Origin of the sequence: Shinella fusca, assembly GCF_014203155.1 — a bacterium.
Classification (GTDB): Bacteria; Pseudomonadota; Alphaproteobacteria; order Rhizobiales; family Rhizobiaceae; genus Shinella; species Shinella fusca.
Map to the genome: position 1 here is coordinate 165,988 of NZ_JACHIK010000008.1, position 51,278 is coordinate 217,265.

Consider the following 51,278-nt stretch of genomic DNA (forward strand, 5'->3'; position numbering starts at 1 on the left):
GTGCTCCATGCGATGGAAGAGTTCCGCCGCGGTGATCGCCTCGGTGGAGCGGATGCCGAGCAGCGCCTCGCCGGAGCGGAAGGTGGCAAGGGCGATCAGCGGGATCGTGAGGGGATTGGCGATGGTCGTCGCGAGCGCTGCGGCAAGCAGGTTGCCGGCGATCAGGTAGGAAAGCGCCAGCGCCAGGATGATGTGGAAACCGAGCAGCGGCGTGAAGGCCGAGAAGGTGCCGGCCGCAACGCCCGCGGCCACCGCATGGGGCGAGGCGGAAAGGCGCAGGATCCTTTTGGCGAGATAGCGCGCGGGACGCGTAACCCCCTTGCGCGGCCAGAAGAATTCGCGCAACCGCTCAGGCCAGGACGGCTTCTTTCTGCGTCTGAACAACATGGTCCAGACATAGCCGATCCCTTGGTGGCATTTCAATGGCGCCGGAAGGCGCCGGGGCTGCCGGCTGTCGTGGCGCGGCCTTCCGCGCCACCCGGCCCGTCGGTATCAGTAGGAACGGCGGAAGAGGCCGCGGTCGATCTGACGCTGGCGGTATTCCAGGTCGATCCGGTCGATGGCGCCGTTGAGATAGGCCATCTCGCGCTCTTCGGTGTTCGGGATGCGCAGGGCGCGGGTGAAATTCTTGATCTGCTTCAACATGGTAAACCTCGTTCGGTTACCTCCCGACGCAGAAGATAGGAGCGAGACCCCTCCGGCACCAGCGACACTATTCCAACGCAGCCATGCGAATGACGCATAACGGCTGGTCAAAACTTGGGCAAACCTGCCTCAATCGAGGCAGGCTGCCGCAAAATTGCATGGAACCGTCAGGCGAAGACGCGGCTGATCGTCGAAACGCACTGAAGTTCCTTCAACTGGCCGATCAACTGGTTGAGCTGGCGCAGGTCCCAGACCTCGAGGTCGATATGCACCTCGGTGAAATCGGCCGCAACGCGCGCCATGGACATGGAGCGGATGTTGACGTCGCTGGTGGCGATGACCTGCGTGACCTCGGCGAGCGTGCCCGGCTCGTTCAGCGCATTGATCATGATGCGCGCCATGAAGCGGGTGTTGTTGGCCTCGTCGAGGTCCCAGCGCACGTCGATCCAGCGTTCCGGCTCGTCGTCGAACTTCTGCAGGGCCGGCGACTGGATCGGGTAGATGGTGATGCCCTTGTCCTTCTCCATGATGCCGACGATACGGTCGCCGGGCACGGCGCCGCCGGCGGAGAAATGCACTTCGGCATTGCCGGACAGGCCGCGGATCGGCAGAGCCTCGGGGCCGGTCTCCGTCTCCCCGCCCTCCAGCGCCGTCTTCGCCTTGCCGGGCAGCTTGAAGACCATGCCGGCGGCGCTGCGCATGTTGAACCAGCCGTCGTCCGAGCTGGGCTTCACTGTCACGCGCTCGTCCTGGTAGTCGGGGAAGACGGCGCGCAGCACGTCGAGCGAGGAGAGCTCGCCGCGGCCGACCGCGGCGATGGCGTCCTCCACGTCCTTCTGGCCGAGGCGGTGAAGGACGGGCTTCAGCCCGTCGCGCGAGAAGGACTTGCCGGCGCGGTCGAAGGTGCGCTCCAGGATGCGGTAGCCGAGGCCGGAATATTGCTTGCGCACGGCCGCGCGCGTGGCCTTGCGGATGGCGGCGCGCGCCTTGCCGGTGACGACGATCTCCTCCCAGGCCGGCGGCGGGACCTGGATGCCGGAGCGGATGATCTCCACCTCGTCGCCGTTGTTGAGGCGGGTGACGAGCGGCATGATGCGGCCGTTGATCTTGGCGCCGACGCAGGTGTCGCCGACATTGGTGTGCACCGCATAGGCGAAGTCGATGGGTGTCGCCCCGCGCGGCAGCGTGATGAGCTGGCCCTTCGGCGTGAAGGTGAAGACCTGGTCCTGGAAGAGTTCGAGCTTGGTGTGCTCGAGGAATTCCTCCGCATTGTCGCCCTCGGCCAGCGATTCGATCGTCCGGCGCAGCATGGAATAGGCGTTGGAGCGCGGCGACTGCACGACCTCGTCGTTGGCGCTCTCGCGGTCCTTGTAGAGCGAATGGGCGGCGATGCCGTATTCGGCGATCTCGTGCATGCGCTTGGTGCGGATCTGCAGCTCGATGCGCTGGCGGGACGGGCCGACGATGGTCGTGTGGATCGACTGGTAGTCGTTCTGCTTGGGCGTCGAGATATAGTCCTTGAAGCGGCCCGGCACGACGCGCCAGCGCGTGTGCACGATGCCGAGCGCGGCATAGCAGGCGGGAATGTCGTCGACGAGGATGCGGAAGGCGTAGACGTCGGAAAGCTGCTCGAAGGAGAGCGACTTCGACTGCATCTTGCGGAAGACCGAATAGGGCTTCTTCTGCCGGCCCTTGACGAGGGCATCCGGCAGGCCGTTGACGACCAGGAGCTCGCGCAGCTCCTCCTCGATCTTGCGGATCAGGCCCTCGTTGCGCTGGGACAGTTCCTCCAGCTTGTGCGTGACGGTCTCGTAGGCTTCCGGATTGATGTAGCGGAAGGACAGGTCCTCCAGCTCCTCGCGCATGTCCTGCATGCCCATGCGGCCGGCGAGCGGCGCATAGATATCCATCGTCTCTTCCGAGATGCGGGCGCGCTTTTCCGGCGACATGTGGTCGAGGGTGCGCATGTTGTGCAGGCGGTCGGCGAGCTTGACGAGGAGCACCCGCACGTCGTCGGAAATGGCGAGCAGCAGCTTCCTCAGGTTCTCGGCCTGCTTGGCCTTCTTGGAGACGAGGTCGAGCTTCTTGATCTTGGTGAGGCCCTCGACGAGCGCGCCGATATCCTCGCCGAACAGTTCGTCGATCTCCGCGCGCGTCGCCGTCGTGTCCTCGATCGTGTCGTGCAGCAGCGCGACGGCGATGGTCGATTCGTCGAGGCGCATGTCGGTGAGGATCGCGGCCACTTCGAGGGGATGCGAGATATAGGGATCGCCGCTCGCCCGCTTCTGCTGCCCGTGCTTCTGCATGGCATAGACATAGGCCTTGTTCAGCAGGGCCTCGTTGACGTCCGGCTTGTATTTCTGAACCCGCTCGACGAGTTCATATTGACGCATCATTCTCGGTCGGCTCCTGCCCGCTTCGCGCGGGGCAAAAAAAAGTGCGCCCCGACCTTACGAGGGGCGCACCGGCATTCGCAATATCAAAGGTTTCGGCAAGGCGCCGAAATCAGTAATCGTCGCTCTTTTCCGGCGGCACGAGGCCTTCGATGCCGGCCAGCAGCTCTTCTTCCGACATGCGGTCGAAGGCGATCGTCTCCGGCTGGTCCTCGTCCTCGTCGATGACCGCGGTCGTCGCGTCGTCGGCGATGAGGCTTGCCGGATCGGGCTCGGGCTCGTCCACTTCCACATGCTTCTGCAGCGAGTGGATCAGGTCTTCCTTGAGGTCGTCGGGCGAAAGGGTCTCGTCGGCGATCTCGCGCAGCGCCACGACCGGGTTCTTGTCGTTGTCGCGATCGACGGTGATGGAGGCGCCCTGCGAGATGAGGCGGGCGCGATGGCTTGCAAGGAGAACCAGTTCGAAACGGTTGTCGACCTTGTCGATGCAATCTTCAACGGTGACACGGGCCATTGCCTGTCCTTTGTGATCCAGAATTTCAGGAGTTTGCATGCCCGATACAGGCATCGGGCGACAAATTCAAGTTTTTCCTTCCCCCGCCCCCGCGCGCGAGGTATCGCGCCCGACACGCCAAACCCCTGATTGAGCCCTCCCCTTACGGAAGGCGGACGGGGAAAATATCGGACAAATAGGGTAAGACGCGGGAACTGTTTCTCTATTCCGAAGCTCTTGAATCTGCTGAAACGTTGCCGGCGGGAAAAATCGCCTCCGCAACCTAGATTTGCTTGGAAACGGCGAGCCTCTGCCCTAAATGATGATTATATGAAAAAGAGTTAATTCAACCGGATAGTGCATCCGGCAAGACGCTGTACGACCGAAACCCAACCGTTTTCCTCAACTTCTATTTAAAAGGATTTGCCAGATATGTTCGACCCCCGCGAGAAAATCGCCCTCTTCATCGACGGTGCAAATCTCTATGCGGCTTCCCGGACACTCGGCTTCGACATCGACTACCGCAAGCTGCTCAAGGCCTTCCAGAAGCGCGGCTACCTGCTGCGGGCCTATTACTACACCGCCCTCATCGAGGACCAGGAATACTCCTCCATCCGCCCGCTGATCGACTGGCTGGACTATAACGGCTACAAGGTCGTCACCAAGCCGGCCAAGGAATTCACCGACTCGCTCGGCCGCCGCAAGATCAAGGGCAACATGGATATCGAGCTGGCCATCGACGCGATGGAGCAGTCCGAGACCGTCGACCACCTCGTCATCTTCTCCGGCGACGGCGACTTCACCACGCTGGTGGAAGCGCTCCAGCGCCGCGGCCGCAAGGTCTCCGTCGTCTCCACCATGCAGACGCAGCCGCCGATGATCGCCGACGACCTGCGCCGCCAGGCCGACTATTTCATCGACCTCGGCACGCTCAAGGCCGAAATCGGCCGCGATCCCTCCGAGCGCCCGCAGCGCGCCGTCGAGCCCGTGGAAAGCGCCGTGGAATGAGGGCCTCCGGCGGGCGCGAACGACAGTCGGGTAACGGCGGAATGCGGCGTTTCAAGCTTCCATAAACCTTGAATCAAATCCCGTTTCCCGCCGTTAATGTTCCTCAAGACTCTGCTGATATTCCGGATACCTGAAATTCATCTCGCATCAGGACATCCGGAAAAATGGTGGACGCAGTATCGTTCTCGGGCAACAGCTATCGGGCCGTGTCGAATGCGCTCGAAGCGCGCGCGCTGGCCCCGTCCGCCGAAAGCCGGCCTGCCGCAAGCGCGCTTGCCGCGCTCGCCGTGCCGCAGCCGGTCACCCGCGTTTCCACCCCGTCCGATATGGCGGAGGAGACCGGCGATCTCGGCTTCCTCTATACGCCGGCCGGCCTGCCAGGCACATCGGCCCTGCCCGCCTATGCCGTCCCCGCCACACAGGCGACGGACCTTGAGGGGGCGAACGGCCGCAACGGGTCCGCGCGGCTTGCCGTGGAAAGCAGCGAGCTCAACGCCCTGCTGTCGTCGTTCCTGACGGCGCGCACGCCGAGCGCCAATCCGGCGCCCTCGCCGGACGTTCCGGCGGAAACGGGCAACACGGAGCTTGCCCATGCCGCCCGCCAGTCGGTGATCGCGCAGATCTACAGCCAGTTCTAGTTTTTTTGTCTTATCGCATTGTCCGCCGCCGAAGCGATTTCGCTTCGGCTGGAAAGGCTCCGCCTCAGCCGCGTTCGCGCAGCAGGCGGCCCTTCTGGCGGTTCCAGTCGCGTTCCTTCTCGGTCTCGCGCTTGTCGTGCAGCTTCTTGCCCTTGGCAAGCGCCAGTTCGAGCTTGGCCCGGCCGCTGTCGTTGAAATAGATCTTCAGCGGCACGAGGGTCATGCCCTCGCGGTTGATCGCCACGCGCAGGCGATGGATTTCGCGCTTGGAGAGCAGCAGCTTGCGCCGCCGGCGGGTCTCGTGGTTGAAGCGGTTGGCCTGGAGATATTCCGGCAGGTAGGAATTGATCAGCCAGAGCTCGCCGTCCTCGTCCGAGGCATAGGATTCGGCAATGTTCGCCTTGCCCTCGCGCAGGGATTTGACCTCCGTGCCGGTCAGCACCAGACCGGCCTCGTAGGTATCCACGATCTCGTAGTTGTAGCGGGCCTTGCGGTTCTCCGCCACGATCTTCTTGATCGTCGTCGGGCGTGCCTTCGTCGCCATCAGTTCAGAAGGTCCGCATGGCGCAGCGCCGCGTCGATGGCCGCTTCCGTCGCCGGCTCCAGCGTCGACATGAGCGGCGAGCGGACGAGGCGATTGAGGCCGCGAATGCGGTGCAGCGCATATTTCGCGCCGCAGACGCCGGGCTCCATGAAGATCGCCTTGTGCAGCGGCATCAGCCTGTCCTGGTATTCGAGCGCCTTGGCATAGTCGCCGGCAAGCGTCGCCTTCTGGAACTCGCTGCAAAGGCGCGGGGCGACATTGGCCGTAACGGAGATACAGCCGACGCCGCCATGGGCGTTGAAGCCGAGCGCCGTCGCGTCCTCGCCGGAAAGCTGCACGAATTCCTTGCCGCAGGTGATGCGCTGCTCGGAGACGCGCTCGATCTTGCCGGTCGCATCCTTGACGCCGACGATCGAGGGATGCGCCTTGTGCAGCGCGCCCATCGTTTCCGGCGTCATGTCGATCACCGAACGGCCGGGAATGTTGTAGATGACGATCGGCAGCTTCACGGCCTCGGCGATGGCCGAGAAATGCGCGAAGAGGCCCTTCTGCGTCGGCTTGTTGTAATAAGGCGTGACGACGAGGATGGCATCCGCCCCGGCCTTCTCGGCGTGGCGGGCAAGATCGATCGCTTCCTTCGTGTTGTTCGAGCCGGCGCCGGCGATCACCGGGACGCGGCGGGCGGCGACCTCGATGCACAGTTCCACGACCCGTTTGTGCTCGTCATGCGACAGCGTCGGCGACTCGCCGGTGGTGCCGACAGGCACCAGCCCGTGGCTGCCTTCGCTGATCGACCATTCGACATGCGCGGCAAAGGCCTTTTCATCGACTGCGCCGGCATCGGTGAACGGGGTGACGAGGGCGGGAATGGATCCCTGGAACATCGAGAACTCCTGAGGCCAGAGCCGCCCGGAGGGCTTACACGCTTTGGCCGTATTCCGTGGTTAAAAACGCCCGCACAATAATCATGTGACGGTGATGCGGCAAGCCGCGCGGCGGGCGTTTTTCACGCGCGGCCGGGCGGCGGCGCCCAGGGCCGGCGAATATCCGCGGCCCGCGATCCGTCGCAGGGAAAGAGGCGGCGTTCACGGCTTGGTGAGCGGCGCCGGTAAGGTTTCGTTAAGGCAACAAAGGGTTAATGGATGGCAGGGAACGGGCGGGACATGAAGGTCGTACGCGCCGCCCCGGAAGCCTCGCGGGACGTGACATGATCTCGAGAAACAGTTTCGCCCTTTGCGCCCTGTTGCTGGCCGGTGCCGCCGGGCTTGCCTTGCGCTCCTCGCCCGTCGAGGCGGAGAGCGGCACGACGCCGGCCATCGAGCCGCTCGGCTTTGCCGCCGACATGCCCTCCCCCGACATCATCACCAGCGCGATCCCGCGGGCCGGCGACGTCGCGCCCGTGAGCGCGGACCTGCGCGAAGGCCTCGACGCGCTTTCCAACCGGGACCCGGCCGCCGCCATCGCCGCGCGCGACCGCCTGCCCGCCGGCAGCCTCGACCGGCATATCCTGACCTGGTCCATCGCGGTTTCCGGCCAGAAGGGCGTGCCCTCATGGGAGATCGCCAATGCCCAGCGCGAATTGAAGGGCTGGCCGGGGCTGAAGGCGTTGCGCGCCCATTCCGAACGCGCGCTCGCCCGCGAGAACCCGCCGGCCGCCGACGTGCTTGCCGCCTTCGGCACCACCCGGCCGGAGACGGCCGAGGGCGCCACGGTGCTCGCCCGGGCGCTGATTGCGACCGGCAAGAGCACTGAAGCTGGCGAGATCCTGCGCACCTTCTGGCGGAAGGAAGCCCTTTCCACCGACCTCGAAGACCGGATCCTCGGCGAATTCGGCGGCCTGCTGACCGTTTCGGATCATTTCGCCCGCATGGAAATGCTGCTCTACCGCGACCGCGCCACGCAGGCCGAACGCTTCGGCGATCTCGGCAAGGCGCAGTCGCTCTACCGCGCCTGGGCCGCCGTCATCCGCAAGACCCGCAATGCCGGCGACCTCGTCAAGGCCGTGGACGCGCGCTGGCGCAAGGAACCGGCCTACACCTATCTTGGCATCCGCAACCTGCGCAACCGGGAGGAATACCGCGCGGCGGCGAAGCTCTTCGCCGAAATGCCGGAAGACCCGGCGCGCCTCGTCAATCCGGGCGCCTGGTGGAACGAGCAGCGCATCATCAGCCGCGGCCTTGCCGACCTCGGCGATTACCGCGATGCCTACAAGGTCGCGGCACGCCACGGCGCGGACGATCCGGCCGATATCGTCGAGGCGGAATTCCATGCCGGCTGGTATGCGCTGCGCGATCTCGGCGAGGCGAAGACGGCGGCAAAACACTTCCAGCGCATCCTGCAAGCGTCCGACCGGCCGCTTTCGCTCTCGCGCGCCTGGTACTGGCTGGGGCGCGCGGCCGAAAAGGGTGGGCCGGGCGATGCGAAGGAATATTTCACCAAGGCGGCGAATTTCCCGGGCACCTTCTACGGCCAGCTTGCCGGCGCACGGATCGGCCGCAAGACGCTGAACGTCGCCTATCCGAAGCCGACGGCGGAGGAGCGGGCACGATTCCATGGGCGCGAGGCCGTGCAGGCCATCGCCCGACTGAAGGCCGCCGGCCACGGCTGGCGCGGCGACAGCCTCTACCGGGCGCTCGCCGGCGAACTGGCGAACCCGGGCGAGCTCGCCCTTCTTGCCGCGGACGCGGAAAAGGACGGCAACCACCAGCTTTCCCTGCAGATCGGCAAGATTGCCTTCGGGCGCGGCATCGACGTCGCGGCGCTGGCCTTCCCCATCGGCGTCATTCCGGACGGGGCCAACATTTCGGGCTCGGGCAAGGCGCTCGCCTATGCCATCGCGCGGCAGGAAAGCGCCTTCAACCCCGCCGCTGTCTCGCCGGCCAATGCGCAGGGACTGCTCCAGTTGATGCCGGGGACGGCCGAGGGCGTCGCAAAACGCTACGGCATCGCCTATTCGCGCGAAAAGCTCACTACCGACGCCGGCTACAACGCCACGCTCGGCGCGCACTATCTCGGCGAGCAGATCAGCGAATTCGGCGGCTCCTACGTGCTGACCTTCATCGCCTACAATGCCGGCCCGCGCCGCGTGCCGCAATGGATCGCCCGCTACGGCGACCCGCGCGGCAAGCCGGTCGACGAGGTGGTGGACTGGATCGAGCGCATCCCCTTCTCCGAGACGCGCAGCTATGTGCAGCGCGTGATGGAGAATTACCAGGTCTACAAGGTCCGCCTCGGCCAGAAGGCCGACATCGAGCACGACCTCAGCGTCGGGCGATAGTCTTTCCCGGCCGCGCCGCCGCTTGCCTTCATACGCAGGGTAATCGCCTATATATGAAGACCCCTCCCTAAATCCCTCCCCACAAGGGGGAGGGACTTAACCCGCGGCATTCCCGGCATTTGAAAATCGAGGGAAAAGGGTGCTGCCAGCCTTTCTCCCCCCTTGTGGGGGAGAAGCCGGCAGGCAGAGAGGGCCTTCACATGCAAGTGCCCTTCCCTTCATACGGAAGAGACGCCGCTTGAACCGGCCCGCCGGCCTCTTTACGCTGGCGGCAGGGAAATTGCGCAAGGGGCATCGTCGACATGAGCGAATTCGTCAGCCGCTTCTTCACCGCGCCGGACGGCCTGCGGCTGCATGCGCGCGACTATCCCGCGGCCAGTGGCGAGAACACCCGGCTGCCCGTCGTCTGCCTGCCGGGGCTTAGCCGCAACGCGCGGGATTTCCATCAATTCGCCCTTCTCGTCTCGGGCGATGCCGTCGCGCCCCGCCGGGTGATCGCGCTCGACTACCGCGGCCGCGGGCTTTCCGCCCACGATGCCGATCCGGCGAACTATACCGTGCCCGTCGAATGCAACGACGTGATCGCCGTCTGCACGGCGCTCGGCCTTTCACGCTGCCTTTTCGCCGGGACGTCGCGCGGCGGGCTCATCCTGCATGTGATGGCCGCCCTGCGGCCGGACCTCATCGCCGGCGCGATCCTCAACGATGTCGGCCCGCAGATCGAGGCCGTCGGGCTCATGGAGATTCGCGACTACCTTGCAAATCGCAGCACGCCCGCCAGCTTCGAGGCGGCGGCGGCCGGCCTTCGCCATCTTCACGGCGCCGCCTTCCCGGCCCTTGCGCCCGCCGATTGGCTGGACATGGCCCACGCCCTCTACACCGACCGGGACGGCCCCATCGTTGCCGACTACGACCCGAAGCTGACGGACCAGCTCAAGGCCATCGACTTCACCGAGCCGCTGCCGACACTCTGGCCGCAATTCGAGCGCCTGGCGGAAAAGCCGCTCCTCATCGTGCGCGGCGAGCATTCCCGGATTCTTTCGGCAGAAACGCTGGAGCGCATGCAGGCCGGCAGGAAGATCGTCGAAACGACGCTCGCCCAAGGTCAGGGCCACGCCCCGCTCCTGCATTTCCCGGATGTCTTCACGCCGATAAAGGCGTTCCTCGGGCGCTTCTAAGCCCCGCGCGCATTATCGCGGAACGCACCCTGCCCAAAACAGAAAACCCGCAGCCTCGAAGAGGCTGCGGGCTATTTTTCAGCTAGACTTCCGAATTAGAAGCTGCGCTGCAGGCGGAGGAAGCCCGTAACGGCATCGCCGTCGAGATCGTCATCCTGGTAGTTGACGGTTGCCTTGACTGCGAGGTTTTCGACAACCTGGTAGTCGAAGGTTACGCCAACGCGCCACTGGTCACGACCGTCGACGAAGTCGACATCGCTCAGGTACTGGAAGCCGGGGGTGATGGCCAGCTTCTCGGTAGCCTTGAACGAATAGTCGAGAGCGACGCTCCACTCAGAGGCGTTGTAGTAGATGTTGTCGCCGCTTGCGTAGATACCCATCAGCTCGAACGTGCCCGGGCCGACGTCAGCAGTCAGCCAAGCGCGAACGGCGCCTTCTTCAGCGGCGTCGTCGTATGCGCCGAGAAGTTCGAAGTTCACGCCGCCGAGCGTGGCGGCAACCATGCCGGAAACGCCGAAGTCGTTGTGCGAGACAACAGAGTAGTTGTCCGGGATTTCGTCGACTGCGAGGCCGGCGCGGAACGTGCCGCCGTCATAGACGTAACGAACCGAGGTGAAACGGGTCGTGTTGGAAGCCGTTTCCGTTTCGCCGATCAGGTCGCTATCCCACCAGTTCAGGAAGGTACCGACGCGGAAGCCGCCGAGTTCGATATAGGCTTCGTCGATGTAGGAGTCGCTCGTCGTAACGCCGCTGCCGCCGCCAGCAACAAGGCTGTTACCGGACTCGGTCTGGAGAGCGATGAAGCCCGTGAGCGTGCCGAGTTCGGTGTCGGACTTGGCGTCAACCGTCAGGCGGGCGCGCGTCCAGGCATTCCAGTCGGATGCACCGAATTCGTCACGACCGAAGTCGGCCTGGAAACGAACGTAGCCGCCGATCTTGAGGCAGGTTTCGGTGCCCGGGATATAGAAGTAGCCGGTGCCGAAGGCGTCGCAGACGCGGACGTATTCCATGGGTTCCGGTTCGGCAGCGACGATAGCGTCGGCAGCCTGTGCGCCGGAGACTGCTGCGAAGGCAGCAGCGGAGCCGATGAGAAGGCTCTTGATGTTCATTTTCTGACCTCCAGTCAAAAAGGCCGGGGCGTGCGTTTTGCCGACGGAGGTCAACTTCTGGCAGGCGCGTATATATAAAATGTGCCGCGAGAAACGTCCGGTTTCCGGGAAGCGACGGTAGAATCAAGCGATTCCACTGCGGATTCGCCTTTCCTCGGCCGGGGCGGCGATTCGATGCCGATTCGAGCGGCGGAGCGGAAAAACGCCCTGCCCTTGCGGTCGCATCCGGTGCAGGAAAGGCGGAGTGGCCATGGGAAAAGCGCCTTGCCGCCACCGCAAAGAGCCGGTTTTGCCGCGCTCCTGCCGGGATTGTGGCACGCCTTTCCCCATGGGCGACATGGCTAAGTGCCCGCTTCATAAGGCGTTTTGTTAAGAATCTTTAAACTTTTAGCAATCCGGCCGGCCATTTTGTGTCCTTTGCGCAACAGCGCAGGGCGAAGGCTGGCACAAACCCCGTCTCGTTTCAGATTGGAGATTGCTTACACGAACGCGTCTTGTATTTTCGGCTTCGGAAGCAGGGGCGGTTGATCGTCCGCTTCCTGAACTTGGGGATGGGGCAGGGAACGCTGTCCTTCAGCAAAAAACCCAGACCCGTTTGAAACTTTTTGACTGGAGGTCAGAAAATGAACATCAAGAGCCTTCTCATCGGCTCCGCTGCTGCCTTCGCAGCAGTCTCCGGCGCACAGGCTGCCGACGCTATCGTCGCTGCCGAACCGGAACCCATGGAATACGTTCGCGTCTGCGACGCCTTCGGCACCGGCTTCTTCTACATCCCGGGCACCGAAACCTGCCTCAAGATCGGCGGCTTCGTTCGTTTCCAGACGACGTTCGGCCCGAACCAGGCTGCCGGCGGCATTACTGACTGGGATGCCGGCACGCTCGTTGACATCAACTTCGATGCCCGTAACGATACCGAACTCGGCACGCTCCGTTCGTTCGTGAACCTCGAATATGCTGCTGATAACGACACCGCCCTCGGCGACAGCGGCTTCGACGTCGATGAAGCTTACATCGAACTCGGCGGCTTCAAGGCTGGCTTCTTCTACAGCTGGTGGGATAGCGGCATCAACGGCGAGACCGACGTTCACGGCAACGTCACCGAGTTCAACTCGATCGCCTACAACTACGATGGCGGCACCTGGCGGGCCGGTATCTCGGTTGATGAATTGGAAAGCCAGACGACCTACTTCACGGCGGGCAATGTTGGTCACAACCGTCTCGGCGTTGCCGGCACGGTCGGCTTCTCGCTCGGCGGCGTAAACGTAGACCTGCTCGGCGGTTACGACAGCGGCGCTGAAGAAGGCGCAGTCCGTGGCATCCTGTCGGCCGACCTCGGCCCGGGCACGCTGCAGGTTCTCGGCGTCTGGGCTTCGGGGCAGAGCAACTACTGGGATGCTTCTGAATGGAGCGTTGCAGCTGCTTACTCCTTCAAGGCTACGGACAAGCTGACGATCACCCCGGCCGTACAGTACTTCGGCGACACCAACGTCGACGCTGCCGGTTCGCCGGACGCCTGGAAGGTCGGCCTGACGGTTGGTTACGACATCGTGGACGGCCTGGCCTTCCTCGGTACGGTTAACTATCGCCAGGACGACGTCCTGGGTGGCGGTCACACCGACACCACCACCGGCTTCCTGCGTCTGCAGCGTAACTTCTAAGCCTTACCGGCTTTTCACATAGCGGGGACCCGGCCTTCGTGCCGGGTTTTCGTGTTTTTATTATTTCTTGGGGCTAAAGTAGCAGGGGCTATTAACCATTTGATGCAACCAAGGGGCGACTGAAAAGGGCGCAACGGGGTCAGCATGTGGCAGCACACCCAAACGAACGGCATTTATTCACTTAATTATCAACTTTCAGGCATAGATAACGGAACAAATCAGCATACAAACCTCCGCACCCTTCTTCAGCGCTATGTGGATCTTCTATGGGAGCCGGGCTCGCATAAATACAATGTCTCCTCCTTCATCGGCGAGCTCGACGAAATCCTGTTCGGTGCCGCGTTTTCCGATTTCACGGACGAGATGCTGGACCGCCTGATCGGTGCCCTGCGCAAGCGGGGCAACAGCAATGCCACGATCAACAGGAAGCTGGCGGCGCTGAGCAAGTTGCTCCGCAAGGCGCACAAGATGGGCGACATTCGCGGCCTGCCGGAATTCCAGCGGCTCAAGGAGAAGGCGGGGCGCATCCGCTTTCTGGAGCCGGACGAGGAAACACGGCTTTTCGCGGCGATCTTCGAGAAATCGGAGATCTACGGCCGATTCTGTATCTTCCTGATCGATACCGGCGCGCGGCTTGGCGAAGGCATCGGCCTGCACTGGCAGGATATCCAGGGCGACCGCGTGCCGTTCTGGCTCACCAAGAACGGCCGGAGCCGCTCCGTTCCGCTGACCGAGCGGGCCGCGCTCGCGCTCCAGGCCTCCGACCGGACGCGGCGGGGCCCCTTCACGAGCATCGTCCAGGCGAAATTCCGCGCGGCCTGGAACGAGGCGAAGCAGGAGGTCGGGCTCGGGGCGGAACCGGACGTCGTGCCCCATATCCTGCGCCATACCTGCGCGTCACGCCTCGTCCAGGGCGGCATCGACATCCGCCGCGTGCAGACCTGGCTCGGTCACCAGACCCTGCAGATGACCATGCGCTATGCGCATCTCGCCTCGGGAGACCTCGACATCTGCGTGCCGATCCTGGAGCGCGCCGCACGCACGGAGACGAAGTAGCGCCGCCCCCCGTTTCCGCCTCCGCGAAGTCCTTCGCGGCGGCTCCGGAAACATGCCGGTTTCCCTGCCCTGCCCTCTTGCGCAAGACGGCGGTTCGGCAACAAAATCTTCGGCATAACATCGAAAAAGGCCTTGCAATCCCTAGCCATGCCGCATACTGAAACCGCGAGCGGAGAGGTGGCCGAGTGGTCGAAGGCGCTCCCCTGCTAAGGGAGTATACCGGAAACGGTATCGAGGGTTCGAATCCCTTCTTCTCCGCCAGTTCCCCTTCTTTTCCCCATCTTTCATGATGCGCCGCTTGCGCGAAGTCTTTCGCCCGAACGAAAGCCGCTGGAAACACGCTTGCTTCCAGCGGCTTTGCTTTCACGGTGCCGCGCCTCAGGTGCGGGCGGCGAGGCGGTCTATGGCGTTCTGGGTGGAAGCGCCGAAGTCGCCGTCGATCGGGCCGTTGTAGTAGCCGCGGTCCTTCAGTATCTGCTGGAATTCCTTGCGGAACTGCGGCGTGAAGTTCGCGGGCGAGCCTTTCAGCTCCTGCAGCTTGCCGGCATCGCCCCCCTCGACGCTGGCGGCGGCCCAGCGGGCAGCTTCCTTCGCATCGGCGCGGGTGCCGAGGCCCTGGTCGTAGAGGCGCGAGAGATTGCCCATGGCATAAGTGTTGCCGCCATTGGCCGCCTTCTCGTACCAGTCGCGGGCCTGGGCATAGTCCTGCGTCACGCCGTTGCCGACGTCGTAGAGCCAGCCGAGCGAGGCCATCGAATAGTAGTCGTTGAAGGCTGCCGCCTTCTCGTACCACTTGCGCGCTTCGGCATAGTCGACCGGAACGCCAAGGCCCGCCTGATAGGCGTAGCCGACCGAGGACATGGCGTTGATGTCGCCGCCTTCCGCGCCCTTCTTGTACCAGTCGAGCGAGGCGGCATAGTCCTTCGCCGTGCCGAGGCCCTCCCGGTAGAACCAGCCCATGGTCGCCTCGGCATTGGCATAGCCCTGCTCGGCGGCCTTGCGATACCACTTGATCGCCTCGTCATAGTCCTTGCGCGTGCCGTTGTAGCCCTCGCGGTAGAGCCAGCCGAGGGAGGCCTGCGCATAGGGGTTGCCGGCGTTCGAGGCCTCCTCGAACATCCGCGTGCCCTTGGCCATGTCGACCGGGCCGTCCGTGCCGTAGATCGAGTACCAGGCAAGGTTCGTCAGCGCGTAGAGGTTCCCCTCGTCGGCGGCCTTCTGGTAGTGCTCGCGGGCCTTCGGATAGTTGCGCGCCGCGTCATGGGCGCGGCCCAGCATGTTGCGGACGGAATTGTCCGACGGGTTGGCGTTGAGCGCGGCCTCGCAGACCGGGATCGCCCGGCCGTAGTCGATCTGCGCGAAGAGCTTGCCGGCAAAGCCCGGACGCAGGTTCGGCTCGCCCGCAAGCTCGTAGCACTGGTCGATATCCGAACCGCCGAGCACCGTCGTCGACGTATCCGTCGTGGTGTTGGTGTTGGAGAGGGTCGTCGCATCATTGCGGCCGGCCGCCAGCTTGTCGATGGCGGCAAGCGTCGCGGGGCCGAATTCGCCGTCCGAGGTGCCGCTGTAGTAGCCGCGCTCGCGCAGCAGGTCCTGCATGCCCTGGCGGAAGGCCACGGTGAAGTTGGCCGGCGTCTCCTTCATCTCCTTCAGCTTGCCCGGATCGCCGCTTTCGACGGCGGCCGCGGCCCAGCGCACGGCCTCCTTGGCGTCGGCCGGCGTGCCGAGGCCCTGGTCGTAGAGGCGCGAGAGATTGCCCATGGCATAGGCGCTGCCGGCATTGGCCGCCTTCTCGTACCAGTAGCGGGCCTCCACATAGTCCTGCTTCACGCCGTTGCCGACGTCATAGAGCCAGGCGAGCGAGGCCATCGAGTAGGAATCGCCGATATTGGCGGCCTTCTCGTACCAGACCTTCGCCTCGGCATAGTCCTGCGCCGTGCCGAGGCCGTTCTGGTAGGCCCAGCCGAGCGAAGACATGGCATTGGCATCGCCCGCGTCCGCCGCCTTACGATACCAGGCGAGCGACTGGACATAATCCTGCGAGACGCCGAGGCCCTCGCGGTAGAACCAGCCCATCGTCGCCATGGCATTGGCATAGCCCTGATTGGCGGACTGCTGGTACCACTTCACCGCCTCGTTGTAGTCCTGCCGCGTGCCGCCGTAGCCTTCGCGGTAGAGCCAGCCGAGCGAGGCCTGGCCATAGGAATTACCGGCGATCGCCGCCTTCTCGAACATCGAGAGGCCCTTGGCGACATCGACCGGGCCGTCCGTGCCGTAGACCGAGAACCAGGCGAGGTTCGTCATGGCATACATGTTGCCGAGCTCGATCGCCTTCTCGTAGTTGCGCCGCGCCTCGACATAGTTGCGGTCGGCGTCGTGTGCGCGGCCGAGCAGGTTGACGAGCATGCCGTCGGACGGGTTCTCGTTGACGGCCTGCGCGCAGGCGGCGAGCGCCCGCTTGGCGTCGATTTTCAGGAAGGCGACGCCCATGAAGCCGGGCAGCGACTGCGGCTCGCCGGCCAGCAGGAAGCAGTCCCGCGAGGCCGGCGTCTCCTTGCCGGCGACATCGACGCTGAGGCCCTTCTTCGGTTCCAGCGCGGCGATCAGGTGCTCGGCGTCGGCGCGATGCCTGCTGCCCGGATAGCGCTCGATGAAGCGCTGGAGGGCGGCCGCGTCGGTCGATTCCTTCAATGCGTCCCAAGCAATGCCGGCCGCATCCTGCCCTTCGTTCTCGGTCGCCTCCTTGAGGCTGGCGAGCTTCTTTTCCGCCAGCATCTTGTAGACCGGGTCCTTGCCGTGCTTGGCGAGGAAGGCGTTGAGCAGTTCCTCGTCGGCAAGGTCGCGGATGTTCTGCCAGTCGGCGGCAGCTTCCGACTGGCCGTTCGGCGAGACCTCCTGCGTGTTGCCGCTGTTGGTGACGTTGATGTTCACTTCCTTGATGTTCAGGAAGATCTGCGCGCCGCCGAGCGAGCCGTAGACGAAGGGCTCCTGCTCGCGGTTGGTGGCTTCCACCACCTCGTCGCGCACCTTGCCGAGCGCGATGCGCACGTCGAGGCCGGGTTCGGTGAGATATTTGGCGAGCGCCGTGGCGAAGGGGCTGTTCCGCCCCTCCCCGTCGAGCGCCACCGTGCCGGCCTTCGAGGCGAAGGCGATCAGCGTGTCGGCCGATTCGGGCTCGACGCGGGCAAGGCCGCGCGTGACGGCGCGCGTGCCGATGGACCGGCTCATCGAGGCGGCGAAGGGATTGTTGCGGCAGGCATCGAGAATGAAGAGCTTGAGCTTCTTGGCGCCTTCCAGCGAGCGCTGCACGCGGTCGATGGCGACGCTCTCATCCTCCACGTCGCGGTCGCTCTTCAGCGCCGCGTCGACGGGGATGAGATAATTGACCCCGTTCATCTCCATGGCGTGGCCGGAATAGTAGACCACGGCCATCTCGGCATCCACGGATTCGTCCTCGAACTCGCGCAGCGCCTTGACCATGGCGGCGCGGTCGAGATCGAAGACGGTCTTCACGGAATCGAAGCCCGCCGCCTCGAACGCCGAGCGCATCAGCTCCACGTCGTTGGCAGGATTGTTGAGCGGGGCGGTCTCCTCGTATTTCTCATTGCCGATCAGAAGCGCAACGCGTTTGGCCTCGGCGGCGCCCGCATTGAACACAACGACAGCGATGGAGACTAACAAGACCGGCGCCCAGCGGTTCGTCATTCGCCTGAACATGCCCTTCCCTCCGGCATTATTGCCGAGAGTATTACGTATGGCATGGGCCGTTTCAATGCGGCCGCGCGCGGATTTTTTTCGGAAATCTCACGTATCGGGCACATCGACCCAGCGCGCCTCGCGGAAGGACTGCGCCATGGCGTGCACGGACTTCTCGATGCGAAGGCCGTGGTTGAAATCGATGGAGTGGGTGGCCATGCCGGCGATGGCGGCGATCAGCTCGCGGCATTCGATGACCTTGAGGTCGTTGAAGCCGAGGCCGTGGCCGGGCGCGGGCACGAAGCGGTCGTAGGGCTTGTGGTGCGGGGCCGTCAGGATGGTCGAAAACCCCTGCTCGGCCGGCCGGCCGGCCGTCGTATAAAGCTGGAACTCGTTCATGCGCTCTTGGTCGTAGAGGATCGAGCCCTTCGAGCCGTAGACCTGCAGGGCGATGCGGCCCTTGCGGCCCCAGGCGGAGCGGTTGGCCATCAGCACGCCGGAAATGCCGGCGGGAAGGCGCATGAGGACGCTGGCGATGTCGTGGTTCTCCACGGCGCGGCGCCCGCCGTCCTTCAACGGACGGTCCGCGTAGGGCTTTGCCAGAGAGGCGATGACGGCCTCGACATGGCCGAAGAGGCTCCACAGCAGCGAAAGCGGATGCACGGCGAAATCGTCGAGCGCGCCGTAGCCGGAGGCCGCCTCGCTCTTCCAGTAGAAGGGCGCCTCGGGATCGGCCATGAAGTCCTCGTCCATCTCCACGCGCACATGGTTGACCGTGCCGATGGCCCCCTCGTCGATCAGCGAGCGGATGTGCCGCATCACCGGGTTCTGGATATAATTGTAGCCCATGATCGCCACCTTGCCGGAGGAGCGCTGGGCGGCGAGCATGCGTTCGGCATCGGCGAGCGAGGTCGCCATCGGCTTTTCGCACCAGACATGCTTGCCGGCTTCCAGCGCGGCGATCGCCATCTCGGCGTGGAACTGGTTGGGCGTGGTGATAGAGATGACGTCGACCGCCGGATCCGACAGCAATTCGCGCCAGTCGCCCGTCGAGCGGGAGAAGCCGAATTCACGGGCGCGGACGGCGGCAAGCTCCGCATTGGCCTCGGCGAGGAACACGAGGCGAGGCCGCTCGACATCCCCGAAGACGGCGGCGACATTGTTCCAGGCGAGCGCATGGCACTTGCCCATGTAGCCGGTGCCGATCAAGCCTACTCCCAAAGCCTTCATGACATCTCCTCTATCCGCTTTGCCGGCATCTCCGCGTCATCCGTAACGGGAAAGATCTGGAACGAGAACTATCCTTCGCAACCATATGGAATATTTATTTCATTTGTCGCAGAATGGCCGCAGGCAAAAGGATGGATCCATGGACAACAGCGAAGCGGCCCTTGCGCGTGTGCCGCGCGATTTCGACAGCCTGCGCAGCGTCATCATAGAGCGAAAGGCAGCCATGCCCAAGCGGCTTGCGCAGGTCGCGGCCTATGCGCTTTCCAACCCAGACGACATGGCTTTCGGCACCGCCGCCAGCATCGCCGCGGCAGCGGACGTGCAGCCCTCCACGCTGGTGCGCCTTGCCCATCACCTCGGCTACGAGGGCTTTTCCGACCTGCAGAACGTCTTTCGCGCCCGCCTGCGCGACCGTACGCTTTCCTACGAGGAACGCCTTCTTTCTCTTGAAGCCGGCGCATCGGCCGACAGCGACACGGAGCTGCTGTCCGGTTTCATCAACGCGGCCAGCCAATCCCTCTCGCGCCTTGCCGGCACCATCGACGGGCGGACCTTCTCGAAATCCGTCGACCTGCTCGCCCGGGCCGAGACGATCTACCTCGTCGCCAAGCGCCGCTCCTACCCGCTGACGGCGCATATCGCCTATGCCTTCGGCAAGCTCGGCATCCGCCACCAGACCATCGCCTCGCCGAACGGCATCGACGCGGAAATCGCCGGGTTCGCGACGGAAAGGGATGCGGTGCTCGCCGCAAGCTTCGCGCCCTATGCGGCCGAAAGCCTGGCGCAGGCGCAGGCGCTCGCCGCCCGCGGCGTGCCGATCGTCGCCATCACCGATTCGGTCTTCTCCCCGCTCGCGGCCGCCGCCACCCACTGGCTGGAAGTGTCGGAGGCGGACCATGCCGGCTTCCGTTCGCTTTCCGCCTCGATGGCGCTCGCCATGGCCCTGCCCGTCGCCATCGCGGAACGGCGCCGCAGCCTCAGGCGAGGCGCGCCGCGGAACGCCATGGAATAGAAACGGAATGCCTATTCCGAATTGACAGGATAATGGAATTCATGTTTCATTTTCCGGCAATACCGAGCGGCGTGCACGATGCCGCAAGACCGGAGGGAAGACATGCCGACCATTGACCAGGACAAGACGCTCGACGTCATCACCATCGGGCGCTCCTCCGTCGACCTCTACGGCCAGCAGCTCGGCACGCGTCTCGAGGACACCGCCTCCTTCGCCAAATCCGTCGGCGGCTGCCCGGCCAACATCGCCATCGGCACCGCCCGTCTCGGCCTTAGGTCCGCGCTCATCACGCGCGTCGGCGACGAGCAGATGGGCCGCTTCATCCGCGAGCAATGCGCGCGAGAGGGCGTCAATGTGGACGGCATCAAGACGGATAAGGAACGGCTGACGGCGCTCGTTCTGCTCGCCATCGAGGCCGAAGGCGTCTCGCCGATGATCTTCGTGCGCACGGACTGCGCCGACATGGCGCTCAACGAGGGCGACGTGGACGAAGCCTTCGTGCGTTCCTCGCGCGCCGTGCTCGTCTCCGGCACGCATTTCTCGCGGCCCGACAGCGAGGCGGCGCAGCGCAAGGCGATCCGCATCGCCAGGCAATCGGGCGGCAAGGTCATCTTCGACATCGACTACCGGCCGAACCTCTGGGGCCTTGCCGGCCACGCCGAAGGCTTCGAGCGCTATGTGAAATCCGACCGCGTCTCGGCCATCATGAAATCCGTGTTGCCGGACTGCGACCTTATTGTCGGCACGGAAGAGGAGATCATGATCGCCTCCGGCGCCGACGACGTGCTCTCCTCGCTGAAAGCGATCCGCGCCGTCTCGCCCGCCACCATCGTCCTCAAGCGCGGCGCCATGGGCTGCATCGTCTATGACGGGCCGATATCGGACGACCTGGAGGACGGCATCGTCGGCCAGGGTTTTCCCATCGAGGTCTACAACGTGCTCGGCGCGGGCGATGCCTTCATGTCCGGCTTCCTGCGCGGCTGGCTCACTGGCGAGAACCACGCCACCTCCGCGACATGGGCCAATGCCTGCGGCGCCTTCGCCGTCTCGCGCCTGCTCTGCTCGCCGGAATATCCGAGCTGGGAGGAGCTTTCCTTCTTCCTCAAGAACGGCAGCAAACACCGTGCTCTCAGGAAGGACGAGGCGATCAACCATATCCACTGGGCGACGAATCGCAAGCAGGGCGACATCCCGCTCCTCATGGCGCTCGCCTGCGACCACCGCATGCAGCTCGTCGACATCGCCGACGAGCTCGGCGTGCCGCACGAGAGGATTTCCGCGTTCAAGCGCCTCACCGTCGAGGCCGCCGCGCGCGTCGCCGAAGGCCGGCCGGGCTACGGCATGCTGATCGACGAGCGCTTCGGGCGCGACGCCTTCTTCGACGCCGCGACGAAGGATTTCACCTGGCTCGGCCGGCCCGTCGAGCTGCCGGGATCGAAACCTTTGCGCTTCGAATTCAGCCAGGACATCGGCTCGCAGCTCGTGGAATGGCCGGTCGACCATTGCATCAAGTGCCTGTGCTTCTATCATCCGGACGATCCGGCGGCGCTGAAGACCGAGCAGCAGGAAAAGCTGCGCACGCTTTTCGAGGCGGCGCGGCGCGTCGGGCGCGAACTGTTGATCGAGATCATCGCCGGCAAGAACGGGCCGCTCAAGGATGACACGGTCTCGACGGCGCTTCAGGAACTCTACGACCTCGGCATCAAGCCGGACTGGTGGAAGCTGGAGCCGCAGGCATCGAGCGCCGCATGGCGGAACATCGAGGCGGTGATCGCGAAGAACGACCCGTGGTGCCGCGGCATCGTGCTGCTCGGCCTCGAAGCGCCGGCCGAGGAGCTGGTGAAGGCTTTCGAGGCGACGAAGGCGGCGCCCGCCGTCAAGGGCTTTGCCGTCGGCCGCACGATCTTCATCGAGGCCGCGCGCGCCTGGATGGCCGGCCGGATGGACGACGAGGCGGCGATTGCCGACATGGCCGGCCGCTTCCGCGCGCTGACCGACGCCTGGCTGAGAACGCGCGGGCTGTAAGAGAAAGATTTGGGAGGAATACGATGGGCAAGACGATCCGGCTGACGATGGCGCAGGCCGTCGCGCATTTCCTGAAGGCGCAGATGACCGTGGTGGACGGCAGGAAGGTGCCGATCTTCGCGGGCGTCTGGGCCATTTTCGGCCACGGCAACGTCGCGGGCATGGGCGAAGCGCTCTATCAGGTGCGCGAGGCGCTGCCGACCTATCGCGCCCATAACGAGCAGGGCATGGCGCATGCGGCCATCGCCTTCGCCAAGGCGAGCTTCCGCCAGCGTTTCATGGCCTGCACCACCTCCATCGGCCCCGGCGCGCTCAACATGGTTACTGCCGCCGGCGTCGCTCATGTCAACCGCCTGCCCGTCCTGTTCCTGCCCGGCGACGTCTTCGCCAACCGCATCCCCGACCCGGTGCTCCAGCAGATCGAGGACTTCGGCGACGGCACCGTCTCGGTGAACGACGCCTTCCGCTGCGTCTCGCGCTATTTCGACCGCATCACCCGGCCCGAGCAGATCGTCCCCGCGCTGAAGCGCGCCATGCAGGTGCTGACCGACCCGGTCGATTGCGGCCCGGTGACGCTCTCGCTCTGCCAGGACGTGCAGGCCGAAGCCTACGACTATCCCGTCAGCTTCTTCGAGGAAAAGATCTGGACGCAGCGCCGCCCGCGGCCGGACGCGGAGGAGCTTGCCGCCGCCATCGCAACGCTGCGCAAGGCTGAAAAGCCGCTGATCATCGCCGGCGGGGGCATCCTCTATTCGCAGGCGACGGCCGAGCTGAAGGCTTTTGCCGGCATGCACGGCATCCCGGTCGCCGTCACGCAGGCCGGCAAGTCGGCAATCCCCGACGATCATCCGCTCGCCATGGGCTCGGTCGGCGTCACCGGCACCTCGGCGGCCAACGCCTTTGCCGAGGAAGCGGACGTCATCCTTGCCGTCGGCACGCGCCTCCAGGACTTCACCACCGGCTCCTGGGCGCTCTTCAAGAACGACACGGTGAAAATGATCGGCCTCAACACCGCCGCCTTCGACGCAGCCAAGCATGACGGCCAGCCGCTCGTCGCCGACGCGCGCGAGGGTCTGACGCTGCTTTCCGAGGCGCTCGGCGGCTGGAAGGCGCCGGCCGCGGTGGAATCCTCGGCAAAGGCCCGCAAGGACGAATGGATGGCCGCCGCCAACCGGGCGACCGCCGCGACCAACGCGGCGCTTCCCTCGGACGCGCAGGTCATCGGCGCGGTGCAGCGGAGCATCGGCGGGGAAAATTCCGTCCTCGTCTGCGCCGCCGGCGGGCTTCCGGGCGAGTTGCACAAGCTCTGGCAGGCCAACCGGCCGGGCGGCTACCACATGGAATACGGCTTTTCCTGCATGGGTTACGAGATCGCGGGCGGCCTCGGCGTGAAGCTGGCGCGGCCGGAGGCGGATGTCGTCGTCATGGTCGGCGACGGTTCCTACATGATGCTGAATTCCGAGCTTTCGACCTCGATCATGCTCGGCAAGAAGCTCACCGTCGTCGTGCTCGACAACCGCGGCTACGGCTGCATCAACCGCCTGCAGATGGCGACCGGCGGGGCGAACTTCAACAACCTCCTCAAGGACGCGATGATCGAGGCCATGCCGGAGATCGACTTCCGGGCGCATGCCGAGAGCATGGGCGCCGTCGCCGTCAAGGTCTCCTCCATCGCCGACCTCGAAACGGCCATAAAGCAAAGCAAGGCGAACGAGCGCACCTCCGTCATCGTCATCGACACCGACCCGCTCATCACCACGCAGGACGGCGGCCACTGGTGGGACGTCGCCGTGCCCGAGGTCAGCCCGCGCGGCGAGGTCAACGCGGCGCGCGAAGCTTATGTGAAGGCGCTCGAAGCCCAGCGGATCGGCTAGGACGGAGAACGGAACGGCCCCCCACCTCACTTACTCACTTACCGCTCACCGCTTTCTTCTCACCTCTCCACCGTCATCCTCGGGCTTGACCCCGAGGATCCACCTACACGGCACGCCGGAGAGGGCGGCATGGATCCTCGGGTCAAGCCCGAGGATGACGAAAGAGAGGGAGTGAGGGAAAGGGAACGAGCAAGCGGGAAACAATATTACCGGAAGGCCCTCGCCTTCCCCAAGGAGACCACAATGAAAGCCAAACTCGGCATGTCGCCCATCGCCTGGTGGAACGACGACCTTCCCGAACTCAGCGACGACGTCTCGCTGGAGGAATGCCTGCGGCAATCCCGCAGCGCCGGCTTCACCGGCATGGAGCAGGGCCGCCGCTTCCCCTCGAACCCTGAGGAGATGCTGCCGATCCTGCGCGCGGCCGACGTGACGCTGTGCGGCGGCTGGTTCTCCGGCACGCTGGTCGACGAGGAGCTTGCCGCCAACAAGGACCGCATCGCGCCGATGATCGAGCTGTTCAAGGCGGTCGACGCGCCCTGCATCGTCTATGGCGAGGTGGGCCGGTCCATACAGGGCGACCGTTCGAAGCCGCTTGCCACCAAGCCGCGCCTTTCCGACGACGAGATGAAGGCCTATGCCCGCAAGGTCACAGAATTTGGCGAATGGTGCGCGGATCAGGGCATGCCGCTTTCCTACCACCACCACATGGCCGCCGTGGTCGAGACCGAACCGGAGCTCGACGCCTTCATGAAGCATTCCGGCGAAGGCATCCCGCTGCTGCTCGACGCCGGGCACCTCGCCTTTGCCGGCGGCGACGTGCTGCGCGCCATCGACAAGCACCACGCCCGCATCAACCACGTCCACGTCAAGGATATCCGCAAGGCCGTGGTGGACGGGCTCGACCGGAGCAAACAATCCTTCCTCGACGCGGTGGCGCTCGGCGCCTTCACCGTACCGGGCGACGGCTCGCTCGATTTCGGCGCCATCGTGCAGCGCTTCGCCGATTACGGCTACGAAGGCTGGTTCGTCGTGGAGGCCGAGCAGGATCCGCATGAAGCGCCCCCGCAGAAGATGGCCGAGATCGGCCACAAGGAACTGATGCGCGTCATGACGGCCGCAGGCTATACCGTGGAGACGGAAGGTTTTCCGAAGGCATAAGGAGAAACCCATGCCCAAGCTCATCGTCAAACCCGAGGGCACGCACGGCCGCGTCAGCCATGTGACGCCGGAAAGCGCCGGCTGGACCTATGTCGGCTTCGACGTCCACCGCATGAAGCCGGGAGAGATCGTCGCCGCGGAAACCGGAAGCCGCGAGGTCTGCCTCGTGTGGATTTCCGGCAAGGGCAAGGCGACGGCGTCGGGCGAGGATTTCGGCATCCTCGGCGAGCGCATGAGCCCGTTCGACGGCGCGCCGCACGCGCTCTACGTGCCGGCCGATTCCAACTGGTCGGTGACCGCGGAGACCGATCTGGAGCTTGCCGTCTGCTCGGCGCCCGGCGGCGGCGAGTACAAGGCCAAGGCCGTCCCGCCCGGAACGCATCCCAAGCTGACGCGCGGCAAGGGCTCGAATGTCCGCCATGTCCACAACATCATGCCGGAGGACGACAATGCGGCCCACTCTCTGCTCGTCGTCGAGGTGATCACGCCGAACGGCAACACGTCCTCCTACCCCTCGCACAAGCACGACCGGGACGACCTGCCGAACGAGAGCCTTCTGGAGGAGACCTACTACCACCGCCTCAACCCGCCGCAAGGCTTCGCCTTCCAGCGCGTCTATACGGACGACCGCTCGCTCGACGAGGCGATGGCGGTGGAGGACGGCGACGTAACGCTGGTGCCGAAAGGCTACCACCCCTGCGCCACCATCCACGGCTACGACCTCTACTACCTCAACGTGATGGCCGGGCCGAAGCGGGTGTGGAAGTTCCACAATGCGAAGGAGCATGAGTGGCTGCTGGGGTGATTGGGGGCGGTAACGGCGGCGGCTGACCGCCGGGCGCCGAATGCGCGGCGCCGCCTCCGGCTTTGGCCATCCCATCCTTCTCCGTTCCCGCACTCTTCTTCTCCCCCCTCTCTCTCTCATTCTTCTCCCACTCCCCTCCATTACTCCTCCGTTTTTCCCCTCATCTGCCCTCTCCGTCGTCATCCTCGGGCTTGACCCGAGGATCCATGCCACAAAGCAGGGCCGCTCCGTGGAGTGTGGATCCTCGGGGCAAGCCCGAGGATGACGGAAGAGAGGTTTGTGGTGACGGAGAAGGAGAGAGCGCGGGTGAAAAGAGAGGGAGGTGAGAGGTGAGATGCGAGCGGTGAACGGCGAGCGAAGGGTGCCAGGGGAACGGAAGGAAGAGCAGAAAGCGGCTCCCTCCTACCGCTTCCATCTCCGCGTCAAACCCCATTCCTTCGCGATCTCCAGCGTCGAGGAGAACCCTGCCTCCAGCATGAAGGGCTCGGCGGACACCGCATACCCGCCGCCTTCGCCGGACAGCACCGGGGTGCCGTGGCCCATGCCGTCGATGGCGTGGAAGGTGACGAGGGGTTTGCCGTCCTTGTCCGGCCAGATGCGGGTGCGCCGGCCCTTGAGGCGCTTTTCCACGAAGGCCTCCTTCGGCAGGCGGTAAAGATCGCGCCATTGCTCGACGAGGGCGAGGCCGTTGGAGAGCGAGACGGTCTCGTCGGCCGTGCCGTGCCAGATGGAGACGGCGGGCTTGCGGGCGATGCGCGGGGAGACGGCGCGCACGAGGTCCGACCAGTCGCGCGGGCTGCGCTCGGGGGCTTCCGCCATCGCATCGAAGGCGCGGGTCGCATCGCGCGCGGCGCCGAAGGGCAGGCCGGCGATGATCGCGCCGCCGGCGAAGACGTCCGGATAATTGGCGAGCATGGCGGCGGTCATCGCCCCGCCGGCGGAAAGGCCGGTGACGAAGACGCGCTCCGGGTCGCTCGCCGCCGTCTCGGCCGCATGGGCCACCATCTGGCGGATCGACATCGTCTCGCCGCGGTCGCGCGTCACCTCGCTCGGCCGGAACCAGGTGAAACAGAGGCGCGGATTGTTCGCCTCGCGCTGCTGGGCATAGACGACGGCAAAGCCGCGCTCCTCGGCAAGCGATGCCCAGCCGGCAGCCCGGTCGTAGCCTGCCGCATCCTGCTGGCAGCCGTGCAGCACGAGGACGAGCGGCCGGCCGGCGGGCAGGCCCTCGGGGATGTGCGCGAACATGCGCAGGGCCCCGGGATTGCTGCCGAAGCCTGTCACCTCCTCCAGCATCGAGCCGGCGGGGCGCCGCCGGGCCGCGGGCGCCTTGCGCTCCTCGTGGCGGGGTGACGGCCGGAACAGGTCGCCGAGGCGCGTTTCGGCCGGCAGCAGGCGCTCGACGGATCGCTTGAAGCGGTCGCGCATGGTGGGCCTCTCTTTCGTGGAATTGCTCATTGTCAGGCTACATGCCCATGGCGGAGGGCGCAATCAAGGCGAAAAGGCCGGCATGGCTCATTCTTCGGATTCATGAGGGCATTCATAAATAGCCAAAGCATTCGGCCTTCGGTTTCGTTCCCGCCCTTTCGGAGAGAGGCGAGCTGATGTAGCACTTTTGCAACGACGAACCGCAACGGGAGGACCCCATGAGCGAGCACCACAGCGCCACCCCGCAGCAGGCCCGCGCCAAGATGGCAGCCTTCGACTGGGCCGATCCCTTCCTCCTGGAAGACCAGCTCACCGACGAGGAGCGCATGATCCGCGATACGGCCGCGGCCTATTGCCAGGACAAGCTCGCCTCGCGCGTGACGGAGGCCAACCGCCACGAAATCTTCCACCGCGAGATCATGAGCGAGATGGGCGAGCTCGGCCTGCTCGGCCCGACGATCCCCGAGGAATACGGCGGCGTCGGCGCGAACTACGTCTCCTACGGCCTCGTCGCCCGCGAGGTCGAGCGCGTCGATTCCGGCTACCGCTCGGCCATGTCCGTGCAGTCCTCGCTGGTCATGCACCCGATCTTCGCCTACGGCACGGAGGAGAGCCGCAAGAAGTACCTGCCCAAGCTCGCCTCCGGCGAATGGGTCGGCTGCTTCGGCCTCACCGAGCCGGACCACGGCTCCGACCCCTCCTCCATGATCACCCGCGCGAAGAAGGTCGACGGCGGCTACCTCGTCTCGGGCGCCAAGAACTGGATCACCAATTCGCCGATCGCCGACGTCGCCGTCGTCTGGGCGAAGTCCGACGCGCATGACGGCAAGATCAAGGGCTTCATCCTCGAGCGCGGCATGAAGGGCTTCGAGACGCCGAAGATCGAGGGCAAGTTCTCGCTGCGCGCCTCCGTGACGGGCATGATCATGATGCAGGACGTCTTCGTTCCCGACGAGAACCTGCTGCCGGAAGTCTCCGGGCTCGCAGGCCCCTTCGGCTGCCTCAACCGCGCCCGCTACGGCATCGCCTGGGGCGCGATGGGTGCCGCCGAGTTCTGCTGGCACGCCGCCCGCCAGTACACGCTCGACCGCAAGCAGTTCGGCAAGCCGCTCGCCGCCACCCAGCTCATCCAGAAGAAGCTCGCCGACATGCAGACCGAGATCGCGCTCGGCCTTCAGGGGGCGCTGCGCCTCGGGCGCCTCTTCGACGAGCACCGCGCGCCCGCCGAGCTCATCTCGCTGATGAAGCGCAACAATTGCGGCAAAGCGCTCGACATCGCCCGCGTTTCCCGCGACATGCACGGCGGCAACGGCGTCTCGGACGAATACGGCGTCATCCGCCACGTCATGAACCTGGAAGCCGTCAATACCTACGAGGGCACGCACGACATCCACGCGCTGATCCTCGGCCGCGCGCAGACGGGGCTTCAGGCCTTCCAGTAAGGCGGGCGCGGAAGCGCATTCGCGGCCGCGGCATGTGGATCCTCGGGTCGAGCCTGAGGATGACGGAGGGGAGGAGATATCGCCCGTCCGTTGAACGGTGCGGCAAGCGGCGGCGTCGCTCTGGCCGTCATGCCTTGCTTCCGTCGTCATCCTCGGGCTTGACCCGAGGATCCATCTCCTCCTCCCCTCGACCGCTCGTTAAAACACGAGCGGTCGTTTTCATGTTTTATCCACCCCGTTTCGGTACAGTTCGACTCCGGCAACACAAGCGGGAGGGCGCCATGCCCCTCGAACAGGTCCACGAGCAGCTTCACCTGCGCCACCCCAAGCGCAGCTTCGTCCAGTATCGCCTCGACAAGCCCGGCTTCATCACCCCGATCGGCCACCATCTCAGCACGGCGATGCGCTACACCTGCCTCATCCGCAGCATCTCCAGCGCCGGCGCGGTGCTTTCGATCAACAAGACGCTGACCCTGCCGGAGAACTTCTACCTCGAGATCGACGGCATCCGCGACGAGATCCCCTGCACGGAGTTCAAGCGCGAGGGCGAGGAGATGGTCGTGCACTTCAACATGTTCCTCGACACCGACTTCCTGAACCTGGTGCTCGGCCGGCGGCCCGCCGGGCAGGACGCCTGAGCGAAAAACGGACGTTAAACTTTTAACCTTTTGTTTTAACGAAACAAAACACTCGCCTGCGACACTCCCCTTCTCTTGGACATGACGTCCCTCCCTCAGGAGAGTGTGATAATGGCTATCGGTGCAGATTCCCGTTCCGTCGCAGGGCTTTACGAGCGCAAATGGGAGCGGTTCGCCGTCAACCGGCAGGGCATGCTGATGACCGTCGGGTTCGACCTTGCCGCACCGAAGATGCGAAGCTGCAAGCTGGTCGACATCTCGCTCGGCGGCGCCAGCTTCACCGTCAGCACGACGATCGGCCTGCCGCTTCACTATTACCTCTCGGTCGTCGGCGTCGCCTCGCGCATCGGCTGCGCGGAGGTCTACCGCAACGACAGCCGCGTCGGCGTGCAGTTCATCAAGGAAATCGACGAGGAACTGCTGCACATGATCGTGCGGTCGGACTATTTCACCGGCGGCGTGAACAACCGCGCACGGAGCGAGGAGCGCCGCTACATGGTCGGCGTGGAGCGCGGCGGCATCGGCTCGGCCGTCATCTGATCGTTTCGCGCGCGCGGATTATTGGCTAGGGTGCCGGAGGCCGATTCCGGCCGGCTTTCCGATTTTCCGATCCAGGCGCATCCATGTCCGCATTTTCCCGTTTCACCGCCCTCGCCCAGAGCCTTCCCTCCACCGTGCCCTTCGTGGGGCCGGAAGCCATCGAGCGCGGCCGCGGCCTTGCGGTGAAGGCGCGCATCGGCGCGAACGAAAGCGGTTTCGGTCCTGCCCCGTCCGTTCTCGAAGCGATGCGCGCGGCGGCCGAAACGACCTGGATGTACAGCGACCCGGAGAATTTCGAGCTGCGCGAGGCGCTTGCCCTCCATCACGGCGTCTCGCGGGACAATATCGCCATCGGCGGCGGCATCGACGGCCTGCTCGGCGAGATCGTGCGGCTTGTCGTGGAGCCCGGCACGCCCGTGGTCACCTCGCTCGGCGGCTATCCCACCTTCAACTATCATGTGAACGGTTTCGGCGGACGGCTCGTCACCGCGCCCTATGCGGGCAACCGGGAAGACCTCGACGGCCTCCTCGACGCGGTGCGGCGGGAAAACGCGCCGCTCGTCTATTTCGCAAACCCCGACAATCCGATGGGAAGCTGGTGGGACGGCGACAGCGTCGTCGCCTTCGCCAAGGCCCTGCCGGAAACGACCCTCCTCATCCTCGACGAAGCCTATGGCGAGACGGCGCCCGCCGGCACCATTCCCGCCATCGATGCGCTGATCGGCCAGCCGAACGTGCTGCGCATGCGCACCTTCTCCAAGGCCTACGGCCTTGCCGGCGCGCGCGTCGGCTATGCGATCGGCACGCTCGGCAATGCGCAGGCCTTCGACAAGATCCGCAATCATTTCGGCATGGCCCGGGTGTCGGTCGCGGCCGCGCTGGCGGCCCTGAAGGACCAGGCCTATCTGGTGGACGTTCTCGCCCGCATCGCCGCATCGCGCGAGCGCATCGCGGCCATCGTCCGGGCGAACGGCCTTCAGCCGCTCGCCTCCGCCACCAATTTCGTCACCGTCGATTGCGGCCGTGACGGCACCCATGCCCGCGCCATCGTCGACGGGCTGATGGAGCACGGCGTCTTCATCCGCATGCCGGGCGTCGCCCCGCTCAACCGATGCATCCGCATCAGCGTCGGGCCGGAGGCGGATATGGTTTTGCTGGAAGAAGCCCTGCCGAAGGTTCTCGGCCGGCTCGGCTGATGGCGAACGAGACCTCGGGGCGCCGCTTCAGCGGTCTTTTCCCGGGGCCTCGCCAGTAACCGATCAGTGAACCGTCATCCATTCGCGGGCGGCGCGCAGGGCCATCGCAAGGTCGGTCTTCGTCATCGTGGCGGCGACGTCGGCGCGCAGTTCCGCGGCGCGTTCGCAACCCTTGATGGCGGCGATATTGAGCCACTTGTGCGCCTGCACGAGGTCGATTTCACAGCCGCGGCCCGTGGCATACATGAGGCCCATGTCGCAGAAGATTTCGGCGCGGTTCTCGCCGCCAACCATGGCGGCCGTTTCGATGGTCTGAAAGTCAAAGCGTGCCATTTTCGTCAGTCCCTGTCCAACTGGTTGTTGCCTGCATTATCCTGTTTTACCTGCCCTTTCGGGCCTCCCCAGGCGCCGGCCGTCTTGTGCGGCCTGGTTTCGCCCTCGGAGTTTTGCCGGCGGGTTCGTCCCGCTCGTCTTATGGCTCCACTATGCCGGCGGGCTTTCAAAATGCGCTTAAAATGCATGCTTAATTTGAGACAAACGAAATCCGAACGCTTGGTAAAATTGGATTTTCGTTAAACATCGTACCCGCTGGAAACCGCGGCATTCGTCTCAAAATTTACGGATTATTCAACCGGAGATTTCAACCCTTCGCTAACCACCGCGAACGAGGGCCCGCAAAATGCACGCCCGGATTCCCGTTCCGCTGCATATTTACCTTTACGTGTTCGTAAGATATATTCCGGCCGCATTCTGGAGGAGGAAGAGAATGAAACTGAGGACATGGATTGCCGCCGCCCTGATCGCCGCGCCGGGCTTTGCGCTTGCCGGCGAGCCGATCGAGGGTAACTGGAAGACGGCGAGCGGCGCCACCGCCGCCATTGCCAAATGCGGCGGCAGCTTCTGCATCACGCTGAAATCGGGCAAGCACGCCGGCAAGCAGATCGGCAAGCTCGACGGTTCGGGCGCCGACTACACCGGCTCGATCACCGACCCGGAAGCCGACAAGACCTACAGCGGCGCCGGCACCGTCAACGGCAACTCGCTGCGCATGAAGGGCTGCATGCTGGCGGTGCTGTGCAAGTCGCAGACCTGGACGCGGCTTTGAGCTGACGCGGCCGCGCATAAGAAGCCATCACTCCAAGCACTTCGTCATCCTCGGGCTTGACCCGAGGATCCACCGAAATGGCACGCCCTGTCTTTGTGGCATGGATCCTCGGGTCAAGCCCGAGGATGACGGAGCGGGTGGGTGATGTTCTCGGATTTCATCAATCGAAAAATCAGAGGCCGGCGCCAAACGCCGGCCTTTCGCATTCCGGCCTTACCGCGCCCGCTGGCCGAAGAGGATCTTCTGCGCTTCCTTGTCCTCGGCAAGGCTTGCCTGGCGGGCGCGCTCTTCCTTGCCGACCTCGATGCCGCGCTGCACAGCGGGGCGGGCGAGCACGGCCTCGAACCAGCGCTTGAGGTTCGGGAAGTCGTCGAGGTCCTGGCCCTGGTTCTCGTAGGGCCGAACCCAGCCGATCGAGGCCATGTCGGCGATCGAATAGTCGCCGGCAAGATAGTCGCGGTCGGCGAGGCGCTTGTTCATCACGCCATAGAGGCGGTTCACCTCGTTTGTGTAGCGGTTGATGCCATATTCGATCTTCTCCGGCGCATATTGGCGGAAGTGATGCGCCTGGCCGGCCATCGGGCCGAGGCCGCCCATCTGCCAGAACAGCCACTGGTCGACCTCGACGCGCCGGCGCTCGTCCGCCGGATAGAATTTTCCGTATTTGCGGCCGAGATATTGCAGGATCGCACCGGATTCGAAGACGGAGATCGGCGCGCCGCCCGGGCCGTCCGGGTCGACGATGGCGGGCATGCGGTTGTTCGGCGAGATCTTCAGGAAATCGGGCTCGAACTGCTCGCCCCGGCCGATATTGACATATTTCACCTCGTAGGGAACGCCGAGTTCCTCGAGCATGATGCTGATCTTGTGGCCGTTCGGCGTCGGCCAGTAATAGAGTTCGATGGGCGCGGTCATTGCCTGTCTCCCGGTTGCACAGGTCAAACAGGTAGAAGCCCGCCTCCCCTCCTTCAAGGCCCGATCACACCTTTCCTGAACGGGAGATGAACCGGCATGTCAGGGAGCGTTCAGTCCGGGAGTGGCAAAAAGGTTCCATCGAAACATCTGGAATGGAATGAGGGACACGACCATGGACATCCTCGCACGCCGCCTGACCATCATCACCCTGCTGATGGCCGTTTTCGCGATCATGCTGGCTGCCGCCGTCGAAACCGACTATCGCCGCAGCGCGCGCAACGACACCGGCAAGCTCATGGCCTGCGCCGCCTCGCACGGCTGCCGCGCCGCCCTCTGATTTCCAGCCTCCCGGAAGACGCCCGATGACCGCCGCCCTCACCCACGCCTCCGCCACACTGCTGCGCATCCTCGCCCTTTCGGCGATGCTGATGGCGCCGGTCGGCGCCCTTGCCTGGAGCAATGCGGGCGGCCTCGGCATCGAGAAGAACGGCGCGGGCCTCGTGCTTTTCGTCACCCTGCAGCGGCAGTCCATGAGCTGAGCGGGCTTTCCCGCCCTCCGTTCCATGCTACATCCGGCAGCGTTCGCACCCGCAAGGAGCCCCGGATGAAATCCCTCCTCGTCTTTTCCGCCGCGGCCCTTGCCGAGATCGCCGGGTGCTTTGCCTTCTGGGCCTGGTGGCGGCTCGACAAATCCATCCTCTGGCTCGTGCCCGGCATGGCCTCGCTCGCGCTCTTCGGCTGGCTGCTGACGCAGGCCGACAGCGCCTTTGCGGGCCGCGCCTATGCGGCCTATGGCGGGGTCTATATCGCCGCCTCGCTCCTCTGGCTGTGGCTTGCCGAGGGCCTGCGCCCCGACCGCTTCGACCTTGCCGGCGCGGGGCTTGCCGTTGCCGGCGCCGTGGTCATCCTCGCAGCCCCGCGATAAGGCTTGCGGACGCATCGAACTTGTCGTTTGCTTGTCAAAAGACAGCAACTATAGTGATTCATGAGCAAACGAATCTTCTCTCCCCGCCCCCTTTCCTTCTCCACGCCCACGCCTTACGAGCCGCGCTCCTTCGACGATCCGGTCGCCGCGGTCGATGCGCTGGAGGAGCTCTATGAGCGCAACACGAAATTCCTGACGGACGCCTTCGTCTCGCTCGGCCGGAACGGCACGCCGGACAAGCGCTTCCGCGCCTGCTATCCGCAGGTCAGCCTGGAGACGACCAGCTTCGGCCATGTCGATTCCCGCCTTTCCTACGGCTATGTCGCCTCGCCCGGCATCTACACGACCACCATCACCCGCCCGAAACTCTTCCGGCACTACCTCAAGGAACAGCTCGGCCTGCTGATGCGCAACCACGGCGTCCGCATCACGGTCTCCGAATCCGCGACGCCGATCCCCCTGCATTTCGCCTTCGGGGAAGGCGCCTATGTGGAGGCGGAGATCGCCGAGAACATCGAGCTGCCGCTGCGCGACCTCTTCGACGCGCCGGACCTGACGAACACCGACGACGAGATCGCCAACGGCTCCTACGAGCCCGGCCCCGGCGAGCCCTCGCCGCTCGCGCCCTTCACCGCGCAGCGCATCGACTATTCGCTCGCCCGCCTCAGCCACTACACGGCGACGAGCGCCAACCATTTCCAGAACTTCGTGCTCTTCACGAACTACCAGTTCTATGTCGACGAGTTCTGCGCCTGGGCGCGCCAGCAGATGGCCGAGGGCGGCAACGGCTACACGGCCTTCGTCGAGCCCGGCAACATCGTCACGCCTGCCGGCGCCGACAAGCCGGAAAGCGACCTGACGCTCGCCCGCCTGCCGCAGATGCCCGCCTACCACATCAAGAAGAAGGGCCATGGCGGCATCACTCTGGTCAATATCGGCGTCGGCCCCTCCAACGCCAAGACGATCACTGACCATATCGCCGTGCTGCGCCCGCATGCCTGGCTGATGCTCGGCCATTGCGCGGGCCTTCGCAACAGCCAGACGCTCGGCGACTACGTGCTTGCCCATGCCTACGTGCGCGAGGACCACGTGCTCGACGACGACCTGCCCGTCTGGGTGCCGATCCCGGCGCTGGCGGAAATCCAGGTGGCGCTGGAAGACGCGGTGGAGGAAGTGACGGGCCTCGAAGGCTACGACCTCAAGCGCATCATGCGCACCGGCACCGTCGCCACCATCGACAACCGCAACTGGGAACTGCGCGACCAGCGCGGGCCGGTGAAACGCCTCTCCCAGTCCCGCGCCATCGCGCTCGACATGGAATCGGCAACCATCGCCGCCAACGGCTTCCGCTTCCGCGTACCCTACGGCACGCTGCTGTGCGTTTCCGACAAGCCGTTGCACGGCGAGCTGAAACTGCCCGGCATGGCGACCGCCTTCTACCGCACCCAGGTGAACCAGCACCTCCGGATCGGCATCCGTGCCCTCGAAATCCTCGCCGGCATGCCCTCGGAAAAACTGCATTCACGCAAGCTGAGGAGCTTCTTCGAGACGGCGTTCCAGTGATTTCGTTGTCGGCGGCCTCATCCTAGTGTATGATTTTAGCATTTCATACACACGAGGCTACCTATGCGCACGAACATCGAAATCGATGACGATTTGATCGCCAAGGCGATGGAGCTTTCGGGTCTCGCGACGAAAAAGGCAATCGTCGCGCTCGCGCTTCGTCAGTTCGTGGAAAACGGCTACCGCCGCCAGGCCCTGGACGAGCTTTGGGGCATGGGATGGGAAGGCGACCTTGACGCGATGCGCGAAGGATGGGGGCCGCCTGAAACCCTGCGGAATGACGCTGCAGAATGATCGTCGTCGACAGCTCGGTATGGATTGCCGTGATACGCGGCATTGCCACTCCACAATCCATGCGGCTCAGGGCAATGGCAAATATGGCGGACATTCTCCTTGGAGACATCGTCCTCCTGGAGCTTTTGCAAGGCGCACAGAACGAAGGCCACGCGGCCAATCTTCAAAAGCTATTGTCAGCCTTCAATGTCGTATCGATGCTCTCGCCTGAAATCGCGATAAAGGCAGCCGAAAATTTCCGGCGGCTGCGTTCAAAAGGCATAACCGTCCGCAAGTCGGCCGATCTCATCATCGGCACCTATTGCATGGAGCATGGCCACAGCCTGCTCCATGCCGACAGGGATTTCAATCCGATGGCCGAGCATCTCGGCCTTCGGATCGCGTAAGGCTTCAAGCTCCCAGCACGCTCCACGCATGCTCCAGTCCCTTCCGCGTGATGTCGATCATCTCATCGACCTCGGCATGGGTGATGACGAGCGGCGGGGAGAAGAGCATGCGGTCGGCGGTGGCGCGCAGCACGAGGCCGTTTGCAAGGCAATGGTTGCGCACGGTGACGCCGGCCGTCTCCTTGTCCTCGAAGCGCTTGCGGGTTGCCTTGTCCTCGGCGAGCTGGACGGCGGCCATCAGGCCGACCTGCTGGACCTCGCCGACGATGGGCAGGTCCTCCAGCGATTTCAGGCCGGTGGCGAGGTAGGGGCCGATGTCGTCGTGGACGCGCTCGACGAGCTTCTCGTCCTCGATGATGCGCAGGTTCTCCAGCGCCGCGGCCGCGCAGACCGGGTGGCCGGAATAGGTGAAGCCGTGGTTGAAGTCGCCGACCTCCTCGACCAGCACGTTGCCGACGCGGTCGGAGACCATGACGCCGCCGATCGGCAGGTAACCGGAGGAGAGGCCCTTGGCGATGGGCGCAAGATCCGGCTCGACGCCGAAATGCTGGTGGCCGAACCAGTGGCCGGTGCGCCCGAAGCCGCAGATCACCTCGTCGGCGACGAGCAGGATGTTGCGCGCCTTGCAGATGCGGGCGATCTCCGGCCAGTAGCTGTCCGGCGGCACGATGACGCCCCCGGCGCCCTGGATCGGCTCGGCGACGAAGGCGGCCACATTGTCCTCGCCAAGCTCGTCGATCTTCTCTTCGAGCTGGCGAGCCATCTTCAGGCCGAATTCGTCGCGGGAGAGCTCGCCGCCCTCGCCGTACCAGTAGGGCTGGTCGATATGGTGGACGCCGGCAATCGGCAGGTCGCCCTGCTCGTGCATCCACTTCATGCCGCCGAGCGAGGCGCCGGCGACGGTGGAGCCGTGATACCCGTTCCTGCGGGCGATGATCGCCTTCTTTGTCGGCTTGCCCATGGCGCCCCAGTAGACGCGCGCCATGCGGAACCAGGTGTCGTTCGCCTCCGAGCCCGAGCCCGTGAAGAAGACGCGGTTGATGTTCGGGCCGGCGTGGGAGGTGATCTTCTGGGCGAGCAGCACGGCCGGCGGCGTCGTGGTGCCGAAGAAGGTGTTGTAATAGGGCAGCTCGTTCATCTGCCGCATGACGGCTTCTGCGATTTCCCTGCGGCCATAGCCGATATTGACGCACCAGAGGCCCGCGAAGCCGTCGAGATAGCGCTTGCCGTGATTGTCGAAGATGTAGCAACCCTCGCCGCGCTCGATGATGCGCGTGCCGGCCGCATTCAGCTTCTTCATGTCCGAGAAGGGATGAAGGTGGTGGGCGGCGTCGAGGGCTCCGAGGTTGGAAACGGCGGCTGCGCTGGTGTTCGGCATCGGGATCATCCTTGCGGGTAGGTCCCGCCTTATTGAACGGCGGGACAGAATGGGTTACGAAAATGCCCATACAACAGGCATTTGGCAAGAGATCGAGCGCGAGCAAATCACCTTGTCCATGCCTCCCGCCAAACCAAAGGCAGGCATCATGACAAACGACAAGACGGCGGCCGGTTTGCTGCCCGCCAATACCCCGCCCCGTATCGAAATCCTCCTCGTCGGCATGAACGGAGACCTGCGCGGCAAGCAGGTTCCGCTCGAAGGCGAGAAGAAGATCTGGGACGGCTCGGTGCGCCTGCCCTCCTCCACGCAGTCGCTGGACATCTGGGGCGACGACAACGACGATATCACGGGCCTGTCGCTCTCCGTCGGCGATCCGGACGGCGTGTGCATTCCCGACAAGCGCTCGCTGACCGTCATGCCCTGGGCGCCGGAAGGCTCCCGGCAGGTGCTGGCCACCATGCACGAATTCGACGGCACCGCCTCCTTCATGGACCCGCGCGCCATCCTCGCGCGCATGCTGGAGCGCTTTACCGCGCGCGGCCTGACGCCGGTGGTGGCGACCGAACTCGAATTCTACGTGGTGGAAGGCGACTGGTACGAGACCGGCAAGCCCCGCCCGCCGGCAGCGCTGACCTGGCGCGGCGAGCCGAACGGCTTCCAGCTCTACGACATGAGCGCGACGGATGCGCTCGACGGCTACCTCCAGACCGTGCGGGCCTGGGCGAAGGCGATGGACCTGCCGGCAGATGCGACGACGGCGGAGTTCGGCCCCGGCCAGTTCGAGATCAACCTCTTGCACCGGCCGGATGCGCTGGCGGCGGCCGACGACTGCATCTATCTCAAGCGCATCGCCGACCAGGCCGCGCGCCGCTTCGGCCTGAAATCCACCTGCATGGCAAAACCCTATGCCGACCAGGCGGGCTCGGGCCTGCACGTCCATTGCAGCATCCTCGACCGGGACGGCAGGAACATCCTCGACGCAAGGGGCGGCGAGCCGGCGAAGCTGAAGTCGATCACCGCCGGCATGCTGCAAACGATGCGCGACGCGCAGCTCGTCTTCGCGCCCTTCGCCAATTCCTACCGCCGCTTCCAGCCGGGCTCCTTCGCGCCCGTCGACCTCACCTGGGGCTTCGGCCATCGCGGCACCGCCATCCGCATCCCCGACAAGGACGGGCCGGCGGCGCGCGTCGAGCATCGCGTGGCCGGTGCCGACGTGAACCCCTACCTGCTGCTGACCGCCATCCTCGGCGGCATCCTGCTTGGCCTCGACAAGGACCTCGATCCGGGCCCGGTGACGGAGCCGGGCAAGGACGTGCCGGATGCCAAGCGCCTGACGCACGACTTCCTGACGGCCGTGGAGGAATTCTCGGCTTCGCCCTTCATCGGGGACGCGTTCGGGGCCGAGTACCAGAAGCTCTATGGAGATACGAAACGCAAGGAGGCGATCACCTACCTGCGCACGGTCTCGGATTTCGATTACCAGACCTATCTGCCGCGGATTTAGCGGGCGAGAAAGAGCCCCTCATCCGCCTGCCGGCACCTTCTCCCCGCAAGCGGGGCGAAGGGATATGACGCACCGTTTTCTTCAAACAATATCCGTTCGCGGGGCACGTCCCCTCTCCCCGCTTGCGGGGAGAGGGTTAGGGTGAGGGGCAGCCACCGAGCCCGGCCGCCTTCTACGCCGCCGCCGTCTCGGCCTTGGCCATGTTCTCGGCCTGCACCTTGGGCACCATGACCTTCAGCTCGCCCGGATGCAGGCGGATCGAGACGTCGCGGTCCATGGGCAGCAGCTCGCCGTCGATGACGCAGTTGATCGCCCGGTCGACCCGAGGGAAATGCAGCTCCACCTCCGCGCCGGTCATCTCGCAGACGTCGGCGTTCTCGCGCAGCCTGCCGCGCAGGATGTCGAAGGCGAGCTTCGCCGCGCCGGCCGGCTTCAGCGGATTGGTCGTGTAGAAGCCGAGATGGCCGCCGGTGAGGTCCTCCGCATAGAGCAGGCCATTCTCGCCGAAGCGGTTGTTCGAGACGTTGATGGCGGAGACCTTGCGATGCGCCGCAACGCCGTCGACGTCGAACTCCACGTCGAATTCCGGCGGGTCGAGGATGACGCCGAGGGCGGCGCGGGTGTTGGCGGCGATCTTGCCGAGGCGCGAACGGTAGCTCATCGTGTTGCGCAGGCGCACGAGGCGGGCATGGAGGCCGGCGGCGAACTGGTGCACGAAGGCCCGGTCGTCCGCCGTGCCGATGTCGGCCGCGGCGATATCGCCGTCGGCGAGCGCATCGATCGCCTCCCAGATATCGAGCGGGATCTTCAGCGAGCGGGCGAAGAGGTTCATGGTGCCCGCCGGCACGACGCCGAGCGGCATGCCGTTCTGCCAGGCAAGGCCGGCCGCGGCCGAGACCGTGCCGTCGCCGCCGCCGGCAAGCATCGCGTCGAGGTCCGTCCGGTCGGCGCAGCGGCGCAGCGCCATCTCGATATCGGCGCCCTCGACGATATCGCAGTCGAGATGATGGCCCGCCTCGGCGAACACCTTTTCCGCATGGCGGGCATAGGCGTCCATGTCGATGGTGCGGAACGTGCCGCCGTCCCTGTTGAAGATCGCCTGAACTCTCATTCGCATACTCCGCATCTTTTCGCCGTGAACGGCAAAAGTGGCTGGATAGCCATTAGATAAGGGAGAAAGCGGCGATTAGCAGGCGAGCGCGCAACAGAGCGCAACAAATCGTGAGCGGATCAAATTCGGGTGAGGTGAAAAATCGCAGTAGGAGCCGGGTGCGAATTGATATATTACAGCCCGGTCGCTTGGCGTCGGGAGTGCGCCGGCCGAACCGATTTACCTACCCATCAGGCCTTTCCGGCCGGAACCAGACCGCATCAGCAGCCAGGAGGAGTGGCAGCCCCGTGCGAGGGTCCGTCGCCGTTTTGCCGCGTGGGCCACACCTGCGGAGCCCCCCGTGTCCGAACATCCCCTGCCGCATGCCGCCCTCTCCTCCGGGCAGCCGCCGCTCGCCGCGCTTACCGTCACCCTGATCATCCTGGCGCTTGCCGTCGGCAGCTTCGGCATCGGCACCGGCGAATTCGCCATCATGGGCCTCCTGCCGGATGTCGCGAAAACCTTCGGCGTGACGACCGCCGAGGCGGGCTACGTCATCAGCGCCTATGCCCTCGGGGTCGTGGTCGGTGCGCCGGTCATCGCCGTCATCGGCGCGCGCTTTCGCCGGCGCGACCTGCTGCTCGCGCTGATGGGCATCTTCGCGGCCGGCAACCTTGCGAGCGCCGCCGCCCCCACCTTTCACACCTTCATCCTCTTCCGCTTCCTGACGGGCCTGCCGCACGGCGCCTACTTTGGCGTCGCCGCGCTCGTCGCCGCCTCCATGGTGCCGGTCAACAAGCGCACGCAGGCGGTCGGCAAGGTCATGCTGGGCCTGACGGTGGCGACGCTGATCGGCACGCCGCTCGCCGCCTTCTTCGGCCAGCTGCTCGACTGGCAGTTCATGTTCGTCGCCGTCGGCATCACGGGGCTGCTGACGGTCGGGCTGATCGCCATCTTCCTGCCGCGCGACAAGGCGCCGAAGGGCATCAACGCGCTGACGGAGCTCGGCGCCCTCAAGCGCAGGCAGGTCTGGCTGACGCTCGGCATCGCCGCGACCGGCTTCTGCGGCATGTTCGCGGTCTTCTCCTATATCTCGCCGATCGTCACCGAGGTCGCCGGCCTTCATGTAAGCATGGTGCCGGTCATCATGGCGATCTTCGGCTGCGGCATGATCGTCGGCAACATCTTCGGCGCCAAGCTCGCCGACCTGTCGCTGATGCGCACCATCGGCTGGTCGCTGGTGCTCTATTTCTTCGTGCTCGTCAGCCTGTCGCTGACGGCGGAGAACCCGGTCCTGCTCGGCCTGTGCTGCTTCCTGATCGGCTGCTCCTTCGTCGTCGGCCCTGCGCTCCAGACGCGGCTGATGGATGTCGCGGGCGACGCGCAGACGCTCGCCGCCGCCCTCAACCATTCCGCCTTCAACGTCGCCAACGCGCTCGGCGCGCTCTTCGGCGGCATGGCGATCACGGCGGGCTACGGCTACGGCTCGATGGGCTTCGTCGGCGCGGCGACGGCCGTCATCGGCTTCGGCGTCTTCCTTCTCTCGCTGGCGCTCGAAAAGGCCGACCGCACGGCCACCCCCGCCTGCCCGGCGGAGTGAGCGACAAAAATCCGGCTGTCGCGCGGCGCCCCTCGGGGCGCCGTTTGCGTTCAGACGGCCGGCAGTTTCAGGGGGCCGCCGGTCTTGATGCTGCGGATCGCGAAATTGGAGCGGATGTCGGTCACGCCCGGCATGGCGAGCAGCGTTTCCGTCAGCAAGGTCTCGTAGGCCGAAAGGTCCTCGACCACCACCTCGGCCAGGAAGTCCGCATTGCCCGAGATCAGGAAGCAGGAGACGATCTCGGGAACGGCGAGCAGCGCCGCCTGCTGCTCGGCGGCGTTTTCCCGGCTGTGCAGCCCCACCTTGATCTCCACGAAGACGGTGAGGCCGAGGCCCACCTCCTTGCGGTCGATGTCCGCCCGGTAGCCGCGCAGCACGCCGGATTTCTCCAGGTTGCGGATGCGCCGCAGGCAGGGCGACGGCGAGAGGTTCACCCGCTCGGCGATCTCCACGTTCGTCGCCCGCGCATCCTCCTGCAGCACCTTGAGGATGGCGATATCGAATTTATCGAGGTTTGGCATATCTGCGAATTTTCCCGGCCCACTTTGGCATGATCGTGCGCATCCTACCTTCACAGCGCCACAACTCGCAAGGACATGCCGCGATCTTCGGCGCTAGTGTCCCGCCGTGACCTGAGCCGCAGCGCAGAAAGGATGCCAGATGGCCATGACCTCGCTTTCCTCCCCCGGGACCTCCAATCCGCTTGCCGCCGGCTATGCCGGCGCGGCGGTGACGGTGCTGATCTGGGCGACATGGGTGGTGGCGACGCGCCACACGGCCGCAACCCCGCTCGGCACCGTCGACATCGGCCTCATCCGCTACGGCGTGCCGGCCATCCTGCTCGCGCCCGTCTGGCTGCGCACGGGACTGCTGCCGAAGGGCGTGCCGCTGCGGCTCGTCGTCGTGATGGTGGCCGGCGCGGGCGCCCTCTTCTTCCAGATCACGGCGGCGGCGCTGCATGTGACGCCTGCCGCGCCGGGCGGCATCCTGCTCGGCGGCTCCATGCCGCTGGCGACCGCCCTCATCGGCATGGTGCTCTTCGGCGAGCGGCCGGACCGCATGCGCCTCGCCGGCCTTGGCGCCATCGTCTCGGGCGTCGTCATCCTCCTTGCGGCAAGCCTCCAGAAGAGCGGCATGACGATGACCGGCTTCGTGCTGCTGCCGCTCGGCGCGGTGCTCTGGGCGGGCTTCACCCACGCCTTCCGCCGCTCCGGCCTCAGCGCGCTTGAGGGCGCCGCGCTCGTCGCCGCCTGGTCCTTCCTCATCCACCTGGGGCTGGCGGCGGTCTTCGGCACGCATCTTGCCGCAGCCTCCCTGCCCGACCTTGCGCTGCAGGTCGCCAGCCAGGGTATCCTTTCCGGCCTCGTCGCCACCTTCGCCTACGGCACGGCCATCCGCGCGCTCGGCGGCAGCCAGGCTGCCGCCTTCACCGCCATCACGCCGGTCCTGGCGACGCTCGGCGGCGCGGTGTTCCTCGGCGAGAGCTTCGGCGCTGCGGAAATGGCGGCCGCGCTGGTAGTCGGCGCCGGCGTGGCGCTCTCGACGGGGGTCTTCTCGCCGAAGCGGTGAATTGCGGGTGGGCTTTTCTTTCCTGCTTCTGCTTCTGCTTCTGCTCCTTCCCTTTCCCTTCCCCTCCCTCTCTCTCTCTCTCTCTCTCTCTCTCTCTCTCTCTCTCTCTCTCTCTCTCTCTACCTGTCTGCCCCACTGTCTCTCTGCCCTCTCCCTTCGTCATGGTCGGGCCTGACCCGACCATCCATGCCTCACCCGCGGGGGTGGATCCTCGGGTCAAGCCCGAGGATGACGGAGGGGAATGAGGGGCGGGTATAAAGGGCGAGATTGGATGATGCCACGAAAGAAAAGGCGCCCGCGGCTTTTGCCGGGGCGCCTTTTTGCGTTCGTCGTTGCGGCGGGATCAGCCGTGGATGATCTCGCGGTGCTTCTGCAGGCGCTTGCCGTAGGCCTGGCTGACGCGGTCGAAGATGATCGCGATGCCGACGATGGCGAGGCCGTTGAAGATGCCGAGGGTGAAATACTGGTTGGAGATCGCCTTCAGCACCGGCTGGCCGAGGCCCTGCACGCCGATCATCGAGGCGATGACGACCATGGCGAGGGCCATCATGATCGTCTGGTTGATGCCGGCCATGATGGTGGGCAGCGCGAGCGGCATCTGCACGTTCTTCAGCTTCTGCCAGTTCGACGAGCCGAAGGCGTCGGCCGCCTCCAGCACGTCCTTGTCGACGAGGCGGATGCCGAGATTGGTGAGGCGGATCATCGGCGGAATGGCGTAGATGACCACCGCGATCAGCCCCGGGACCTTGCCGATGCCGAGCAGCATGACGACCGGGATGAGGTAGACGAAGCTCGGCATGGTCTGCATGACGTCGAGCACCGGATTGACGACGTTCTGCACCCGGTCCGACCGCGACATGAGGATGCCGATCGGTATGCCGATGACGATGGAAAGGACGGTACAGACGAAGATCATCGAGACCGTCTTCATCGTGTCGTCCCACATGTCGAAATAGCCGATGATGAGCAGCGTGACCATCGAGCCGGCGACGATCTTCCAGTTGCGGCTGGCGAACCAGGCGACAAGGGCGATCAGGATGAGGATGATCGGCCAGGGCGTCTTCGTCATGAAGCGCTCGGACCAGATGAGAAAGTGTTGCAGCGGCTCGAAGAGGGATTCGATGCCGTCGCCATAGGCGCGGGTGAAGGCGCGGAAGCCTTCGTCGATCGCCTTCTTGAGGTCGCGCAGCGAATTCGCGTCCATCGTCGGAAATTTCGTGAACCAGTCCATGTCGATCCCCTTTCGGCTGGGCCAGTCTTGCGCCGGCCTTCCCGCCTACCCTGAAAGATGCCGCGGCCATGCGCGCGGCCGTTTGCGCCAACGAGATGCATGTTGGCGAAGGCGGATGACGGCGCGCCGCGGGGCGCGCCGTCCGTTTGCGTCAGGCTCAGAGAGCGGCCTTGATCTTCTCGGCGACTTCCGGCGAGACCCAGGTCGTCCAGAGCGCTTCGTTCTCTTCCAGGAAATGCTTGGCGCCGTCGTCGCCGCTCGCCTGGTTGTCGGTCATCCAGGCCATCAGCTTGTTGACCGTGTCGTTCGTCCAGGCGCGCTTGTTGAGGTAGTCCATGACGTCCGTGCCGGCGCGTTCGGAGAACGGCTTGGTCACGAGCGTCTGGACGGTGTCCTTCGGCCAGTCGTTCTTCTTCGGGTCCGGGCAATCCGCAACGGTATTGCAGCGCTTCCACTCGGCCGCGTCATAGGGAACGCCGTGCTCGAGCTTGACCATGTCGTACTTGCCGAGAAGCGCGGTCGGGGCCCAGTAGTAGCCGACCCAGCCTTCCTTGCGCTCGTAGGCCTTGGCGATCGAGCCGTCGAGGCCGGCCGCCGAGCCCGTGTCGACGAGCGTGAAGTTGGCGGCTTCCCCGCCATAGGCCTTGAAGAGCTGGCTGGTCACGACCGTGCCGCCCCAGCCCTGCGGGCCGTTGTGCACGGCGCCCTTGCTCTTGTCTTCCGGATCGGGGAACAGTTCGGGATGCTTCAGGGCATCGTCGATCGTCTTGATGTCCGGATGCGCCTCGGCGACGTATTTCGGGATCCACCAGCCCTGGACGGCGCCGTCGGAGAGCGCGACCGCCGCACCCACCAGCTTGCCCTCGTCGATGCCGCGCTTGACGACGTCCGGCAGGAGGTCGACCCAGCCTTCGGGCGCGAGGTCCGGCTCGCCCTTCTCGATCATCGAGGTGATGGTCGGGACGGTGTCGCCGACGATGACCTCGGCGTTGCAGCCGTAGCCTTCGGTCAGGATGAACTTGTCGAGTGCGGCGAGAACCTCGGCGCTCTGCCAGTTCATGCTGGCGATGGTCACGTCGCCGCATTCGGCGCGTGCCGCGCCCGTCATGGCCAGGAGGCCGGCGACGAGGCAGGTGGAAGCAAGAAGATGTTTCATATCCGTTCCCTCATTTGCGGCGGTGTCGTTATCCTGTCGAGCCCGGCTGCACCGCCGCCGCAGGGCTCGTGATCCCTCGTGCGGATCGCTGCGGACCAGCCGGAAAGGCTCCGGTGGTCCGCGATACCGCATCCTCGACTTTTGCAGCTACAGGGTCGAATGCCGGTACGAATGCGTCTGCCATTGACCTCGATGCGTCATGGGGCCGTCAAAACCGCAAAGCCTTGCCCGGTTTTCGCGGGCGCGGGATCATGCGGGCAATGGTATGATACAATTCAGCTTTTTCAAACCGCAAAAACGGAAAGGCCGGCGAAGCCGGCCTTGTCCCGTTGCGACATGTCCCGGAAATCAGGCCTCGCGGCGCCCCTGGACGACGAAGACATGCGTGCCCGGCTCGACGCGGGCGTAAAGATCGATCACGTCATGGTTGAGCATGCGCACGCAGCCGCTCGACATGGCCTGGCCGATGGACCAGGGCTGGTTGGTGCCGTGGATGCGGAACATCGTGTCGCGGCCGTTCTGGTAGAGATACATGGCGCGCGCGCCCAGCGGGTTGTTGATGCCGCCCGGCAGGCCGCCGGCATATTTCAGGTTGCGCCTGTCGCGGCGCATCATGTTCGGGGTCGGCGTCCAGCTCGGCCATTCGGCCTTGCGGCCGACCGTGGCATTGCCGGCGAGCGAATAGCCCATCCGGCCGACGCCGATGCCGTAGCGGATCGCCCGCCCCTCGCCGAGCACGTAGTAGAGCCGGCGGGCCGGCGTATCGACGACGATGGTGCCCGCCGCCTGGCCCGTCTCGTAGGCGACTTCCTGGCGGCGCAGTTCCGGCTTGATCTTGTCGAGCGGCATCGCCTTCAGCGGATGCTTCTCGTCCGGCCGCGCGCCATAGTCGGCACGGCCGCCCATGCCGTTCGTGGCGCAGCCCGCAAGCAGGGCGGCGGAAGCGCCGAGCAGGAATCCGCGACGGGAGATCGACATGGTTAACGCCCCTTGAATGATTGGTCCTCGGGGCTGAGAATTATGCAGTTATGGTTAATCGAGGGTTAAGGCGCGCGGTGCGGTTGTGGGCAGGGTTAACGTATTGGCGGAGAGCCCCTCTCCCTCTCCGCCGTCATCCTCGGGCTTGACCCGAGGATCCATCCACGAATGCAGGGCGTGCCGTGAGGCGTGGATCCTCGGGTCAAGCCCGAGGATGACAACCGAGAGATGGTGCACCCAAAAATGCCCGCGCGGCCGCTCTCGCGGTAGCCGTCCGCGACCTGTCACATGTTCGGATAGACCGGCCCCTCGCCACCCTGCGGGGGCACCCAGTTGATGTTCTGGTTGGGGTCCTTGATGTCGCAGGTCTTGCAGTGGACGCAGTTCTGCGCGTTGATGACGTAGACGTCCTTGCCGTCCTTCTCCACCCACTCGTAGACGCCCGCCGGACAGTAGCGGGTGGACGGGCCGGCATAGACGTCGAGCTCGGAGGTCTTCTGCAGCTCCGGGTTCTTGAGCTGGAGGTGGATCGGCTGGTCTTCCTCGTGGTTGGTGTTCGACAGGAACACCGAGGAGAGACGGTCGAAGGTGAGGACGCCGTCCGGCTTGGGATAGTCGATCTTGTTGTGCTTTGCCGCCGGCTCCAGCGAGGCGGCGTCGGTCTTGCCGTGCTTCAGTGTGCCGAAGAAGGAGAAGCCGAAAAGCGTGTTCGTCCACATGTCGAGGCCGCCGAGCGCCACGCCGACGGCCGTGCCGAACTTCGACCAGAGCGGCTTGACGTTGCGCACCTTCTTCAGGTCCGAGCCGATGGCGCTGTCGCGCCAGCCCTGCTCGATCTCGATCGGCTCGTCGTTGGCGCGGCCGGCGGCGATGGCATCGGCCAGCTTTTCCGCCGCGAGGATGCCCGAGAGCACCGCGTTGTGGCTGCCCTTGATGCGCGGCACGTTGACGAAGCCGGCCGCGCAGCCGATCAGCGCGCCTCCCGGGAAGGAGAGTTTCGGCACCGACTGGTAGCCGCCCTCGGTGATGGCGCGCGCGCCGTAGGAAAGGCGCTTGCCGCCCTCGAAGGTGCCGCGGATGGCGGGATGCGTCTTGAAGCGCTGGAATTCCTCGAAGGGATAGAGCCAGGGGTTCTTGTAGTTGAGGTGCACCACGAAGCCGACGGCGACGAGGTTGTCTTCCAGGTGATAGAGGAACGAGCCGCCGCCAGTCTTCATGCCGAGCGGCCAGCCGAAGGAATGCTGCACGAGGCCGGGCCTGTGGTTCTCGGGCTTCACCTGCCAGAGTTCCTTGAGGCCGATGCCGAATTTCTGCGGCTCGCGGTCCTTCGAAAGGTCGAATTTCGCAATGAGCTGCTTGGCGAGCGAGCCGCGCACGCCTTCGCCGATCAGCGTGTACTTGCCGAGAAGGGCCATGCCGCGCGTGTAGTTCGGGCCGGGCTCGCCACTCCGCTCGATGCCCATGTCGCCGGTGGCGACGCCGATCACCGCGCCTTCGTCGTTATAAAGCACTTCCGTCGCGGCAAAGCCCGGATAGATCTCAACGCCGAGTTCTTCCGCCTTGGTCGCCAGCCAGCGACAGACATTGCCGAGCGAGACGATGTAGTTGCCGTGGTTGTTCATCAGCGGCGGCATGAAGGCGTTCGGCAGGCGCACGGCGCCGGCCGGCCCGAGGAACAGGAAATGGTCGTCCGTCACCTCGGTCTTGAAGGGATGGCTCTCGTCCTCGCGCCAGTCCGGCAGGAGGCGGTCGATGCCGATGGGATCGACGACGGCGCCGGAGAGGATATGCGCGCCGACTTCCGAGCCCTTTTCCAGAACGACGACGGAAAGCTCGGGGTTCACCTGCTTCAGCCGGATCGCCGCCGAAAGGCCGGCGGGGCCCGCGCCGACGATCACCACGTCGAATTCCATGCTCTCGCGCTCGGGGAGTTCCATTTCTTCGCTCATTCGTCTTTCTCCACCCCGCAACCCCTCGAAAGCCGCGGAAAATCCCTCTTGTCGGCCTGTCATGACAAATACGGCGAACCTTGTCGAGCCGGTCTGCGACAGACGATCCCCGCATTTGCGCATGACGTCATGATACCATCCACCGTTTTATTGACTTTAACGTAAACGTCAATATGTCGCCGGTTGCACCGCCACCTCCTCGCTTGATTCCGGCTGCCGGGGGGAATAGGCATCGTGCAGTCCACACTGCGGAGGATCGTCGCCCCATGTCCGAGATTATCCGATCGCTCCAGCGCGACCTGAACGATTTCGGCGAGGACCTTCACCTTATCGGAGCGGAGGCGCTTGCCGGCCGGCATCCCGGCGAGCACCCGGACAATCTCGGCGCAGGCGCGATGGCGGCACCGGCGACGCCGGAGGCGGCGGTCGCCGTGGTGCGCTGGTGCATCGACAACGGCGTGCCGATGGTGCCGCAGGGCGGGCGCACCGGCCTCGTCGGCGGCGGCACCAGCCGGCCGGGCGAACTTATCCTCTCCACCGCACGGCTTGCCCGCATCGAGGCGATCGATCCCCTCGCCCGGACAGCGACCGTCGGCGCGGGCGTGACGTTGCAGGCCTTGCAGGAGGCCGCCGCGGAATTCGGCCTCACGCCCGGCATCGACCTTGCCGCCCGCGGCAGCGCCACCATCGGCGGCATGATCGCCACCAATGCCGGCGGCATCCTCGCCTTCCGCAACGGCGTGATGCGCCATCAGGTGCTCGGCATCGAGGCCGTGCTGCCGGACGGCAGCCTCTTCAGCGACCTGACGCGCGTGCTGAAGGTCAGCGCCGGGCCGGACATCAAGCAGCTCCTCATCGGCTCGGAGGGTGCCTACGGCTTCGTCACCCGCGCCGTGCTGAAACTCGAAACCTTCAATCCGCTGCGCGCCACCGCGCTCGTCGGCGTACCGGATGCCACGGCGGCCCTTGCCCTCATCGCCCATTTCCGCGCGCAGCCCGCCTTGCAGCTCGAAGGAGCGGAGCTGATGTGGCGGGACTATTTCCGCGACAGCGCCGGCGAGCGCGGCTTCGATCTCGACTGGCTGGCGCGGGAAACGCCGGCCGTGCTGCTGCTGGAAGTTTCCGCCGCAAGCGAGGCGGAGGCGCGCGCGGCCCTGGAAGACGGGCTTGCCGCCCTCTGGGAGGAGCACGGGCTGACGAGCGGCATCGTCGCGGCCTCGCTCGACCAGGCGCGACGCTTCTGGGCGATCCGCGAGGAGAGCGATTTCATCTATCGCCTGCACCCCGCCGCGCCCTCCTTCGACGTCTCCGTGCCGCCGGGCGCGCTCGATGCCTATGTTGCAGGTCTTGAAGCGCGGCTGAGGGCGGTCGACGCCGGCTTTGCGGCCTATGTCTACGGCCATGTCGCGGACGGCAACCTGCATATCTCGGTCTTCGGCGAGGGCGCGGCCGCGCCGGCGATGAAGGGGCCGATCGAGGATGCGGTCTATGCGGGCGTTTCGGATCTCGGCGGCAGCTTTTCCGCCGAGCACGGCGTCGGCCTCGAAAAGCAGCGCGCCTTCCTTGCCTATGGCAATCCCGTCCGCCGCGCGGCGGCCGTGGCGATCAAGGCCGCGCTCGACCCCAAAAACCTCTTCAATCCGGGCAAGGTGCCCTTCGCCTGAGCCCAAAAAGGAAGGATAACGTCATGGATCTTGGAATTTCCGGCAAGCGCGCCCTCGTCCTCGCCTCCTCCCGCGGCCTCGGCAAGGGCATCGCCGTGGCGCTCGCCCGCGAGGGCGCCCATGTGCTGCTGTGCGGGCGCAGCACGGAAACGCTCGAGGCCAATTGCGCTGCCATCAATGCGGAAGGTCCCGGCCGGGCCGACTGGGTGCAGGCGGACCTCGGCGATGCCGGTTTCGTCGAGACCATCGTCAAGGCCGTTTCGGAAAAGCTCGGCGGCGTCGACATCCTCGTCAACAATTCCGGCGGGCCGGTACCGGGCTCGACCGAGGACATGGACGAGGAGACGCTCGCCGCCTATTTCAACTCCATGGTGCTGCGGATCATCACGCTCACCAACCGGCTTCTGCCCGGCATGAAGGCTGAGGGCTGGGGCCGCATCCTCACCGTCGCCTCCTCCGGCGTGATCGAGCCGATCCCCGGCCTTGCGCTTTCCAACACGCTGCGCCCGGCGCTTGCCGGCTGGTCGAAGACGCTGGCGAGCGAAGTCGCGCAATACGGCGTCACCAGCAACCTGCTCCTGCCCGGCAGCATCTTCACCGACCGGCTGAAGAGCCTCGACGCCGCGGCCGCCGAGCGCAGCGGCCGGAGCGTGGAGGAGGTGAAGGCCGCCTCGGAAAAGGCGATCCCCGCACGGCGCTACGGCACCGTCGAGGAATTCGCCGCCACCGCCGCTTTCCTGTGCAGCGCACCGGCAAGCTACGTCACCGGCAGCGTCATCCGCTGCGACGGCGGGGCGGCGCGGTCGGTGTGAAGCCGCGCGGGAAGTGCCCCTCATCCGGCCTGCCGGCCACCTTTGTAACTTCCCTTTGCCCGGGATTGGCGCTGTATTGCCGATTGCGGTGGCGGATGAGAGACCGCAGC

At 65.2% G+C, this 51,278-nt stretch carries 46 protein-coding genes and 1 tRNA gene (1 of these 47 running past the window's edge); 28 read left to right on the forward strand and 19 right to left on the reverse strand.

What is annotated here, in order from left to right; genetic code table 11:
- The 4 genes from HNQ66_RS13620 to rpoZ all read right to left on the reverse strand — a co-directional run.
- Positions 1-387 carry the 5' portion of a DUF2062 domain-containing protein gene (locus HNQ66_RS13620; protein WP_184144706.1) on the reverse strand. The gene continues 183 nt to the left of window position 1, outside the view, so only the first 387 of its 570 coding nucleotides appear in the window; its start codon is at positions 385-387; the stop codon falls past the left edge of the window.
- 105 nt (positions 388-492) lie between these two features.
- Positions 493-645: a DUF3563 family protein gene (locus HNQ66_RS13625; protein WP_184144707.1), complete on the reverse strand. Its 153-nt coding sequence runs from the start codon at positions 643-645 to the stop codon at positions 493-495.
- Between the two features lie 167 nt (positions 646-812).
- A complete protein-coding gene (locus HNQ66_RS13630) occupies positions 813-3,041 on the reverse strand; it encodes a RelA/SpoT family protein (RefSeq protein ID WP_184144708.1) in 2,229 nt (742 codons plus the stop codon).
- A gap of 109 nt (positions 3,042-3,150) precedes the next feature.
- Entirely contained in the window at positions 3,151-3,552 is a 402-nt protein-coding gene (gene rpoZ, locus HNQ66_RS13635) for a DNA-directed RNA polymerase subunit omega (RefSeq protein WP_184144709.1), read from the reverse strand.
- A 411-nt stretch (positions 3,553-3,963) separates the two neighbouring features.
- Here rpoZ and HNQ66_RS13640 point away from each other — a divergent pair, with 411 nt between their 5' ends.
- Both HNQ66_RS13640 and HNQ66_RS13645 read left to right on the forward strand, forming a co-directional pair.
- Positions 3,964-4,539: a LabA-like NYN domain-containing protein gene (locus HNQ66_RS13640; protein WP_184144710.1), complete on the forward strand. Its 576-nt coding sequence runs from the start codon at positions 3,964-3,966 to the stop codon at positions 4,537-4,539.
- 164 nt (positions 4,540-4,703) lie between these two features.
- A complete protein-coding gene (locus tag HNQ66_RS13645; protein ID WP_184144711.1) occupies positions 4,704-5,177 on the forward strand; it encodes a hypothetical protein in 474 nt (157 codons plus the stop codon).
- 64 nt (positions 5,178-5,241) lie between these two features.
- Here HNQ66_RS13645 and smpB read toward each other — a convergent pair whose 3' ends face one another.
- Complete coding sequence (smpB, locus tag HNQ66_RS13650; RefSeq protein ID WP_184144712.1) at positions 5,242-5,721, reverse strand: SsrA-binding protein SmpB; 480 nt, start codon at positions 5,719-5,721, stop codon at positions 5,242-5,244.
- Positions 5,721-6,605: a 4-hydroxy-tetrahydrodipicolinate synthase gene (gene dapA, locus HNQ66_RS13655; RefSeq protein WP_184144713.1), complete on the reverse strand. Its 885-nt coding sequence runs from the start codon at positions 6,603-6,605 to the stop codon at positions 5,721-5,723. The genes smpB and dapA overlap by 1 nt, the downstream gene beginning before the upstream one ends.
- A gap of 323 nt (positions 6,606-6,928) precedes the next feature.
- Between dapA and HNQ66_RS13660 the strand changes: the two genes are divergently transcribed.
- Together HNQ66_RS13660 and HNQ66_RS13665 are read left to right on the forward strand one after the other, a co-directional pair.
- Positions 6,929-8,998 (forward strand): lytic transglycosylase domain-containing protein, encoded by a 2,070-nt coding sequence (locus tag HNQ66_RS13660; protein WP_184144714.1) that lies wholly within the window; start codon positions 6,929-6,931, stop codon positions 8,996-8,998.
- A gap of 302 nt (positions 8,999-9,300) precedes the next feature.
- Positions 9,301-10,176: an alpha/beta fold hydrolase gene (locus HNQ66_RS13665; protein ID WP_184144715.1), complete on the forward strand. Its 876-nt coding sequence runs from the start codon at positions 9,301-9,303 to the stop codon at positions 10,174-10,176.
- A 95-nt stretch (positions 10,177-10,271) separates the two neighbouring features.
- Here the strand turns inward: HNQ66_RS13665 and HNQ66_RS13670 are convergent, their stop codons facing one another.
- Positions 10,272-11,285 (reverse strand): porin, encoded by a 1,014-nt coding sequence (locus HNQ66_RS13670; protein ID WP_184144716.1) that lies wholly within the window; start codon positions 11,283-11,285, stop codon positions 10,272-10,274.
- A gap of 623 nt (positions 11,286-11,908) precedes the next feature.
- Between HNQ66_RS13670 and HNQ66_RS13675 the strand changes: the two genes are divergently transcribed.
- The 3 genes from HNQ66_RS13675 (at position 11,909) to HNQ66_RS13685 (ending at position 14,260) form a co-directional block, all read left to right on the forward strand.
- Positions 11,909-12,943, forward strand: coding sequence for a porin (locus HNQ66_RS13675; RefSeq protein WP_184144717.1), 1,035 nt, complete (start codon positions 11,909-11,911; stop codon positions 12,941-12,943).
- Positions 12,944-13,087: 144 nt separating this feature from the next.
- Positions 13,088-13,999, forward strand: a complete 912-nt coding sequence (locus tag HNQ66_RS13680) for a tyrosine-type recombinase/integrase (RefSeq protein ID WP_184144718.1) — start codon at positions 13,088-13,090, stop codon at positions 13,997-13,999.
- A 171-nt stretch (positions 14,000-14,170) separates the two neighbouring features.
- Positions 14,171-14,260: transfer RNA gene (locus HNQ66_RS13685), tRNA-Ser, on the forward strand.
- A 117-nt stretch (positions 14,261-14,377) separates the two neighbouring features.
- Here HNQ66_RS13685 and HNQ66_RS13690 read toward each other — a convergent pair.
- Positions 14,378-17,716 carry a caspase family protein gene (locus HNQ66_RS13690; protein WP_184144719.1) on the reverse strand — a complete coding sequence of 1,113 codons (3,339 nt, stop codon included), beginning with the start codon at positions 17,714-17,716 and terminating at the stop codon, positions 14,378-14,380.
- 87 nt (positions 17,717-17,803) lie between these two features.
- Positions 17,804-18,925, reverse strand: coding sequence for a Gfo/Idh/MocA family protein (locus HNQ66_RS13695; RefSeq protein ID WP_184144720.1), 1,122 nt, complete (start codon positions 18,923-18,925; stop codon positions 17,804-17,806).
- A gap of 139 nt (positions 18,926-19,064) precedes the next feature.
- On the opposite strand from HNQ66_RS13695, the gene HNQ66_RS13700 reads away from it, so the two are divergent.
- The 5 genes from HNQ66_RS13700 (at position 19,065) to iolB (ending at position 25,802) form a co-directional block, all read left to right on the forward strand.
- Complete coding sequence (locus HNQ66_RS13700; protein WP_184144721.1) at positions 19,065-19,937, forward strand: MurR/RpiR family transcriptional regulator; 873 nt, start codon at positions 19,065-19,067, stop codon at positions 19,935-19,937.
- A 102-nt stretch (positions 19,938-20,039) separates the two neighbouring features.
- On the forward strand, positions 20,040-21,962 hold the full coding sequence (locus HNQ66_RS13705) for a bifunctional 5-dehydro-2-deoxygluconokinase/5-dehydro-2-deoxyphosphogluconate aldolase (protein WP_184144722.1): 1,923 nt from the start codon (positions 20,040-20,042) through the stop codon (positions 21,960-21,962).
- A 23-nt stretch (positions 21,963-21,985) separates the two neighbouring features.
- Positions 21,986-23,836 (forward strand): 3D-(3,5/4)-trihydroxycyclohexane-1,2-dione acylhydrolase (decyclizing), encoded by a 1,851-nt coding sequence (gene iolD / locus HNQ66_RS13710; RefSeq protein ID WP_184144723.1) that lies wholly within the window; start codon positions 21,986-21,988, stop codon positions 23,834-23,836.
- 243 nt (positions 23,837-24,079) lie between these two features.
- Positions 24,080-24,997 (forward strand): myo-inosose-2 dehydratase, encoded by a 918-nt coding sequence (iolE, locus tag HNQ66_RS13715; protein WP_184144724.1) that lies wholly within the window; start codon positions 24,080-24,082, stop codon positions 24,995-24,997.
- Between the two features lie 10 nt (positions 24,998-25,007).
- Complete coding sequence (gene iolB, locus HNQ66_RS13720; protein WP_184144725.1) at positions 25,008-25,802, forward strand: 5-deoxy-glucuronate isomerase; 795 nt, start codon at positions 25,008-25,010, stop codon at positions 25,800-25,802.
- 402 nt (positions 25,803-26,204) lie between these two features.
- On the opposite strand, the gene HNQ66_RS13725 is transcribed toward iolB, so the two are convergent.
- Positions 26,205-27,230 carry an extracellular catalytic domain type 1 short-chain-length polyhydroxyalkanoate depolymerase gene (locus HNQ66_RS13725; RefSeq protein WP_184144726.1) on the reverse strand — a complete coding sequence of 342 codons (1,026 nt, stop codon included), beginning with the start codon at positions 27,228-27,230 and terminating at the stop codon, positions 26,205-26,207.
- 218 nt (positions 27,231-27,448) lie between these two features.
- Between HNQ66_RS13725 and HNQ66_RS13730 the strand changes: the two genes are divergently transcribed.
- From HNQ66_RS13730 to HNQ66_RS13745, 4 genes are all read left to right on the forward strand, one after another.
- Positions 27,449-28,672, forward strand: coding sequence for an acyl-CoA dehydrogenase (locus HNQ66_RS13730; RefSeq protein ID WP_184144727.1), 1,224 nt, complete (start codon positions 27,449-27,451; stop codon positions 28,670-28,672).
- Between the two features lie 281 nt (positions 28,673-28,953).
- Positions 28,954-29,310 carry a hypothetical protein gene (locus HNQ66_RS13735; RefSeq protein WP_184144728.1) on the forward strand — a complete coding sequence of 119 codons (357 nt, stop codon included), beginning with the start codon at positions 28,954-28,956 and terminating at the stop codon, positions 29,308-29,310.
- 111 nt (positions 29,311-29,421) lie between these two features.
- Positions 29,422-29,850 (forward strand): PilZ domain-containing protein, encoded by a 429-nt coding sequence (locus HNQ66_RS13740; protein WP_184144729.1) that lies wholly within the window; start codon positions 29,422-29,424, stop codon positions 29,848-29,850.
- An 83-nt stretch (positions 29,851-29,933) separates the two neighbouring features.
- A complete protein-coding gene (locus HNQ66_RS13745; RefSeq protein ID WP_184144730.1) occupies positions 29,934-31,046 on the forward strand; it encodes a pyridoxal phosphate-dependent aminotransferase in 1,113 nt (370 codons plus the stop codon).
- A gap of 63 nt (positions 31,047-31,109) precedes the next feature.
- Here HNQ66_RS13745 and HNQ66_RS13750 read toward each other — a convergent pair whose 3' ends face one another.
- The gene (locus HNQ66_RS13750; protein WP_184144731.1) at positions 31,110-31,379 is read right to left on the reverse strand and encodes an SEL1-like repeat protein; all 270 of its coding nucleotides are present in this window, start codon (positions 31,377-31,379) and stop codon (positions 31,110-31,112) included.
- 433 nt (positions 31,380-31,812) lie between these two features.
- Between HNQ66_RS13750 and HNQ66_RS13755 the strand changes: the two genes are divergently transcribed.
- Positions 31,813-32,151, forward strand: a complete 339-nt coding sequence (locus HNQ66_RS13755) for a DUF2147 domain-containing protein (RefSeq protein WP_184144732.1) — start codon at positions 31,813-31,815, stop codon at positions 32,149-32,151.
- A gap of 213 nt (positions 32,152-32,364) precedes the next feature.
- Here the strand turns inward: HNQ66_RS13755 and HNQ66_RS13760 are convergent, their stop codons facing one another.
- On the reverse strand, positions 32,365-33,066 hold the full coding sequence (locus tag HNQ66_RS13760; RefSeq protein WP_184144733.1) for a glutathione S-transferase family protein: 702 nt from the start codon (positions 33,064-33,066) through the stop codon (positions 32,365-32,367).
- Between the two features lie 172 nt (positions 33,067-33,238).
- On the opposite strand from HNQ66_RS13760, the gene HNQ66_RS13765 reads away from it, so the two are divergent.
- The 6 genes from HNQ66_RS13765 to vapC all read left to right on the forward strand — a co-directional run bounded on the left by HNQ66_RS13765 (position 33,239) and on the right by vapC (position 36,234).
- Positions 33,239-33,403 (forward strand): hypothetical protein, encoded by a 165-nt coding sequence (locus tag HNQ66_RS13765; protein ID WP_184144756.1) that lies wholly within the window; start codon positions 33,239-33,241, stop codon positions 33,401-33,403.
- A gap of 25 nt (positions 33,404-33,428) precedes the next feature.
- Positions 33,429-33,605: a hypothetical protein gene (locus HNQ66_RS13770; protein ID WP_184144734.1), complete on the forward strand. Its 177-nt coding sequence runs from the start codon at positions 33,429-33,431 to the stop codon at positions 33,603-33,605.
- Positions 33,606-33,670: 65 nt separating this feature from the next.
- Positions 33,671-33,991 (forward strand): YnfA family protein, encoded by a 321-nt coding sequence (locus HNQ66_RS13775; RefSeq protein ID WP_184144735.1) that lies wholly within the window; start codon positions 33,671-33,673, stop codon positions 33,989-33,991.
- Between the two features lie 60 nt (positions 33,992-34,051).
- On the forward strand, positions 34,052-35,554 hold the full coding sequence (locus HNQ66_RS13780) for an AMP nucleosidase (protein WP_184144736.1): 1,503 nt from the start codon (positions 34,052-34,054) through the stop codon (positions 35,552-35,554).
- Positions 35,555-35,617: 63 nt separating this feature from the next.
- Complete coding sequence (locus HNQ66_RS13785) at positions 35,618-35,848, forward strand: type II toxin-antitoxin system VapB family antitoxin (protein WP_184144737.1); 231 nt, start codon at positions 35,618-35,620, stop codon at positions 35,846-35,848.
- Positions 35,845-36,234 carry a type II toxin-antitoxin system VapC family toxin gene (vapC, locus tag HNQ66_RS13790; RefSeq protein WP_184144738.1) on the forward strand — a complete coding sequence of 130 codons (390 nt, stop codon included), beginning with the start codon at positions 35,845-35,847 and terminating at the stop codon, positions 36,232-36,234. The genes HNQ66_RS13785 and vapC overlap by 4 nt, the downstream gene beginning before the upstream one ends.
- Positions 36,235-36,238: 4 nt before the next feature.
- Here vapC and HNQ66_RS13795 read toward each other — a convergent pair whose 3' ends face one another.
- Positions 36,239-37,612, reverse strand: coding sequence for an aspartate aminotransferase family protein (locus tag HNQ66_RS13795; RefSeq protein ID WP_184144739.1), 1,374 nt, complete (start codon positions 37,610-37,612; stop codon positions 36,239-36,241).
- A 148-nt stretch (positions 37,613-37,760) separates the two neighbouring features.
- Here HNQ66_RS13795 and HNQ66_RS13800 point away from each other — a divergent pair, with 148 nt between their 5' ends.
- Positions 37,761-39,119 (forward strand): glutamine synthetase family protein, encoded by a 1,359-nt coding sequence (locus HNQ66_RS13800; RefSeq protein WP_184144740.1) that lies wholly within the window; start codon positions 37,761-37,763, stop codon positions 39,117-39,119.
- A 172-nt stretch (positions 39,120-39,291) separates the two neighbouring features.
- Here HNQ66_RS13800 and HNQ66_RS13805 read toward each other — a convergent pair whose 3' ends face one another.
- Positions 39,292-40,230 carry a diacylglycerol/lipid kinase family protein gene (locus HNQ66_RS13805; RefSeq protein WP_184144741.1) on the reverse strand — a complete coding sequence of 313 codons (939 nt, stop codon included), beginning with the start codon at positions 40,228-40,230 and terminating at the stop codon, positions 39,292-39,294.
- Positions 40,231-40,570: 340 nt separating this feature from the next.
- On the opposite strand from HNQ66_RS13805, the gene HNQ66_RS13810 reads away from it, so the two are divergent.
- A complete protein-coding gene (locus tag HNQ66_RS13810; RefSeq protein ID WP_343059504.1) occupies positions 40,571-41,809 on the forward strand; it encodes an MFS transporter in 1,239 nt (412 codons plus the stop codon).
- A gap of 50 nt (positions 41,810-41,859) precedes the next feature.
- Here the strand turns inward: HNQ66_RS13810 and HNQ66_RS13815 are convergent, their stop codons facing one another.
- Positions 41,860-42,330, reverse strand: coding sequence for an Lrp/AsnC family transcriptional regulator (locus HNQ66_RS13815; RefSeq protein WP_184144742.1), 471 nt, complete (start codon positions 42,328-42,330; stop codon positions 41,860-41,862).
- 145 nt (positions 42,331-42,475) lie between these two features.
- On the opposite strand from HNQ66_RS13815, the gene HNQ66_RS13820 reads away from it, so the two are divergent.
- The gene (locus tag HNQ66_RS13820) at positions 42,476-43,378 is read left to right on the forward strand and encodes a DMT family transporter (RefSeq protein ID WP_184144755.1); all 903 of its coding nucleotides are present in this window, start codon (positions 42,476-42,478) and stop codon (positions 43,376-43,378) included.
- Positions 43,379-43,721: 343 nt separating this feature from the next.
- Here the strand turns inward: HNQ66_RS13820 and HNQ66_RS13825 are convergent, their stop codons facing one another.
- The 4 genes from HNQ66_RS13825 to HNQ66_RS13840 all read right to left on the reverse strand — a co-directional run bounded on the left by HNQ66_RS13825 (position 43,722) and on the right by HNQ66_RS13840 (position 48,692).
- A complete protein-coding gene (locus HNQ66_RS13825; protein ID WP_184144743.1) occupies positions 43,722-44,609 on the reverse strand; it encodes an ABC transporter permease in 888 nt (295 codons plus the stop codon).
- 157 nt (positions 44,610-44,766) lie between these two features.
- A complete protein-coding gene (locus tag HNQ66_RS13830) occupies positions 44,767-45,765 on the reverse strand; it encodes an ABC transporter substrate-binding protein (RefSeq protein ID WP_184144744.1) in 999 nt (332 codons plus the stop codon).
- 348 nt (positions 45,766-46,113) lie between these two features.
- Entirely contained in the window at positions 46,114-46,743 is a 630-nt protein-coding gene (locus HNQ66_RS13835) for a L,D-transpeptidase (protein ID WP_184144745.1), read from the reverse strand.
- 284 nt (positions 46,744-47,027) lie between these two features.
- Positions 47,028-48,692, reverse strand: coding sequence for an electron transfer flavoprotein-ubiquinone oxidoreductase (locus tag HNQ66_RS13840; RefSeq protein ID WP_184144746.1), 1,665 nt, complete (start codon positions 48,690-48,692; stop codon positions 47,028-47,030).
- Positions 48,693-48,958: 266 nt separating this feature from the next.
- On the opposite strand from HNQ66_RS13840, the gene HNQ66_RS13845 reads away from it, so the two are divergent.
- Together HNQ66_RS13845 and HNQ66_RS13850 are read left to right on the forward strand one after the other, a co-directional pair.
- Positions 48,959-50,356: an FAD-binding oxidoreductase gene (locus HNQ66_RS13845; protein WP_184144747.1), complete on the forward strand. Its 1,398-nt coding sequence runs from the start codon at positions 48,959-48,961 to the stop codon at positions 50,354-50,356.
- Between the two features lie 23 nt (positions 50,357-50,379).
- The gene (locus HNQ66_RS13850; protein WP_184144748.1) at positions 50,380-51,168 is read left to right on the forward strand and encodes an SDR family oxidoreductase; all 789 of its coding nucleotides are present in this window, start codon (positions 50,380-50,382) and stop codon (positions 51,166-51,168) included.
- Positions 51,169-51,278: the final 110 nt, after the last annotated feature.

Coding starts and splice junctions, on each gene's coding strand:
- HNQ66_RS13625 (WP_184144707.1), bottom strand. CDS start 645: ATGTTGAAGCAGATCAAGAATTTCACCCGCGCCCTGCGCATCCCGAAC.
- HNQ66_RS13630 (WP_184144708.1), bottom strand. CDS start 3,041: ATGATGCGTCAATATGAACTCGTCGAGCGGGTTCAGAAATACAAGCCG.
- rpoZ (WP_184144709.1), bottom strand. CDS start 3,552: ATGGCCCGTGTCACCGTTGAAGATTGCATCGACAAGGTCGACAACCGT.
- HNQ66_RS13640 (WP_184144710.1), top strand. CDS start 3,964: ATGTTCGACCCCCGCGAGAAAATCGCCCTCTTCATCGACGGTGCAAAT.
- HNQ66_RS13645 (WP_184144711.1), top strand. CDS start 4,704: ATGGTGGACGCAGTATCGTTCTCGGGCAACAGCTATCGGGCCGTGTCG.
- smpB (WP_184144712.1), bottom strand. CDS start 5,721: ATGGCGACGAAGGCACGCCCGACGACGATCAAGAAGATCGTGGCGGAG.
- dapA (WP_184144713.1), bottom strand. CDS start 6,605: ATGTTCCAGGGATCCATTCCCGCCCTCGTCACCCCGTTCACCGATGCC.
- HNQ66_RS13660 (WP_184144714.1), top strand. CDS start 6,929: ATGATCTCGAGAAACAGTTTCGCCCTTTGCGCCCTGTTGCTGGCCGGT.
- HNQ66_RS13665 (WP_184144715.1), top strand. CDS start 9,301: ATGAGCGAATTCGTCAGCCGCTTCTTCACCGCGCCGGACGGCCTGCGG.
- HNQ66_RS13670 (WP_184144716.1), bottom strand. CDS start 11,285: ATGAACATCAAGAGCCTTCTCATCGGCTCCGCTGCTGCCTTCGCAGCA.
- HNQ66_RS13675 (WP_184144717.1), top strand. CDS start 11,909: ATGAACATCAAGAGCCTTCTCATCGGCTCCGCTGCTGCCTTCGCAGCA.
- HNQ66_RS13680 (WP_184144718.1), top strand. CDS start 13,088: ATGTGGCAGCACACCCAAACGAACGGCATTTATTCACTTAATTATCAA.
- HNQ66_RS13690 (WP_184144719.1), bottom strand. CDS start 17,716: ATGTTCAGGCGAATGACGAACCGCTGGGCGCCGGTCTTGTTAGTCTCC.
- HNQ66_RS13695 (WP_184144720.1), bottom strand. CDS start 18,925: ATGAAGGCTTTGGGAGTAGGCTTGATCGGCACCGGCTACATGGGCAAG.
- HNQ66_RS13700 (WP_184144721.1), top strand. CDS start 19,065: ATGGACAACAGCGAAGCGGCCCTTGCGCGTGTGCCGCGCGATTTCGAC.
- HNQ66_RS13705 (WP_184144722.1), top strand. CDS start 20,040: ATGCCGACCATTGACCAGGACAAGACGCTCGACGTCATCACCATCGGG.
- iolD (WP_184144723.1), top strand. CDS start 21,986: ATGGGCAAGACGATCCGGCTGACGATGGCGCAGGCCGTCGCGCATTTC.
- iolE (WP_184144724.1), top strand. CDS start 24,080: ATGAAAGCCAAACTCGGCATGTCGCCCATCGCCTGGTGGAACGACGAC.
- iolB (WP_184144725.1), top strand. CDS start 25,008: ATGCCCAAGCTCATCGTCAAACCCGAGGGCACGCACGGCCGCGTCAGC.
- HNQ66_RS13725 (WP_184144726.1), bottom strand. CDS start 27,230: ATGCGCGACCGCTTCAAGCGATCCGTCGAGCGCCTGCTGCCGGCCGAA.
- HNQ66_RS13730 (WP_184144727.1), top strand. CDS start 27,449: ATGAGCGAGCACCACAGCGCCACCCCGCAGCAGGCCCGCGCCAAGATG.
- HNQ66_RS13735 (WP_184144728.1), top strand. CDS start 28,954: ATGCCCCTCGAACAGGTCCACGAGCAGCTTCACCTGCGCCACCCCAAG.
- HNQ66_RS13740 (WP_184144729.1), top strand. CDS start 29,422: ATGGCTATCGGTGCAGATTCCCGTTCCGTCGCAGGGCTTTACGAGCGC.
- HNQ66_RS13745 (WP_184144730.1), top strand. CDS start 29,934: ATGTCCGCATTTTCCCGTTTCACCGCCCTCGCCCAGAGCCTTCCCTCC.
- HNQ66_RS13750 (WP_184144731.1), bottom strand. CDS start 31,379: ATGGCACGCTTTGACTTTCAGACCATCGAAACGGCCGCCATGGTTGGC.
- HNQ66_RS13755 (WP_184144732.1), top strand. CDS start 31,813: ATGAAACTGAGGACATGGATTGCCGCCGCCCTGATCGCCGCGCCGGGC.
- HNQ66_RS13760 (WP_184144733.1), bottom strand. CDS start 33,066: ATGACCGCGCCCATCGAACTCTATTACTGGCCGACGCCGAACGGCCAC.
- HNQ66_RS13765 (WP_184144756.1), top strand. CDS start 33,239: ATGGACATCCTCGCACGCCGCCTGACCATCATCACCCTGCTGATGGCC.
- HNQ66_RS13770 (WP_184144734.1), top strand. CDS start 33,429: ATGACCGCCGCCCTCACCCACGCCTCCGCCACACTGCTGCGCATCCTC.
- HNQ66_RS13775 (WP_184144735.1), top strand. CDS start 33,671: ATGAAATCCCTCCTCGTCTTTTCCGCCGCGGCCCTTGCCGAGATCGCC.
- HNQ66_RS13780 (WP_184144736.1), top strand. CDS start 34,052: ATGAGCAAACGAATCTTCTCTCCCCGCCCCCTTTCCTTCTCCACGCCC.
- HNQ66_RS13785 (WP_184144737.1), top strand. CDS start 35,618: ATGCGCACGAACATCGAAATCGATGACGATTTGATCGCCAAGGCGATG.
- vapC (WP_184144738.1), top strand. CDS start 35,845: ATGATCGTCGTCGACAGCTCGGTATGGATTGCCGTGATACGCGGCATT.
- HNQ66_RS13795 (WP_184144739.1), bottom strand. CDS start 37,612: ATGCCGAACACCAGCGCAGCCGCCGTTTCCAACCTCGGAGCCCTCGAC.
- HNQ66_RS13800 (WP_184144740.1), top strand. CDS start 37,761: ATGACAAACGACAAGACGGCGGCCGGTTTGCTGCCCGCCAATACCCCG.
- HNQ66_RS13805 (WP_184144741.1), bottom strand. CDS start 40,230: ATGAGAGTTCAGGCGATCTTCAACAGGGACGGCGGCACGTTCCGCACC.
- HNQ66_RS13815 (WP_184144742.1), bottom strand. CDS start 42,330: ATGCCAAACCTCGATAAATTCGATATCGCCATCCTCAAGGTGCTGCAG.
- HNQ66_RS13820 (WP_184144755.1), top strand. CDS start 42,476: ATGACCTCGCTTTCCTCCCCCGGGACCTCCAATCCGCTTGCCGCCGGC.
- HNQ66_RS13825 (WP_184144743.1), bottom strand. CDS start 44,609: ATGGACTGGTTCACGAAATTTCCGACGATGGACGCGAATTCGCTGCGC.
- HNQ66_RS13830 (WP_184144744.1), bottom strand. CDS start 45,765: ATGAAACATCTTCTTGCTTCCACCTGCCTCGTCGCCGGCCTCCTGGCC.
- HNQ66_RS13835 (WP_184144745.1), bottom strand. CDS start 46,743: ATGTCGATCTCCCGTCGCGGATTCCTGCTCGGCGCTTCCGCCGCCCTG.
- HNQ66_RS13840 (WP_184144746.1), bottom strand. CDS start 48,692: ATGAGCGAAGAAATGGAACTCCCCGAGCGCGAGAGCATGGAATTCGAC.
- HNQ66_RS13845 (WP_184144747.1), top strand. CDS start 48,959: ATGTCCGAGATTATCCGATCGCTCCAGCGCGACCTGAACGATTTCGGC.
- HNQ66_RS13850 (WP_184144748.1), top strand. CDS start 50,380: ATGGATCTTGGAATTTCCGGCAAGCGCGCCCTCGTCCTCGCCTCCTCC.